The sequence below is a fragment of the Lysobacter antibioticus genome, from assembly GCF_001442535.1.
GTDB classification, from domain to species: Bacteria; Pseudomonadota; Gammaproteobacteria; order Xanthomonadales; family Xanthomonadaceae; genus Lysobacter; species Lysobacter antibioticus.
Genome location: NZ_CP013141.1, coordinates 2563528 through 2621198, shown reverse-complemented (window position 1 = coordinate 2621198; position 57671 = coordinate 2563528). Strand labels below are relative to the sequence as shown.

At 66.8% G+C, this 57671-nt stretch carries 46 protein-coding genes and 1 riboswitch (2 of these 47 only partly in view); of the genes, 25 read left to right on the top strand and 21 right to left on the bottom strand.

What is annotated here, in order from left to right:
• The 3 genes from GLA29479_RS10635 to GLA29479_RS10625 all read left to right on the top strand — a co-directional run.
• Positions 1-170: the 3' end of a polysaccharide biosynthesis/export family protein gene (locus GLA29479_RS10635; RefSeq protein ID WP_057918534.1), read on the top strand. 937 nt of this gene lie to the left of the window's left edge; 170 of the gene's 1107 nt are visible here — the last part of the coding sequence; its start codon lies off the left edge, out of view; it ends in the stop codon at positions 168-170.
• Positions 171-261: 91 nt separating this feature from the next.
• Positions 262-1137 (top strand): capsule biosynthesis GfcC family protein, encoded by an 876-nt coding sequence (locus GLA29479_RS10630; protein WP_057918533.1) that lies wholly within the window; start codon positions 262-264, stop codon positions 1135-1137.
• A gap of 41 nt (positions 1138-1178) precedes the next feature.
• Positions 1179-3515, top strand: coding sequence for a YjbH domain-containing protein (locus GLA29479_RS10625; RefSeq protein WP_057971545.1), 2337 nt, complete (start codon positions 1179-1181; stop codon positions 3513-3515).
• An 81-nt stretch (positions 3516-3596) separates the two neighbouring features.
• On the opposite strand, the gene mmsB is transcribed toward GLA29479_RS10625, so the two are convergent.
• From mmsB to GLA29479_RS10600, 5 genes are read right to left on the bottom strand one after another with little or no spacing between them, the layout of a single operon-like run.
• Positions 3597-4487 carry a 3-hydroxyisobutyrate dehydrogenase gene (gene mmsB / locus GLA29479_RS10620; RefSeq protein ID WP_057971544.1) on the bottom strand — a complete coding sequence of 297 codons (891 nt, stop codon included), beginning with the start codon at positions 4485-4487 and terminating at the stop codon, positions 3597-3599.
• Complete coding sequence (locus GLA29479_RS10615) at positions 4484-5656, bottom strand: enoyl-CoA hydratase/isomerase family protein (protein ID WP_057973156.1); 1173 nt, start codon at positions 5654-5656, stop codon at positions 4484-4486. The genes mmsB and GLA29479_RS10615 overlap by 4 nt, the downstream gene beginning before the upstream one ends.
• A complete protein-coding gene (locus tag GLA29479_RS10610; protein WP_057971543.1) occupies positions 5653-6462 on the bottom strand; it encodes an enoyl-CoA hydratase in 810 nt (269 codons plus the stop codon). The genes GLA29479_RS10615 and GLA29479_RS10610 overlap by 4 nt, the downstream gene beginning before the upstream one ends.
• Positions 6459-7637 carry an acyl-CoA dehydrogenase family protein gene (locus tag GLA29479_RS10605; RefSeq protein WP_057973155.1) on the bottom strand — a complete coding sequence of 393 codons (1179 nt, stop codon included), beginning with the start codon at positions 7635-7637 and terminating at the stop codon, positions 6459-6461. The genes GLA29479_RS10610 and GLA29479_RS10605 overlap by 4 nt, the downstream gene beginning before the upstream one ends.
• An 11-nt stretch (positions 7638-7648) precedes the next feature.
• Positions 7649-9163 (bottom strand): CoA-acylating methylmalonate-semialdehyde dehydrogenase, encoded by a 1515-nt coding sequence (locus GLA29479_RS10600; protein WP_057973154.1) that lies wholly within the window; start codon positions 9161-9163, stop codon positions 7649-7651.
• 139 nt (positions 9164-9302) lie between these two features.
• Positions 9303-9523: riboswitch (cobalamin riboswitch) on the bottom strand.
• Positions 9524-10034: 511 nt separating this feature from the next.
• On the opposite strand from GLA29479_RS10600, the gene GLA29479_RS10595 reads away from it, so the two are divergent.
• Positions 10035-10283 (top strand): hypothetical protein, encoded by a 249-nt coding sequence (locus tag GLA29479_RS10595; RefSeq protein ID WP_057918528.1) that lies wholly within the window; start codon positions 10035-10037, stop codon positions 10281-10283.
• A gap of 508 nt (positions 10284-10791) precedes the next feature.
• Here GLA29479_RS10595 and GLA29479_RS24470 read toward each other — a convergent pair.
• A complete protein-coding gene (locus GLA29479_RS24470; RefSeq protein WP_144436449.1) occupies positions 10792-11022 on the bottom strand; it encodes a hypothetical protein in 231 nt (76 codons plus the stop codon).
• A gap of 232 nt (positions 11023-11254) precedes the next feature.
• The gene (locus GLA29479_RS10590; protein WP_057918527.1) at positions 11255-12202 is read right to left on the bottom strand and encodes a Vps62-related protein; all 948 of its coding nucleotides are present in this window, start codon (positions 12200-12202) and stop codon (positions 11255-11257) included.
• Between the two features lie 487 nt (positions 12203-12689).
• On the opposite strand from GLA29479_RS10590, the gene GLA29479_RS10585 reads away from it, so the two are divergent.
• The 9 genes from GLA29479_RS10585 to GLA29479_RS10540 all read left to right on the top strand — a co-directional run bounded on the left by GLA29479_RS10585 (position 12690) and on the right by GLA29479_RS10540 (position 21923).
• A complete protein-coding gene (locus GLA29479_RS10585; protein ID WP_057918526.1) occupies positions 12690-13295 on the top strand; it encodes a hypothetical protein in 606 nt (201 codons plus the stop codon).
• A gap of 193 nt (positions 13296-13488) precedes the next feature.
• On the top strand, positions 13489-14091 hold the full coding sequence (locus GLA29479_RS10580) for a hypothetical protein (RefSeq protein WP_057918525.1): 603 nt from the start codon (positions 13489-13491) through the stop codon (positions 14089-14091).
• Positions 14088-14546, top strand: a complete 459-nt coding sequence (locus tag GLA29479_RS10575) for a hypothetical protein (RefSeq protein WP_057971541.1) — start codon at positions 14088-14090, stop codon at positions 14544-14546. Before GLA29479_RS10580 ends, GLA29479_RS10575 begins: the two co-directional genes overlap by 4 nt.
• A complete protein-coding gene (locus GLA29479_RS10570) occupies positions 14546-15358 on the top strand; it encodes a hypothetical protein (RefSeq protein ID WP_057971540.1) in 813 nt (270 codons plus the stop codon). The genes GLA29479_RS10575 and GLA29479_RS10570 overlap by 1 nt, the downstream gene beginning before the upstream one ends.
• The gene (locus GLA29479_RS10565; RefSeq protein WP_057971539.1) at positions 15355-17355 is read left to right on the top strand and encodes a carboxypeptidase-like regulatory domain-containing protein; all 2001 of its coding nucleotides are present in this window, start codon (positions 15355-15357) and stop codon (positions 17353-17355) included. Before GLA29479_RS10570 ends, GLA29479_RS10565 begins: the two co-directional genes overlap by 4 nt.
• Positions 17356-17999: 644 nt before the next feature.
• Entirely contained in the window at positions 18000-18428 is a 429-nt protein-coding gene (locus GLA29479_RS10555) for a CBS domain-containing protein (RefSeq protein WP_144436448.1), read from the top strand.
• Between the two features lie 111 nt (positions 18429-18539).
• On the top strand, positions 18540-18839 hold the full coding sequence (locus GLA29479_RS10550) for an FAD-dependent oxidoreductase (RefSeq protein ID WP_082638514.1): 300 nt from the start codon (positions 18540-18542) through the stop codon (positions 18837-18839).
• Between the two features lie 128 nt (positions 18840-18967).
• Entirely contained in the window at positions 18968-20047 is a 1080-nt protein-coding gene (locus tag GLA29479_RS10545; protein ID WP_082638513.1) for an SDR family oxidoreductase, read from the top strand.
• A gap of 196 nt (positions 20048-20243) precedes the next feature.
• Positions 20244-21923, top strand: coding sequence for an ABC1 kinase family protein (locus GLA29479_RS10540; protein ID WP_057971534.1), 1680 nt, complete (start codon positions 20244-20246; stop codon positions 21921-21923).
• A gap of 121 nt (positions 21924-22044) precedes the next feature.
• Here GLA29479_RS10540 and GLA29479_RS23660 read toward each other — a convergent pair whose 3' ends face one another.
• From GLA29479_RS23660 to GLA29479_RS10530, 3 genes are all read right to left on the bottom strand, one after another.
• Entirely contained in the window at positions 22045-22209 is a 165-nt protein-coding gene (locus GLA29479_RS23660) for a DUF1328 domain-containing protein (protein ID WP_082638512.1), read from the bottom strand.
• 267 nt (positions 22210-22476) lie between these two features.
• Positions 22477-23760, bottom strand: coding sequence for a hypothetical protein (locus GLA29479_RS10535; protein ID WP_248842831.1), 1284 nt, complete (start codon positions 23758-23760; stop codon positions 22477-22479).
• A 235-nt stretch (positions 23761-23995) separates the two neighbouring features.
• Positions 23996-25288 (bottom strand): phospholipase D-like domain-containing protein, encoded by a 1293-nt coding sequence (locus GLA29479_RS10530; RefSeq protein ID WP_057971532.1) that lies wholly within the window; start codon positions 25286-25288, stop codon positions 23996-23998.
• Between the two features lie 395 nt (positions 25289-25683).
• On the opposite strand from GLA29479_RS10530, the gene GLA29479_RS10525 reads away from it, so the two are divergent.
• Complete coding sequence (locus GLA29479_RS10525) at positions 25684-26520, top strand: hypothetical protein (RefSeq protein WP_057971531.1); 837 nt, start codon at positions 25684-25686, stop codon at positions 26518-26520.
• 27 nt (positions 26521-26547) lie between these two features.
• On the opposite strand, the gene GLA29479_RS10520 is transcribed toward GLA29479_RS10525, so the two are convergent.
• The 6 genes from GLA29479_RS10520 to GLA29479_RS24465 all read right to left on the bottom strand — a co-directional run bounded on the left by GLA29479_RS10520 (position 26548) and on the right by GLA29479_RS24465 (position 34496).
• A complete protein-coding gene (locus tag GLA29479_RS10520) occupies positions 26548-27945 on the bottom strand; it encodes a hypothetical protein (RefSeq protein ID WP_057918515.1) in 1398 nt (465 codons plus the stop codon).
• Entirely contained in the window at positions 27929-29335 is a 1407-nt protein-coding gene (locus tag GLA29479_RS10515; RefSeq protein ID WP_057971530.1) for a CHAT domain-containing protein, read from the bottom strand. Before GLA29479_RS10515 ends, GLA29479_RS10520 begins: the two co-directional genes overlap by 17 nt.
• On the bottom strand, positions 29332-31119 hold the full coding sequence (locus GLA29479_RS10510; protein WP_057971529.1) for a hypothetical protein: 1788 nt from the start codon (positions 31117-31119) through the stop codon (positions 29332-29334). Before GLA29479_RS10510 ends, GLA29479_RS10515 begins: the two co-directional genes overlap by 4 nt.
• Positions 31120-31135: 16 nt before the next feature.
• Positions 31136-32455 carry an alpha/beta fold hydrolase gene (locus tag GLA29479_RS10505; RefSeq protein WP_057971528.1) on the bottom strand — a complete coding sequence of 440 codons (1320 nt, stop codon included), beginning with the start codon at positions 32453-32455 and terminating at the stop codon, positions 31136-31138.
• Positions 32456-32842: 387 nt separating this feature from the next.
• The gene (locus GLA29479_RS10500; RefSeq protein ID WP_057918511.1) at positions 32843-33625 is read right to left on the bottom strand and encodes a PAS domain-containing protein; all 783 of its coding nucleotides are present in this window, start codon (positions 33623-33625) and stop codon (positions 32843-32845) included.
• 592 nt (positions 33626-34217) lie between these two features.
• Positions 34218-34496: a hypothetical protein gene (locus GLA29479_RS24465; protein WP_144436447.1), complete on the bottom strand. Its 279-nt coding sequence runs from the start codon at positions 34494-34496 to the stop codon at positions 34218-34220.
• On the opposite strand from GLA29479_RS24465, the gene GLA29479_RS25970 reads away from it, so the two are divergent.
• Entirely contained in the window at positions 34489-34620 is a 132-nt protein-coding gene (locus GLA29479_RS25970; RefSeq protein WP_282955883.1) for a hypothetical protein, read from the top strand. The genes GLA29479_RS24465 and GLA29479_RS25970 overlap by 8 nt on opposite strands.
• A gap of 226 nt (positions 34621-34846) precedes the next feature.
• On the opposite strand, the gene GLA29479_RS10495 is transcribed toward GLA29479_RS25970, so the two are convergent.
• The 4 genes from GLA29479_RS10495 to GLA29479_RS10480 form a co-directional block, all read right to left on the bottom strand.
• On the bottom strand, positions 34847-36472 hold the full coding sequence (locus GLA29479_RS10495; protein ID WP_211265052.1) for a flavin-containing monooxygenase: 1626 nt from the start codon (positions 36470-36472) through the stop codon (positions 34847-34849).
• A gap of 80 nt (positions 36473-36552) precedes the next feature.
• Positions 36553-37776, bottom strand: a complete 1224-nt coding sequence (locus GLA29479_RS10490; RefSeq protein WP_057918509.1) for a flavin-dependent oxidoreductase — start codon at positions 37774-37776, stop codon at positions 36553-36555.
• 249 nt (positions 37777-38025) lie between these two features.
• Entirely contained in the window at positions 38026-38352 is a 327-nt protein-coding gene (locus GLA29479_RS10485) for an antibiotic biosynthesis monooxygenase family protein (RefSeq protein WP_051885243.1), read from the bottom strand.
• A 777-nt stretch (positions 38353-39129) separates the two neighbouring features.
• On the bottom strand, positions 39130-40155 hold the full coding sequence (locus GLA29479_RS10480; protein ID WP_057971526.1) for a methyltransferase: 1026 nt from the start codon (positions 40153-40155) through the stop codon (positions 39130-39132).
• Positions 40156-40789: 634 nt separating this feature from the next.
• Between GLA29479_RS10480 and GLA29479_RS10475 the strand changes: the two genes are divergently transcribed.
• From GLA29479_RS10475 to GLA29479_RS10445, 7 genes are all read left to right on the top strand, one after another.
• Positions 40790-42196 carry a class II 3-deoxy-7-phosphoheptulonate synthase gene (locus GLA29479_RS10475; protein WP_248842830.1) on the top strand — a complete coding sequence of 469 codons (1407 nt, stop codon included), beginning with the start codon at positions 40790-40792 and terminating at the stop codon, positions 42194-42196.
• Positions 42197-42415: 219 nt separating this feature from the next.
• Positions 42416-43042, top strand: a complete 627-nt coding sequence (locus GLA29479_RS10470; protein WP_057918506.1) for an isochorismatase family protein — start codon at positions 42416-42418, stop codon at positions 43040-43042.
• On the top strand, positions 43039-44910 hold the full coding sequence (locus GLA29479_RS10465; protein ID WP_057918505.1) for an anthranilate synthase family protein: 1872 nt from the start codon (positions 43039-43041) through the stop codon (positions 44908-44910). The genes GLA29479_RS10470 and GLA29479_RS10465 overlap by 4 nt, the downstream gene beginning before the upstream one ends.
• A complete protein-coding gene (locus GLA29479_RS10460; protein ID WP_036147925.1) occupies positions 44907-45245 on the top strand; it encodes a hypothetical protein in 339 nt (112 codons plus the stop codon). The genes GLA29479_RS10465 and GLA29479_RS10460 overlap by 4 nt, the downstream gene beginning before the upstream one ends.
• A gap of 253 nt (positions 45246-45498) precedes the next feature.
• Positions 45499-46128, top strand: a complete 630-nt coding sequence (locus tag GLA29479_RS10455) for a pyridoxal 5'-phosphate synthase (protein WP_057918504.1) — start codon at positions 45499-45501, stop codon at positions 46126-46128.
• Between the two features lie 13 nt (positions 46129-46141).
• Positions 46142-46996 (top strand): PhzF family phenazine biosynthesis protein, encoded by an 855-nt coding sequence (locus GLA29479_RS10450; protein ID WP_057918503.1) that lies wholly within the window; start codon positions 46142-46144, stop codon positions 46994-46996.
• Positions 46997-47065: 69 nt separating this feature from the next.
• Positions 47066-47557: a PhzA/PhzB family protein gene (locus GLA29479_RS10445; RefSeq protein WP_057920114.1), complete on the top strand. Its 492-nt coding sequence runs from the start codon at positions 47066-47068 to the stop codon at positions 47555-47557.
• A gap of 293 nt (positions 47558-47850) precedes the next feature.
• Here the strand turns inward: GLA29479_RS10445 and GLA29479_RS10440 are convergent, their stop codons facing one another.
• A complete protein-coding gene (locus GLA29479_RS10440) occupies positions 47851-50790 on the bottom strand; it encodes a winged helix-turn-helix domain-containing protein (RefSeq protein ID WP_057918502.1) in 2940 nt (979 codons plus the stop codon).
• Between the two features lie 307 nt (positions 50791-51097).
• On the opposite strand from GLA29479_RS10440, the gene GLA29479_RS10435 reads away from it, so the two are divergent.
• The 3 genes from GLA29479_RS10435 to GLA29479_RS10425 form a co-directional block, all read left to right on the top strand.
• On the top strand, positions 51098-53209 hold the full coding sequence (locus tag GLA29479_RS10435) for a S8 family serine peptidase (RefSeq protein WP_057918501.1): 2112 nt from the start codon (positions 51098-51100) through the stop codon (positions 53207-53209).
• Positions 53210-53668: 459 nt separating this feature from the next.
• Positions 53669-55783: a S8 family serine peptidase gene (locus GLA29479_RS10430; RefSeq protein WP_057918500.1), complete on the top strand. Its 2115-nt coding sequence runs from the start codon at positions 53669-53671 to the stop codon at positions 55781-55783.
• 691 nt (positions 55784-56474) lie between these two features.
• Positions 56475-57671: the 5' portion of an ESPR-type extended signal peptide-containing protein gene (locus GLA29479_RS10425; protein WP_057971524.1), read on the top strand. Its footprint extends 24 nt past the window's final position; the window shows 1197 of its 1221 coding nt (coding positions 1-1197); it begins with the start codon at positions 56475-56477; its stop codon lies off the right edge, out of view.

The window sequence follows — 57671 nt, the reverse complement described above, 5'->3', positions numbered from 1 at the left end:
AGTCGCCGGCGTCGTACGCCTTGGCCAGCCAGTTCACGGTGCGGGCCGGCGACGTGGTGTTCGTCGGGCCGGCCGGGGTGACGCGTTGGAACCGCTTCGTCAACCAGTTGTTGCCGTTCTCCAACATCCTCAACAACTCCGCGAACACGCAGGACCTGCTCGAGCGCTGAGCCGGCAGGTCTGAGCAGCAAGGCGATCGAGCGGATGGGTAATCGCAGCACCAATGCAGCGCTCGTGGGCGGCCGATTCCTTCGGACGCCCATGCTCGCCCGCGCGTTTGCCGGCGCTCACGCTGCCCGACTCGCGCTGGCGGCGCTGTTGTCGATCGGGCTGTGCAGCGCTTCGGCCGTCGCGCAGACGCGGGTCGCGGTGAGCGGTGCGGTCGAGCGTCCCGGCGGGCAGGTGTACCCGGGCCGGGCGCGTTTGCGCGATGCGGTACTCGCGGCGGGGGTACGGCCGCAGGCCTATGTGGCCGGCGCGGCCTGGCTGCGTCCGGGCTTGGTCGAAGCGCAGCGCCGTTTCAAGACCGGCATCGTGTTCGATCTGTCGCAAGTGATCGCCGAGGCGAGCGCGCGCAATGACGAGGGGCTGCTGGCGCTCGCCGAACGCATGACCGCCGGCGTGCGGGCGATGCCGGCGACCGGACGTCGCATCGTCTCGCTCGAATTGAAGGCGCTGGAAAAAGATCGCGCGAACAATGCGCCGCTCGCCGACGGCGACCGCCTGCATTATCCGGAGTTGCCGAAAGACGTTCGCATCGTCGGCGCGGTCGGCAAGGATTGCGTGCTGCCGTATGCGAGTTGGCGCGGTGTCCGCGACTATCTCGGCGATTGCCCGGCGGCGGCCGAAGCCGACCGCGATCGGGTTTATCTGGTTCAAGCCGGCGGACGGGTGAGCGAGTATGGCATCGCCCTGTGGAATCGCGGCGAGCCCCTGCGCCTGGCGCCGGGCACGACGATCTACGTGCCGATCGATGACCGGCGTGTGCGACGGATCGCGCCCGACCTCAATCGCGAATACGCCGAATTCCTGGCCACTCAACCCTTGCCCGAAGCGGACGCCGCCGCGCTCAAGGCCGAGGCCAAGTCCGACGCGGTGGCCGCCGACGACGTCGCTCGCGATGCGAGGCCGTTCTGAATACCGGCCGACCGCCTCCGCGCCACAGCCAGATCGCGCTGTTGGTCGTCGCCACGCTGGCCGCGCGCTTCGCCCATGCCGGCGATCAGGCGCCGACCCAGGGCGACTTCGGCGGCGCCGGCCTGTGGCAGACGCCGACCGCGCGCATGGCCGACGAAGGCGAACTCGCGCTCTCGGTGAGCCGGGTCGAGCCGTATGCGCGCTACAACTTCACCGCCCAGCCCTTGTCGTGGCTGGAAGGTACCTTCCGCTACACCCGTTTCGACAACGACGCCGCGCCGGTCGCGGACGGCGGCCGTTCGAACTCGGCCAAGGCCTTCGACGCCAAGATCCGTCTGAGCCGCGAGAGCCGGTACCTGCCGGAGGTGGCGGTCGGTGCGCGCGACATCGCCGGCAAGCGCTATTTTTCCAGCGAGTATGTGGTCGCCAACAAGCGCTTCGGACCGGTCGACGCCAGCCTCGGCGTCGCCTGGGGCAATCTGGGCGCGCGCGGCAACCTGGCCAATCCCTTGTCGGCGCTCGACGATCGCTTCGATCTGCGCCCGTCGCGCAGCGGTTTTTCCGACGCCCGCTATCAGTTCGACCGGCCGCGTTACTTCCACGGCCGTGCGGCGGTGTTCGGCGGCGTGGCCTATCGCCCGGCCGGCAAGCCCTGGGAAGTGAAGCTCGAGTACGACGGCAACGACTACCGGCATGAGCCCGGGGCGCGCCGCATCAAGCAGAGCTCGCCGTTCAACGTCGGCGTGGTCTATCGACCGAATCGCCATCTCGACCTGAGCCTGGGCCTGCAGCGCGGCAATACCGCCTCGTTCGCCCTGACCCTGCACACCAACGCCGCCCGTCTCGCCGAACCGATCAAGGCCAAGGACCCGCCGCCGGTGGCGCGTCGATACGACGATGCGCCGGCGATTCCGACGATGGTGGCGGCGCCGGATCTGGTCGCGCCGGTAGCATCGGCAGTGGCTTCCGCGGGGCAGGGGGCTACGACTGCGCTGGCTTCGGGGGCGGTCGTGGCGGCGGGTACCGCTCCGTCGCCGCCATCGACGCGGCCCACGGGTCTTGCGCTGCTGGCGGCGAAGGACGAATCCAAGGCAACGCCGCAAGCCGGCTTGCCGCAGACCACGACGACACAGACTTCAACGACCCAGACGTGGCCCGAGCCGACCGCGCCCGAGCAGGTCGACTGGGAGCAGGTCAGCCGCGAGCTGTACGACAATGCCGGCGTGAGGGTCAGCAAGATCTCTCGCCGCGGCAGCGAATTGTTCGTCACCGGCGAGCAGACCCGCTATCGGCATTCGGCGAAGGGGTTAGGCCGCACCGCGCGCATTCTCGATAACCAAGTCGATGCCTCGGTCGACTGGTACACCCTGGTCTCGACCCGCGCCGGCATGGAAGTGGTCGAAACCAGCGTGCAGCGCAAACGCTTCGGCGAACTGCTCGATGGCGAGGCCGACCTCAAGACCTTCCGCCTCGGGGTCGAACGCAACCGCCCGCCGGCGCGTCGCGAAGAGTTGTTGTATCGGGCGCCGCTGGACCGTTACGACGGCGGATTCGGCCTCAGCATCGGTCACGAACTCGGCGCGCCCGACACCGCCGCCTTGTACAAGATCGGCATGGCTTACGACGCCGACTACCGGTTCGCGTCGAACCTGTGGTTGAGCGGCCGCATCGAGGCCCTGATCGCCGACAACTACGACCGCTACGACGGCGGCCCGGTCACGATCCTGCCGCGTGTGCGCAGCGACGTGCGCGAGTACGTGACGTCCTCGCGGGTGACCATGCCGCAACTGCAGTTGACCGCGGCCGGCTCGCTGGGCGCCGACTGGTATGGCATGGCGTATGTCGGCATGCTCGAAAGCATGTACGGCGGCGCCGGCGTCGAGACGTTGTATCGGCCGTTCGGCCAGCGCTGGGCAATCGGCGCCGACGTCAACTGGGTGCGCCAGCGCAGCTTCGACCAGGATTTCTCGTTCCGCCGCTATCACACCGTCACCGGCCACCTCAGCGCCTATGTCGATACCGGATACAAGGACATCAGCCTGAAGGTCAGCGCCGGGCGGTATCTGGCGCGCGACTGGGGCGCGACCGTCGACGTCTCGCGCCAGTTCAACAACGGCGTGCGCATGGGCGCCTATGTGACCTTCACCGAGTATTCGCCGCGCCAGCCCGGCGACGGCGGTTTCGACCGTGGCCTGTATCTGTCGGTTCCGTTCGACCTGGCGCGGCAGCGTTCCAGCCGCAGCCGCGCCGATTTCGCCTGGTCGCCGGGCATCCGCGACAACGGCGCGCGCTTGAACAAGCGCTACGGCCTGTACTCGCTGACCGAGGACCGAGACCGCGCCAGCTTCTCCGGCAACCTGCAGCGGATCGTCGAGTAACCGCTACGGGCGGTCAGTAAACCGGGTCCGGCTACGGCGCGGCGGCGCAATCTCCATCGCCGCCGCCGACCCGCCCCGCGTTCACAGGTCTTTCGCCACCAGCTTGACCACGCTGGAGAAGTCCAGGCCGCCGTGGCCGGCGCGGCTGTTCATCGCGTACAGATTGCGCGCGAGTTCGCCGAGCGGGATCGAGGCGCCGGTGCTCATCGCCGCTTCCGCGGCCAGGCCGAGGTCCTTGAGCATCAGGTCGTTGCCGAAGCCGCCGCTGTAGCCGCGCGAGGCCGGCGCATTTTCCAGCACCCCCGGCCACGGATTGCAGACTTCTGTGGCCCAACTGCGGCTGGTGCTGACCGCCATCATCTGCGACAGCACTTTCGGGTCGAGCCCGTGCGCACTGCCGAGCGCCAGGGCTTCGCCGGTCGCGGCCATGATCACGCCGAGCGCCATGTTATTGCACAGCTTGGCGACCTGACCGGCGCCGCTGGCGCCGACGTGGAAGATGTTCTTGCCCATGGCCTGCAACAGCGGGCGTGCGCGTTCCAGCGCCGAGGCTTCGCCGCCGACGATGAAGGTCAGAGTGCCGGCGGCGGCGCCGGCGGTGCCGCCGGACACCGGCGCATCGATCATCTGCAGGCCGCGCGCCGTCGCGGCCGCGGCGACTTTCTGCGCCGAGGCCGGGGCGATGGTGCTGCAATCGATCACCAACGCGCCCGCCGGCATCTGCGCGAGCAGGCCGGCATCGCCGAGGTAGAGGCCTTCGACGTGGCGGCTGGCCGGCAGCATCGAGATCACCACCTCGGCATCGACCACGGCATCGGCCGCGTCGATGGCGGCATGGGCGCCGGCCACGACCGCGCCGGCGACGAGGGCCGGCGCGAGATCGAACACGCGCAGGCTGTGGCCGGCCTTGAGCAGGTTGGCGGCCATCGGCCCGCCCATGTTGCCCAGGCCGATGAAAGCGATGCGGCTCATGCGGCGGTCTCCGTGGTGGCGCCCAGGTCGGCGAGCGGGTGCGCCTGCGTCGGCCAGGGGGCGCTGAAGAAGGTTTCGGCCCAGGCCGGCGTGGCCTCGGCCAGGCGGGCGGGGTTCCAACGCGGCGTGCGGTCCTTGTCGATCAACAGAGCGCGTATGCCCTCGGCGAAATCGCCGTGCGCGGCGCAATGCAAAGACGCGGTGTATTCGAGGCGGAAAGTGTCGGCGAGCGATAACCCGGCGGCGCGGCGCTGCAACTCGTAACCGAGCCGGGCCGAGCCGGGCGACCCGGCGGCGAGGGTCTTGCGCGCGTTCTGCAGCCAGGCGTCGTCGCTGTCGAGCGCGGCGATGGCTTCGACTACCGCGGACAGATCGTCGTGCGCGCAGGCCGCGGCGATCGCCGCGGCGTGTTGTTGCAAGGGGCCGGGTGGGGCGGGTTCGGCGCAACCTTTCAGTACAGCGCTGAGCCGGCGCGCATCGTCGCCGTCGTCGGTCCAGTTCACCGCGGCGAGAGCGGCGTACAACGTTTCGCGTTGCGCTTCCGCCAGGTAGTGATCGGCGAGACCGGCATGGATCGCGTCGCCGGCGTTGAGCGCGGCGCCGGTCAAGGCCAGGAACAAGCCCGCGCGTTGCGGCACCCGGTTCAACAACCAACTGCCGCCGACGTCCGGGTACAGGCCGACGGTGATTTCCGGAAACGCCAGCTTCGAGCGCTCGCTGACCACGCGGTGGCTGGCGCCGGCCATCAGGCCGATGCCGCCGCCCATGACGATGCCATGGCCCCAGCACAACAGCGGCTTGGGGTAGGTGTGGATGCGGTGGTCGAGCCGGTACTCGGTCTCGAAGAACTCGCGTGCGTGGACGTTGTCGCGAATGTCGCGGCTGCCGCTGGCGCGATGCTCCAGCATGCCGCGATACAGCCCGTGCAGGTCGCCGCCGGCGCAGAAGGCTTTCTCGCCCGCGCCTTGCAGCACGACGACGGCGACGGCTTCGTCCTGGGCCCAGGCCAGCAGCTGCGCGTCGAGCAGCCCGGCCATGCTCAGCGACAGGCCGTTCAAGGTAGCTGCCGCGTTCAAGGTGGCGAAGCCGATGCGACGCCCGTTGGCGGTGCCGCGTTCCTCGAACAGGACCGGGGCGACGACGGCTTCGTTCTCGAGCACGGCGTTCATGCGTTCTTCCATTGCGGGGCGCGCTTTTCCAGGAAGGCGAGCACGCCCTCGGTCTGGTCGGCGCTGTCGAACAGATCGACGAAGGCCTCGCGCTCGCGCACCAGGGCGGTGTCGTGGCTCTGGCTGCGGGTGGCCTGGATCAAAGCCTTGCAGGCGGCGACGCTGGTGGGGCTCTGCTTCTCGGCCTGCTTGGCCCACTGCAGTGCGCGCGCCTTGGCCTCGCCCTTGCCGACCACTTCCTCGACCAGGCCGATGCGCAGGGCGGTCGCGGCATCGACGCGTTCGCCGAGCAGCATCATCCGCTTGGCCCAGCCCTCGCCGACCAGGCGCGGCAGGTGCTGGGTGCCGCCGGCGCAGGGCAGCAGGCCGACGGTGGCTTCGGGCAGGGCGAGCTGGGCCTGTTCCTCGACGATGCGCAGATCGCAGGCCAGCGCGCATTCCAGTCCGCCGCCCATGGCATAGCCGTTGATCGCGGCGATCGACACGCCGCGGAACGCACTGAGGGTCTCGAAGGCTTCGCCGAAACGACGCGCGGCCTCGCGTGCGAGCGCCTTGTCGCCCTCGGCAAATTGCTTGAGGTCGGCGCCGGCGGAGAAGAATTTCTCGCCTTCGCCGGTGACGACCAGGGCGTAGACCTCGCGGTCGGCGTCGAGGTCGCGCACCAACTCGCGCAAGGCGGCCAGGCTGTCGCGGGTCCAGGTGTTGGCGGGCGGGTTGCTCAGGGTGACGACGGCGGTGTGGCCGTCGATGTCCAGCTTCAGTCCGTCATAGACCTTTCCGGTGTGCTGCTTGTCGGCGCGACTCATCGCAATTCCTCTTCGGTGTTCAACAGATGGCGCGCGATGATCACGCGCATGATTTCGTTGGTGCCTTCCAGGATCTGGTGCACGCGGCAGTCGCGCAGCAGGCGCTCGATCGGGTATTCGCGCATGTAGCCGTAGCCGCCGTGGATCTGCAGGGCCTCGTTGCAGATCGCGAAGCCGGCATCGGTGGCGAAGCGCTTGGCCATCGCGCACCAGACGATGGCGTCGGCGCTGCCGGCATCGAGCTTGCGCGCCGCGGTGTGCACCATCTGCCGCGCCGCGACCAGTTGCGTGGCCATGTCGGCGAGCTTGAACTGCAACGCCTGGAACTCGGCGAGCGGTTTGCCGAACTGGCGCCGTTCGCCCAGGTAACGACGTGCGGCGTCGAGTGCGCCCTGGGCCGCTCCGAGCGAGCAGGCAGCGATGTTGAGGCGGCCGCCGTCCAGGCCCTTCATGGCGATCTTGAAGCCATCGCCTTCGCCGGCGAGCAGGTGCGCCGCCGGCACGCGCACGTTGTCGAACACCACCGCGCGCGTGGGCTGGCTGTTCCAGCCGAGCTTTTCTTCCTTGCGCCCATAGGCGATGCCGGCGCTGTCGGCGGGCACCGCGAAGGCGCTGATGCCGCGTGCGCCGTCGCCGCCGGTGCGCGCCATCACCACCAGCATGTCGGTGGCGCCGGCCCCTGAAATGAAGGCCTTGGCGCCGTTGATCAGGTAATGATCGCCATCGCGTTCGGCGCGGGTGCGCAGGGAGGCGGCATCGGAACCGGCGCCGGGTTCGGTCAGGCAGTACGAGGCCAGGCATTCGCCGGAAGCGAGCCGAGGCCCCCAGAGGTCGCGTACGGCCGGCGAGGCGTGCGCGGTCAACATCCAGGTCGCCATGTTGTGGATGCTGATGAACGCCGCCGTGGACGGATCGAGCGCGGCCAGCTCCTCGAACACGACCACCGCATCGAGCCGGGTCAGACCCGAGCCGCCGGCGGCGTCGTCCACGTACAAGCCGCAGAAACCGAGTTCGCCGGCTTTGCCGATGGCCTCGCGCGGGAAGATGCCTTGCGCGTCCCAGTGCGCCGCATGCGGCGCCAGTTCGGCCAGGGCGAAATCGCGCGCGGCCTCGCGGAAGGCGAGCTGGTCTTCGCCGAGCTGCGATGGCGGTGGATTGACCGCCTGCAGGTTCATGACGGCGGCCATCACTTTAGACTGATCGTGGTGTTGACGCCGTGGCCGAGCGTGTCGTCGTCGAACCAACGCGCGGTGACCGTCTTGGTCTGGGTGTAGAACATCACCACTTGCTTGCCGTAAGGGCCGAGGTCGCCGAGCTTGGACGCGCGCGAGCCGGTGAACGAGAACAACGGCACCGGCACCGGGATCGGCACGTTGATGCCGACCTGGCCGACGTCGATGTCTTCCTGGAAGCGGCGTGCGGCGGCGCCGGACTGGGTGAACAGCGCGGTGCCGTTGCCGTTGGGGTTGGCGTTGATCAGTTCGATCGCGGCCTCCAGGGTGTCGGCGGCGAGCACGATCAGCACCGGGCCGAAGATTTCCTCGTCGTAGATGCGCATGCCGGGCTCGACTCCGGAGAAGATCGTCGGGCCGACGAAGTTGCCGCGCTCGAAGCCCGGCACGGAGGGCTTGCGGCCGTCGAGTTCGAGCCTTGCGCCTTGCTCGACGCCGGCGGCGATCAGGCTTTCGACGCGTTCGCGCGCGGCGCAGGAAATCACCGGGCCGACGTCGGTGCCGGGCTCGGTGCCGGCATTGACCTTGAGCGTGCGCGCCTTGGCGACCAGTTCCGGAATCCAGGCTTGCGCTTCGCCGACCAGCACCGCGGTGGAGGCGGCCATGCAGCGTTGCCCGGCGGCGCCGAATGCGGCGCCGGCGAGGGCGTTGAGGGTTTGCTCCTTGTTGGCGTCGGGCAGCACCACCGCATGGTTCTTCGCGCCCATCATGCACTGCACGCGCTTGCCCGCCAGCGAAGCGCGGTGGTAGACATGGGTGCCGACCTTGGTCGAACCGACGAAGGACACGGCCTTGATGTCCGGGTGGTCGCAGATCGCATTGACCACGTCTTCGCCGCCGTGCACGACGTTGAGCACGCCCTTGGGCACTCCGGCTTGCAGCGCCAGTTCGACCAGGCGCATCGTCACCAGCGGATCTTGTTCCGACGGCTTGAGCACGAAGGTGTTGCCGGTGGCGATGGCCATCGGGAACATCCACAGGGGAATCATCGCCGGGAAGTTGAACGGGGTGATGCCGGCGCACACGCCGAGCGGCTGCAGCAGGGTGTAGGTGTCGACGCCGCCGGCGACGTTGTTGGCTAACTCGCCGAGTTGCAGGTTGCCGATCGCCGCGGCGTGCTCGACCACTTCCAGGCCGCGGAAGACGTCGCCTTCGGCATCGGCCAGGGTCTTGCCTTGTTCGGCGGTGAGGATCGCGGCGAGCTCGCCCATGTGCTCGCGGATCAGTTGCTGGTATTTGAGGAAGATGCGCGCGCGCGCGCCGATCGGGGTCTTGCGCCAGCTCTTGAAGGCCTGTTGCGCCGAACGCACCGCGGCGTCGACTTCGTCGGCGGTGGCGAACGGCACCCGCGCCAGCACTGTCTGCGTAGCGGGGTTGACGACATCGCGCCATTGTTCGGATCGGGATTCGACGAAGGTACCGTCGATCAGCAGCTTGACCGTCGCGACTTCGGTCGCGACGCGATTCATATCGTTCATTGTTTCGGCTCCGTGTCGCTCACCCGCGTGACGGGGATTGCGGAGCAAGACAAGTCGGTTCCACGCAACGGACATCCGCGTCGAGCCAGCCCGTCCGGTTGCCCACCGCAACACCCGAGGACGGCATCGCATGCGATGCCCGCCACTGGCCGGTCTCCGGGCTTGCGAGCGATGCGGAGCGATCCGCATCACCCCGACACCTTCCCGCGAAATCGCAGTGGTATTGAGTCGGGTGTTCTCGCCTACCGTTGCGGGGGCAGCGCCGGAATGGAGTCTGTCGACTCGCACCGGCTTCCCGTTTCACCCTGCTCGCCGGTACGGCGGCAGGACACCTGTGGCCGGCGGAGTGTAGGCGTCGGATCGAAAGCGAACAAGCTGCATTGCGCAAAGCTGCGCGCTCGTTCGCACGACGGCGTGGTCGGATGGCTTCGGACGCCGCATTCATCTTGTTGCTGCGCGCATGTGTGACGACTCGGCGCGGCACCGCACCGCGGCGAATGGAATGCATGGCGAGGAATGCGCCGCATGTCGGTTGCGGGAGCGCTCGCGATGTCGACCGCGTTTGCCTGTGCGGGGTTCGGGCGAAATGCCGGGCATCGCTCGATATTGTGATGGGCGGCGTGTATTCCTGGAAACGATGCAGGCGAAATGGCTGGTGCGGCGGGGACGGCTGCGGATAGGGGCATACGGATCGGCATGGGCGTGCCGCCGCGATGGGGAGCATCGGCGGCGGTGGATCGGTTCGTCGTCGAGCGTCGGCACTGAAGAATCCCGCGGGCCGTGGCCGCTCGGGTGACATTCGCATGCCGTTGCAAGATCATGGCGAGAGCGCAACGCGGCATTCTCGAAGGAGCGGTACCCGATGACCACACGCGAACGACGCAACGGAACCGAGCAGGCCAGCGCCGTGGCCTTGCGCGCAGGGCTGACCCGCGAGCAACTGGACGCGTTGACGACCTTGGAGCACTTTCGTTGGGAACTGCGTTTCGTTCGGCGGCCGCTGTTCCTGGAGCCGATTCCGGTGGTGTTTCATCCCGATGGCGAGCGCTACGCGGTGCTGGAGGCGGACGGGTCGCTCAATGAGAATCCGGGGTTCGAGATACGTCGTTGAGGGGGCTGTCGGTGGCACGGGTTGGTTGGTGCCCGCGTCATCGCGCCGGGTGCCCTCAGGGTAGGAGCGGCGCGAGCCGCGACCGCGGGATGCGCAGTCATCGCAACGTCGGTGTCGTCTATCGAAGCGGTGTGGTTTCGCGAGAGTAGGGGCGGCGGCCACAGGGATTTTCTTCGGTTGCAAGCCGCGACCGTGTTTTATTCCGCTGCGGCGTCTGTGGCCGAAAGACGGTGAAGCAATTGCACCTAAAACAGCAAGAACAGAGCTTCCGTCCGCTGACGCGGCCGGGTTACTTTCTTTTGCTAAGCCCAAAAGTCCGTCTGGATTCCCTTCGGTCAAAGATAACCAAAGAAAAGGGCTTTCCTTGACGAAGCTCCCCTGCGAGTTCGATGCGCGCGCCGGGATTTTCCGATAAGACATCCTTGTCTTATCGGAAAACGCCGCACGTCCTGTGCGGCGCCCTCCGGGTCTCCTGGTGTTCTCGCAAGTTCGGTACTGCGCCAAGCTTTCACGGCAAAGGCAAAGGCAAAGGCAACGAAAAACTTCCGTTGCCTTTGCCTTTGCCTTTGCCATTGTCGTCGCCGTCGCTGTGCGTCGTCTCGACCTCGCGACGGTCATAGAAGACCCGGAGGGCGGCGCGCAGGGATGCGCGCCGTTTTTCATCGGGACAGGGATGTCCCGTATGAAAAAGCCCTGCGTTGGCATCGCTCGTGCGGGCTTGTGATTCAAAAGAAAGCATTTTTCTTTGGTTAGCTTTCTTTTGTTGCTTATGACAAAAGAAAGTAACCCGCCGCTTTAGTGGCGGAAGCTCTTAGCGTTTGATCTGGATCTGGATCTGGATCTGGATCTTGCTTGAGCGATGCGCTGCGAAACCGAAGCGACGCAGTCGCGGCTCGCGCCGCTCCTACATGGAGGGCGCGGCACTGCATTGCTTCAGCCTGCAGATCATGTCGCTCCTGCCATCACCACGCTCAGGGCGGAAACACGAACGGCGGATAAGGCCCATAGAACGGGAAGCCCGGTGTCTCGTCGTTGGGCTGCAGCGACGGATCGGCGTCGCCGGCCACGATCGGTCCCTTGTCCGCTGACGGTCCGGTCGGGCCGGTGGTCTCGGCGATGCCCAGTTCCTGGCCGCTGCCGCGTTCGCCCCACAGCACGTGGCCGCCATACCATTCCTGCGTGGTCACATCGACCGCCGGCTGGCCGGCCAGGTCGAAGCGTACGCCGCCGCTCTTGGCCGAGTCGTCGATGCCGGGTGCCTTGGTTTCCCAGGAGCCGGTCTCGGGGAAATTCGCATGCGAGCCCTGGCCGACGTAGGACACCGGGCGGCCGTCTTCCTTCGGCGTGTCCGCCCATGAACGCTCGGCGTTCAGGCCGCCGTGGGCGCTGTAGCGCACCGCGGTCGGCTGATATTGATCGTCGAGCTGCACAGTGATCTTTTCCCAGTCGCCTTCGTGGTTCTGCACGTCGCCGAGGCCGGGCGGGCCGTCGTTGTAGGAATAGAACAGGTGGTAGGTGATGGTGTTGCTTTCGGGATCGTACTGATAGAGGTTTTTGCTGTTGGCGAGGTCGCCGTCGCGGACGCCGTCGCCGAGTTCTTCGTTCTGATGGTCGAGGAACAACTGGCTGTCGGCGTCCTTGTTGTCGGGCCCGATGTCGGCCAGCTCCCGCGCCGGCACCTCGCCCAGTCCATGCAGTTCTTTGTCGCCCCAGAAGTCGCGTTCCTGGCGCAGCGTCGATTGCTCGATATAGGTGTTCGGGTCCTGCAGGAAATTTTCTTCCTGGGGATGGAAGTAGAGGATCGGGGCGTAGCGCTGAGCGAGTTCCTGCTGCTGCACGGGAGTGAGCGGCGCCGGGGTGACCGGCTCGGCCGGCGGCAGGCATTGACGGGAGGGGCCGGAAATATCGGAGGGATACATGGCTCTGCTCCAGTGCGCGGGAGGTCGCGGTACGAGTCTAGTCAGCCGGATCGGGCCGCAGCAGTCGGGCTGACCCTAGGGCGGGTGGCGCGAAGGCGACTGCGTTCGCCCAGCCGGCAGCCTGCGTCGCCACGAAGCGGAACACGCCAGTCGGGAGTGGGGCGGGTCCATACGCAATCGAATCCATAGCAGGGCGGGCGACGGCGGGGCGCGGCGGTGCGCGTTCGAGCCGGCCGCGTCCGGTAGCCGGCTACGGAAGCGGCGACCTGTACAGAGCGTGACCGGGATTGACCGGGCAGGGCGAGGTGTGACGAAGAACGTCAGTAGTGTGACATCAGTCGCATGCTGTTTACGTATACTTAACAAGCAATATGCCGAATGTCACTCCTTGGCATACTTTGTGCGTTTTTATGGCCTGCGCCCGGAGCCCCGGCACGCTATCGACCCTCCCTGGAACTCAATAATGCGAACGCTCACGAAGTCCCTTTTGGCCCTTTCGCTGCTCGCCGCCGTACCCATGCTCGCCCAAGCCGAGTCGCAGTACACCACCGGCACCGGTACCCCGATCACCGCCAGCGCCAAGCTGGACTTCCAGATCACGATTCCCAAGATCCTGTTCCTGCGCGTCGGCAGCGGTGCGGACTACACGACCAACACCGTGGTAAACCAGATCGCGTTCGTCGTACCGGCCAACCAAGTCGGTACCGGTGGCCTGGGCATCGCCGCTACCGCCGCCTCCGGCGACCTCAACGACGGCAAAGTCACCGCCAAGCTGGTCGGCAACAACGGCACCATCACCCTGACCTCGACCACCCTGGGCGCGCTCAGCAACGGCGTCGCCGGCGACACCATCTCCTATAGCCAGATCGAAACCACCGAGTCCGTCCTGTCCTCGGGGACGGCGTTGGCGCATCCGACTCTCGCCGATGGCGCGACCACCACGTCGACCGTGGCTCCGGGCACCGGCAAGTTGGTCAACCGCGATGCGGTCTGGACCTACAAATACAAAAACGCCGCCGTCGTCGCCCCTGGCGTCTACGGTGGTGTCAACGCCAACAACAGCCGCGTGACCTACACCGCATCGATGCCGTAAGCCGCAAGCCGGACGTCCCTTGCGAGATTCCGTTCCCGCGTTGCGGGAACGGCTCCGGCTTGATCCGCAGCCGCGGGAAAGGCTCCGGACCGCCCCGCACCCGCGGGAGCGGCCCCGGCTCGACCCGCACCCGCGGCAACGGCTCCGACTTCAGAGGCCCGACATGGTTTTGCCCTTACGCCCAGCGTGCTGGGTGCTGCTCCTGCTTGCGCTGGGCTGGTTCGACACCGCCCAGGCCTTCGTGGTCACGATCTCCCCGGGCGCGCGCATGGTCTACCTGCGGGTCGGCAACGGCGTGTTCACCGGCAACTATTCCAGCGGCGGCACGCCCGGACGAGGCGGGGCGATCAACAAAGTCTCGGTGACGGTGCCCGCGGCGGTGCTCGGCAACGGCGCCGACCAGGTCATGACCACCGACGCCACTCAGGCCAACAGCTCTTACGACGGCTTCGCCTTCTGCAACGTCCCGGCGCAGATCTACGTCGGCGGTTTCTATCGTCTGCCCGGCAGCACCGGCACCGCGACCCTCACCGCGACCGCGCCGGCGGCGGGCCTCAGCAACGGCGCCGGCAGCACCATTCCGTTTTCGCAGATCAGCTGGACCAGCAGCGGCAATAACGACACCGGCGCGCAGCCGATCCTGGCCGGCACCTTCACCGGCGGCCCGCAGACCCTGGCGAGTTTTCCGGTCAACACCTGGCGCGAAAGCTGCCACACCTTCCGCTATGCCAACGACGCCGTCGTCGCCTCCGGTACCTACACCGGCCAGGTGGTCTACACCTTGAGCGCGCCATGAAGCGCGTCATCGCCGCCTGCATCCTGTTCTGCGCGAGCGCGCTGTCGCTGGCGGGTACTCACCGCGTCGACGACAGCGCCAGCCAGGTCACCGCCAACACCCTGCGCATGCAGTGGGACTCGGTCGCGCCGCGCAGCGGCGAACGGCCCACGGTGTCCGGCGCGCTGACCGTGCGGGTGCGCTTGAACCTGGCGCCGTGGCAAGGCCGCAACGGCCGCGTCTACATGACCCTGCCGGTGCAGGCGAGCGGACCGATTACCGCCACCTGGACCACCCAGGGCCGGCTGTTGCCGGGCAGCCTGCGCGCCGGCGAACGCACCCTGGTCTACAGCGGAGCCATGCCGGCCGGCCTGCTCGAAGACACCATCCGCCTGACCATCCAGGCCGACGGACAGAAGCTGGTGCGTACCGAACAACTCAATTTCTCCTTCGAAATCGACGTGGAAGACCTCTGATGCGTACCGCTGTCCTGCGCCATGCCCTGACGTTCGCGGTGCTCGCGCTTGCGCTGTCGTCGATCGCCGCCCCGAGCTTCGCCCAGGGCTTCTCCGCCCTGGTGTCGCCGCCGCGCTTCGAAGACACGGTCAAGCCGGGCACTACGTATCGCAACGTGGTCGAGATCTCCAACATTTCCAATGCGGTCGGCCGCTACACCCTGAAGACCGCCGACTGGCATCTGGATGCGCAGGGCGCGGCGGTATTCGACGACGCCTTGGCGGCCGACAGTTGCCGGCCCTGGGTCGGGCTGGAAGCGGCGCAGATCGAGATCGCGCCGAACGGCAAGCGCCGTTATCGTTTCGAGGTGGTCGTGCCGGAACAAGCAGCGCCCACCGAATGCCGATTCGCGATCCTGCTCGAAGGCGCACCGGAGATGGTCGGCGATCAGCTCACCGTGCCCGTGTCCGGACGCATCGGCATCATCGTCTACCTGGGCATCGGCGATGTCGCGGCGCAGTTGCAGCACGTGGCGAGCCAGGTGCGCGAGGTCGACGGCCGGCGACTGCCGGTGCTCGACATCCGCAACACCGGCAAGGCCCACACTCGTCTTGAAGGGTTGGTCAACGGCGTCGACGCGAGCGGCCGCAAGTTCGCGCTCGCACCGTCCAGTCTGCCGATTCTTCCCGGCGAAACGCGTTCGATCGCCTTGGTGCCGGAAGGCGACGACCCGGCCACGCCGGCGCCGCCGATCGTTTATCCGCTGAGCCTGAAGGGCGCACTGGAATGGGGCCGCCAGCGCCTCGAACTCGACGTACGCATCGATAAATGAGGCCCGCCCGACGGCTCGCCCGGCGCAGACTGGCGATCTGCGTCGCCTGTACGCTTGCGTCGGCCGCGCCTGCGGCGTCGGCGGCCGACGCCTCGGCGCCGGTCTACCGCGATCGCATCATCGCCGCGCAGGCGTTGGCGCCGCTGCCGCCCGACGAAGACGAGGTCGTCGACGGCGACGGCTTGCCGCGTTCGTTCCGGCTCGAGCTCAACGCCGCCTATACCGAGCGTGGCGACGAGCACTTCGGCGAGCAAGGCCTGGCCGCCGGCGGATTCTGGGAAACCGCGAACTGGGGCAGCCTGTCGCTCGACGCGACCGTCTTCCACAGCGACCGCGACCGCTTCGCCGACGACAGCGGTTGGGGCGGGGCGGCGACCTTATGGCAGCGCAACCTGTTCGTCGACGGCGGTTGGCGCCTCGATAACGGTCTGGGCGTGATCAACACGCCGTCCTCGCAGTTGCAGCGCAACCAATACCGTTTCTTCCTGCCGAGCGTGGCGATGGCCGGCCTGAGCACGCAATGGACCCGCGATGCGAGCGGCCTGAGCGTGTACGGCGCGGTCGGTCGCGCCGGGCTCTACAACGGCACCCGCGTGGTCGGTTTCGACGTCGCCGACGGCCACGTCGGCGCGTTCGGCGCGCAATGGCAGGGCGCATCCGGTTGGACCCACGCGGTCTCGGCGCTGAGCACCGACGGACGCATCGTGCCCGACGATGTCGGCGAGGCGGGCCTGATCGACCGGCCCAGCCAGGCCGCGCATTGGGCGAGCGCATGGCAGTCCGATCGCGACGCGGTGCAACTGAACCTGCTCGGCAGTCACGACGGCGGCGGCAACGCCACCGGCGCCTGGATCGACGCGAGTGCGCGACGCGGCCGTTATCGCCATCACTACGGTCTGTTCTCGCTCGACCCGGGCCTGACCTGGGGCTCGTCTCCGATCAACCAGGACGTGCGCGGCGGCTATTACCGGCTGGCCTATCAGTACGGCCGCTGGAGCTGGAACACCGGCATCGACGACATCCGTTCGATCAGCGGCGCCGGCTTCGACGGCCAGTACGCCACTGCGTTCGCGCGTTACCAGGCCAGCAGCGTGTTCGGTTACGGCGCCAGCCTGAGCCTGCGCCACGCCGACGACGACACCTACGCGGCGCAGTTGTTCGCCGACCGCCGCGGCGATTGGGGCCAGACCCGCTTCCAGTTCGATCACGCCGGCGGCGACGGCGGGGTCGGGCGCAGCTGGCAGGCCAGCATCGACCAGGCCTTGCCCTTGCGCGAAGGCCGGCGTTTGTCGGTGTCGCTCGGTTACGGCGAATGGGGCGAGCGCAACGAAACCTCGACCGAGGTCGCGATCCGCACCACCACCCGCACCACGACCTTTTCGATGTACGGCGGCGTGGAACTCGGCGACCGCGTGTCCGTCGACGGCACCGCGCGCTGGACCCACGGCGAAGGCCCGGCGGCGATGCGCGGTGTCGACTTGAACCTCGGCGTCAACTGGCGCATCGCGCCGCGTTGGTCGCTGACCGCCGCGCTGTATCAGAGCCAGGGTTCGCAACGTTCGCCGTTCGCGCTCGACCCGTTGATCGTCGATTCGCCGTTCCTGTCGTTGCCGCGCGAACGCTCGGCGTTCCTGACCTTGCGCTACGAGCGTCAAGCCGGCCGCGCGCTGCCGGTGATCGGCGGTGCCCCGGGCTCGGCGGTCGGCAGCATCGACGGCTCGCTGTTCCTCGACGATAACGACGACGGCGTGCGCGCCGCGTCCGAACAGGCCGCGCCGAACGTTACGGTGGTGCTCGACGGCCGTTATGCGGTGCGCACCGACAGCAACGGCCAGTTCTCGTTCCCGCGCGTGTCGGTCGGCAAGCACACGATCGCGGTGATTCCCGACAACCTGCCGCTGCCGTGGGCGGTGCGCGACGACCGCGGCCTGCAGTCGATCGAGGTCGGCGTGCGGCGCAGCCAACGCGTCGATATTCCGGCGACGCGGCAGCGCTGAGGCGCACCCGGCGGGCACCGCCTCAGCGCCAAGGCAACAGCGGTTGTTGGGCGTTCGTGAACGCCTTGGCGGTCGGGCACGACTCCTGCTTAACCTGGCGGGGGCCACCGTCGTCCGAGGGTCGCCCCGAATCCGGCGGCGACGAGGTGACGGACATGGGCAACAACAGCAACGGCAACCCACGCGAAGGCGGGCAGCAGGAGGGGCGCGACATGCGCTCTTCGCAAGGCCGGCCTCCGCACGGCCAGGGCCACCAACCCTTGCCCGGCGAGAATCCTCCGTAGGAAGGCGAGCACAAGAAGCGGAAAGTCCAGAACGCCGATTTGCCGCCAGGCGAGGGGCATCAACCTTTGCCCGGCGAAGACGCGCAGGATACGGCCCCGAAGCGCTAGGTCCCGGCCGGCGAATCGCCGCACCGGTGCCGCCGATGGCAGTGCGTGGGCGGCGTAATGCAAGCGTCGCCATGCGTGCGCGGCGCCCCGAAAAATAACGGTTGCGCGCTGGCGGGCATTCATTGCGGTGAGCGCGCTGCGAACGGCATTGCCGCAACGTGAAGCCCGCCATCGCCGCGGTTCACGGCGATCGAACGAAACGCGGACGACAATCCGGTTGCACTGCATCTTCACTCACTGCGGAGGAGCATCGTGATCACTGCGAAAACCCTGATGACCCCGGATCCGGCGACCTGTTTCATCGGCACGCCGGTGCGGGAGATCGCTCGCCTGATGCTCGACAACGACTGCGGCGAGATTCCGGTGCTGGACGAGCGAAGAAGGCCGCTCGGCGTGGTGACGGATCGCGACATCGCGATCCGTATCGTCGCCACCGGCGGCGACGGCACCGCCACTGCCGGCGAGGCGATGACCTCGCCGGTCAAGACGGTGGGCGAAGACAGCGATCTGCAAGCTTGCGTCGCCCTGATGGAAACCGCGCAGGTGCGCAGGGTGCCGGTAGTCAATGCCACCGGCGAACTCGTCGGCATCGTGTCCTTGGCGGATATCGCGCTGGCCGGCCAGAGCCGGGCCACGGCGGCGGTGGTCAAGGAAGTCTCCACGCCCGCCGCTGCGCACTAGGCGGTCCGCATCGGCCATGCGCAGCGGACGGGCATCGGGTCGAGCTTGTTTGTGCATGAGCCAGCGCACGGCGGAGCCAAGGTTTGTACCGGCGCATGAGCCGGCGCGCGCATGCGCGTCGGCTTCGCGCTTCGGCCCAGGCAGGGGATGAACCAGACAGGCGATGACGAGTTCGATGCGATGGGCTGCGTCACCAATGCGCCGTTGGCCGCGGCGGTCGGCGCCGAGCTGAGCGCAACCGGCGAAATCCTCGTCGACGCGCATCAGATGACCCGGGTCGCGGGCTTGTATGCGATCGGCGACGTGGTCAGCGGTCTCAACCAGATATCCGTCGCCGTCGGGCAGGCCGCGATCGCGGCCACGCACTTGCACAACCGTCTGCCCGCGGCGATCCGGGCTGCGCAGACATAGCGCTGTCGCCCGATGGGATCGGCCGGCTTTGTTCGCCTCGGTCGCTCGTTCACGTCCACCGGCCGTTCACGTCCACCGAATGAAGCCGATTCTATGGTCGGGGCCTGTTCCTCTGTCGAGGTGATGTCATGACCGTCAAGAAGGCATCCAAGTCGCCGACAAAATCCGCCGACCGCTCCACGAAGCGCTCGGGTCGTCCTGCCTCCACCGCGTCGATGGGATCGGCTGCGGCCGAACGCACGGCGGCACGGCAGCGCGTCATCCAGAAGGGCATCGATGCGAACCAGGACGCGCCGGCGTCGAACAAGGCGGCCAAGAAAACCGCCGGGAAAACCGCCGTGCAGGCCGGGCCGCACGGTCAGCCCGAGAATCCGTTGCCGAAACAGCATTTGCTCAAGCCCGGCCGCGAGAGCGATCTGAAGCCGCGTCCGAAGTTCGCCGCCGAAGGCTACCTGGGCAGCGCCAAGCTGGACGGCATGGTCGCGATCGTGACCGGCGGCGACTCCGGCATCGGGCGTGCGGTGGCGGTGCTGTTCGCTCGCGAAGGCGCGGACGTCGCGGTGTTGTACTTGAACGAGCACGAAGACGCCCTGGACACCTGTCGGTACGTCGAACAGGAAGGGCGCCGCGCCCTGGCGATCGCCGGCGACGTGCGCGACCCCAAATTTTGCGAAGCGGCGGTCGCCCAGACCGTCGCCCAGTTCGGGCGCCTCGACGTGCTGGTCAACAACGCCGCCTTCCAATTGCATGCGCAGTCGCTGGAAGAACTGAGCGACGCGCATCTGCAGGAAACCCTGCAGACCAACATCGCCGGCTATTTCCATATGGCGCGCGCGGCCTTGCCGCATCTGGGCCAGGGCGCATCGATCATCAATACCGGTTCGGAGACCGGTATCTTCGGCAGCAAGCATCTGTTGGATTATTCGGCGACCAAGGGTGCGATCCATGCGTTCACCAAGTCCCTGGCCAGCCAACTGCTGCCGAGAGGGATCCGGGTCAATGCGGTCGCGCCCGGCCCGGTCTGGACGCCGTTGAATCCGGCCGACAAACCCGCCGATGCGGTCGCGAAATTCGGACAGGACAGCGACATGGGGCGACCGGCGCAGCCGGAAGAAATCTCGCCCGCGTACGTGTTCCTCGCCGCGCCGATCTGCGCCTCGTACGTCAACGGCGTGATCCTGCCGGTCATGGGGGGGCCAAGAGGCTAGTTCCGCGTCAGGCAACGCTGCGGCGCATGGTCGCGAGCTCGGCGCAAGCGCTCGCAGCCGCGTATCGCATGAACGAGCGTCCTCGCCGACTCTCCGGATGCCCCGTGAGGCCCTCACGAGCCGTTGCCGAGGCCTGCGGAATAGTCCGGCTGTCCGTTCTGCGTCGTGGTTCGACCACCGCCAAGGAGTCGCCGCAATGAGCGCCACCCCGAGCACCTTGACCCGCACTGCGCAACTGGTCGGCTTCCTGCTCAAGTACCGCAACTCGGGCGTGTTCACCGGCGTGGATTGGGATGCCGCGACCGACCTGGACGTGGAGGTGCCCGAAGAGGGGCGACCGGCGGATTTCGTGCGCGATCTCGAAGCGCTCGGGCCGACTTTCATCAAGATCGGCCAGGCCTTGTCGACGCGGCCGGACATGGTGCCGCCGGCGTATCTGGCGGCGCTGGAGAAAATGCAGGACGACGTCAATGCATTGGATGCGGCGACCATCGAGGCGGTGGTCGAGGCGGAACTCGGCGTGCGGCTGCACAGCATCTTTCCGCAGTTCGACGCCAAGCCGCTCGGCTGCGCGTCGCTGGCGCAAGTGCATCGCGCCACCTTGCGCGACGGCCGCGAGGTGGCGGTCAAGGTGCAGCGGCCGAACGTCGCGCAGGTCATCCGCAGCGACCTGGACACCTTGCAGATGCTGGCCTCGAAAGCCGACCACAACACCCAGGTCGGCAGGCGCCTGCATTTTGCCGACTGGGTGCAGGAATTCCGCAAGACCGTCATGGACGAGCTGGACTATCGGCTCGAAGCCGATCACCTGGAGCGTTTCGGCGAACACTTGGCGAAGTACCCGATGCTGGTCGTGCCGCAGCCTCTGCGCGACCTGTCCGGCGCACGCGTGCTGACCATGGAACTGGTGACCGGCAGCAAGGTCACCGAACCGCTCGGGCTGCGCCGCACCGAGCATTCGATGCGGCCGCTGGTGGTCGATCTGCTGCGCGGCTACCTCGACCAGATGTTCGTGCACGGCGAGATGCACGCCGATCCGCATCCGGGCAACCTGCTGATCACGCCCGATCACCGGCTGGCGATTTTCGACCTGGGCATGGTCGCGCACATCCCTCCCAAGATGCGCGGGCGCCTGCTGAAGCTGGTGTTCTCGGCGGTCGACGGGCGCGGCGAAGCGGTCGCCGACGAGCTGATCGCCCTGGGCGTGCGCCTGCACGATTTCGACGAAGGCCGCTTCGTGCGCGAGGTCGGGCAGCACGTGGCGCGCTATGCGGCGCACGGCCATTCGCAGGACTGGTCGGAAGGGCGCCTGTTCCTGCACCTGAGCCGCCTCAGCGCCTTGTGCGGCTTGCGCACCCCGCCCGAGTTCAATCTGCTGGCCAAGACCCTGCTCAACCTGGAAACCGTATGCATCGCCCTGGACCCCGAGCTCAGTCTGAAGGCGACGGTCGAGGATCATCTGCAAGGCCTGTTGCGCGACCGGCTGCTGCAAACCTTGTCGCCGGCTAATCTGGCCAGCGAAGCGATCGAGTTGCAATCGCTGCTGCAGGATGCGCCGCGCAAAGTCGGCACCGTGTTATCGCTGCTGGCCGAGAACCGCCTGCAGATGCGGATCACCGGCTGGCAGGACTCGGCGATCATGGAGAACCTGCAGAAGATCGCAAACCGTATCGCCGCCGGCATCGTCGTCGCGGCGCTGCTGATCTCAAGCGCGCTGTTGCTGCGCTCCGGGGTTGGGCCGTTTCTGTTCGGCTATCCGGCCTTCGCGCTGCTGCTGTTTGTGGTCGCGGTCGGACTGGGGCTGGCGATCGTGGTCAGCGCCTTGCGCAACGACAAGAAACCGCGGCCGCGCGAAGAGCGCGGCACGCGGTCTTGATCGATTTCGGCGAACGCCATTCGCTCGAGGCTGCTTCAGCCACGACGACAGCGACGACCGTTGCTGTCGGCGCAGGCGATCGGCGCATTGCTGACGCCGGTGCGGGGCTGCCGTGCAAGCGCTAGGCTGCCGGGCCGCGGCCGCGGAAGAACGAAACCGCCGCCAGGATCAGGAACACGACGAACAGGATCCAGGCGATGTTGCTGGCGGCGCCGGCGATGCCGGTGAAGCCGAGGACGGCCGCGACCAGGGCGATGACCAGGAAGACTACGGCGTAGCTGAGCATTTCATGTCTCCTCACGATGGCGGTTGATACCGACACTGAGCCATAGCGTGTTAATGGCCGGTCGCGCGGCGACGCGCGCCGGTTCACCGCATCGAAACAAAGCCGCAGCATCCTTCACGCTGCATCCACGCCGCGATCGACGGGGCTGGAAGTCGCAACGTCCGGCTCATGTTCGAAGCTGAATTGTTCATGCCTGATCGGTCTCGATGCGATCGAGCCCGATGCGGATGGCGACACACCGGGACGAGCGGCCGGGCCTTCGGCCCGTCATGGGCCGCGCCTGCGTTCGCACGCTTTCAGCCGGTGGTTGAAGTAACGTTGCAGCAGGGTGGTTTCCAAATTGTGCAACGCCAACTCGATGCGGAACGGCGTGCGCGGATTGCGGTCGAGCAGGCGGACGATATGGAAGCCGACCGGCTTGACGCCTTGCTTGTGCACGTAGATTTCGAAGCCGCGATAGAACGGGTCGGCCAGTTCGGCGTCGAGCCGGGCGAGCGTCCGCTGCGCATCCGCGGGCAGACCGGCGCGCAGCGCCGGGTCGCGCTCATGCAGCAGCCGTTCGAAGAAGCGCTTCGAACGGTACGGCTGCAGGGGGCGCGCGAGTTGCCATATCTCGCGATTGCGCCGGTTGTAGAACTCGAAACCGCCATGGCGCCGCAACGCAGCCGCGGCTTGCGCGCTGACGTCGTAGACGACGAAGTTCTCGGCCTGGTTGTTGAGATCGTCCAGACTGTTGCGGTCGAACACATGGAACACGAAGCCCGGCCGCCCCATGAAGGCCTGGCGGCCCTGTCGCGCTGCGGCGACGGCGCGACCGTCGTGTGCGAAGCGGCCCGCCGAGCTGCCGAGCAGGATGCTGCGGGTGGAGTGCAGACGGTTGAAGGTGCCGATGATGATCTCATCGGCATCGAATTCGGTGTCGAACCCGTTCATGCCGTACAGCTCGGCCTGGGTGGCGTATTGCGCGATCTGCCGCCCGAGCCCGCATTCGCCGCGTACTTGTCCGCTGTAAAACGTCTCGATCGCCCGCGAATTGGCGCCGCTGGGGCGGTAGCCGCGGCCGAACCAGGCGATGGGCCTCCAGCCGTCCCGCGCCGAGCCGGTGGGTCCGAAGCCGATCCAACCCACTTGCACCGCGGAGAAGCGAAAGCCGCGGTTGACCACCAGTCGGTCGACCGCGCGCCGCGTCGCCTCACCGAGCCGGAAGTCGTAGGCGCAAACGGTGGCCGGATGCGCCAGCAATGCGTCGTCGAGGCGATCGCGCGCGCGGCCGTCGAGCCCGCTGGGAATCTTGACCACCAGATCGCCGGCCGCCTGGGCCTCGTTCAAATCGGCACGGTCGCAGGGAGCGCCCGGGTGGATTTCTATCGTTGAAGCCTCGATCTTCGACGCAGCGACCGGAACGAAGCGCCAGCCCAGCTCCTGGAGCAGGCGCGTCTTGCAGTGCGGTGGCGCCGCCCATGCCGTGGCGGTCGCGGCGTGGGCGAGCCCCATCGCCACCGCGGCAATGCAGCGCAGGCGCGCTGCGCGATGCGGGTCGAGGTCAGGCAAGCGTCCGCAGCGTGGGTTCGAGGCCCGACAGCACCAGAGCGACCGCGTCGAACGCCAGCGAGGGCGTGCCGGAAGCCTTGTTCGTGGCCATGGAGCTGCTCCTGAAGGAAAGGGGCGCCGACGTGCGGGCGACACCCGATCCTGCGCTCGCGAAAGTTAAGGCCGTGTGGCATCGCGCGCGTTCATCGCGTCATGGCGGCGACGATCGCTGTTGCGATAGCTGAGCCGACGTACGTCACAGCTGGCTTTTCAGGGGCAGGATGAATTTTTCCGCGAAGCGCTCGGTCCACGGGCGATCCTGCCAATGTGCGAGCGTGTACGGTGTGGCCTGGGTCAGATCGGCCTCGAAGACGGTGGTCATCCGTTCGGCGAACCCGCTGTCGAAGATGTTGAGGCTGGCTTCGTCGTTCAGGCGCAGCGAGCGCATGTCGAAATTCGTCGACCCGACCGACACCAGGTGCCGATCCACGATCAGCGCCTTGACGTGCATCATCGTCGGCTCGTACTCGTAGAACTCGACTCCGGAGAGAAGCAACGGCTCCCAGCCGGCCTTGGACGCCAGGCGCACGGCATCGGAGTCGGTGTGTTTGCCCGGGACGAGAATGCGGATGCGTACCCCGCGATGGCGCGCCGTCATCAAGGCCTGGAGGATCAGCTCGTCTGGAACGAAATACGCCGCGGCCAGATCGATCGACTGCGAGGCGGCGGCGATCGCCATGAGGTACATCAGGTGCATGCTGTCGCTGCCGCCGGCCGGCGAGCTGAGAAACATCTGCGCATCCATGTTGCCGACCGGACGCAGCGGCGGGTAATACGCTGCGCCGTTCAGCACCTGCCCGGTGGTCTTGATCCAGTTGTCGCTGAAGGCCGCCTGCATCTGCGCGGCCACCGGTCCGCGGACCATGAAATGGCTTTCGCGCCAATGCTCGGGGTCTTGCGCGTGGCCGAGCCATTGATCGGCCACGCCGACGCCGCCGGTGAACGCGGTCGCCCCGTCCACGACCAGGATCTTGCGGTGGGTGCGGTTGTTGATGCGGTCCAGGCTGTGCCAGGCGATCGGCCGATAGCGTTGCACGCGTACGCCGGCCTGTTGCATCTGTGCGAGCAGGGCGGAGTCCATCTTGCTGCTGCCGAGCCAGTCGATGGTGACGTGCACGCGGACGCCGGCGCGTGCGCGTTCCGACAGCGCGGCGCTGAACTGTTTGCCGATCTCTCCGGACCAATAGATGTAGGTTTCGAAGGTGATCGTGCGTTGCGCCGTGCCGATCGATTTCAGCATCGCCGGAAAGATCTCGTCGCCGTTCTGCAAATCGACCACATGGTTGCCGGACAGCAGCGCCGGCCCGAGCATCACCCCCATCTCCCGGCGGAACTGCGGGTCGGTCACGGCGTAGCGGTGCTCGGGCTTGCGCTGAAGGCGTTTTTCCGGCCCGGCCAGATTGACCGCCAGCCAACCCAGCAGGACCGTGATCAAAACGGTCGCGACGATCGCCGAGACGACTTGCTTTCGAGTCCAGCGTTCAGACATGAGTAGCGACCGTGAAGGGCGAGCGGCGGAGACGGCGCTGCGGTGTCGCGGGTGCAGCGCGTGCGGGCGTGGTGTCGCTTGCGCGGCGCGGGGCCGGCATCGAGTGCAATGGCGCTTGCGCACTGTCCGAGCATCGGCCGCGCGCTGTGGAGCCGGTGCGAAGTTCCGACCGAGGGCGTCGCGTCGCGTGACGAGCGGTGCGCGCTGAACGACGAGCAGGCATTGCGAGGCCGTTGCCGCCGCAGACCCGGCGAGGCGAAGCGGCTGGAAAATCATGCGGCGACGCAGCACAATCGCGCTCCGGCCGATCGGCGAGCGCCGTCCTGTTCGGTGCCAGGCCGCTGCGGGACGCGCGGCATCGGGCATGAAGCCATCAACGATCAGGGACCGACCGCATGAGTGCAATTCGTATCACCGTCTTCGCCGGCCTGCTTGCGCTCGCGCCGCTGCGCAGCGACGCGGCCGAGGCTGTCGCCGCGAAGCAGGCGTCGCCGGCGCAAGCGCAGGCCGACTGCCGGCGCCTGTTGCAGTTGGCGCAGTGCCTGGCTTCGGTCGAGATGAGCTCGAACTCGCCGCCGGATGAGGCCTATCGCGGCCGGTGGCGGCGTTACCCGGGCAACGAAAGCGAGGCTTCGGTGCAACGCGGTCGCCAGCACCTCGAATCGATCGTGTTGAGCAACGGTCGTCATTTCTCGAAAGCCAGCGACGACTCGCAAGCCGGGCCCAACCCCACCGAACTCGGCGCCTTGCTCGCCAGCACTCCGGTGATGTGGCTTGGTCTGCTGCTCGGCGAGCACTTCGAATTGCCCTTGCCCGGGCACGACATCGACGCCGTCGGTGAAAACAGCTGGGCCTACGGCGTGGAAAAATACCGGGTGCAGGTCAAGGCACTGGGCGAGGGGCGTTATCGCATCGACGTCGCCAAGACCGCCACCACCGGCGGCGAAGCGCCGCCCGAACCGGCAGCGCAGGCCGGCGAGTGCAGCGATGCCGAGGCCGAGGCGGGGCGCTGCGAGCAGCCCTTCGTCTTCAGTACCGCCGAGGACCGCGCCGCGCGCTTGGCCGAGTTGGCGCCGGTCGGCTCGGGCTTCACCGCCATCATCGGCGTGCAAACGCCGACGCAGGCCTTGCCGGATTCGCTGTCGCTGAGCGGGTGGACGTCCAGCGACGGCAAGGCCTATGCGACGCTCGGCGATGCGCGCCGCGCGGCGAAGCCGGCTGCGAAGGAGTGATCGACGGCCGGGCCAGGCGCCTGCGCCTCAGACCGGCAAGCGCACCGTCGGGTCGCCCAGCACCACCATCGCAAGACGATCCATCGCCAGCAACTTGGCCTTGCGCGCCCGCGTTTCGGCATCGTGTTCGTGGTTGTTGAAGGCCTCGATGGCCTCGATGTGGTCGAGCAGCAGGCCGGCGACGGCATCGTAATAGCCGTCCATGGCCAGGCCGATCGGCGGACGCTGCGCCGAATGCAGGGCGGTGTACAAGGTGTCGACGATCAGCGCGTCGGTCATGCGCTGGCCGGTGTCGGGATCGCGCAAGGTCCAGTCGAAGGTCGGCTCGACATGGCCGACGAAGGCCGCCAACGGGCGTTCGCTGCCGAGCAGGGCGCGCGGCAACGGCGCGGTGCACGGGCCGATCCCGGCCACCGCGGCGAGCATGCGGCCGAGGCTGGATTGTTCGTCGACCAGGCCCTGGAAGGTCGAAGGCCGGTCGGCGCCGGCCGAGCAGCAGGCATGCGCGTACCAGATCGCGCCGGTCGGGTTCCAGGCCCGCAACAGCGCGCCGATGTCGAGCAAAGCGTGGTCGACGTCGAGCATCGCACCCAACTGCGCCTTGAGCTGTATGAGGTCGTGCAACGGAAACGTGGCGCCGTGGCTGGAGCTCAGCACGAAGGCCGGCTGGCGTTGCTTGAGGCCGGCGTAGAAATCCTCCAGGCGCCCTTGCGCCCCGGTCAGCAGCAGCGGATGGAAACCGTCGGCATCGAAGGCCTTGAACAGGGTTTCGGCGATGGTCTTGCGCATCAGGAAGGTGATGTCGGGGTGGCCGTGATCCACCGCCCACAACAACGGCGCGTCGACGTCGCGCTGATGGCCCGGCCAATCGTTGAGCAGCGCATCGACGTAGCGCTCCAGGCCGGCCTCGTCGAGGTCGAGACGGCCGACGTAGGCGTCGGTCTGCAAGCGGTACTGGAAGCGCCAGGGAATTTGTTCGGGCGAGCCGACGATCAACAGATAACGCGGCACCGCGGCGTCGCCGACCGTGCCGCGGGTGCCGGACAGGCGGAGGCTGGCCGGCCCGCGATGCGGGTAATAGCGCTGCAGTCGGCCGTCCTTGGCGATCTCGGGGCGATAGCGGAACACCGGTGCGTTGCCGCGCGCGGCGATCAGCCTGCGTATCGCCGCGGGCGCGTCGGCGGCGACGGCCTTGTCGGCATCGCCGAGGCCGTCGCGATCGGGCAGGACCACGCCCCAGCCGACGCGCGGGTCTTGCCATTGCGCCAGGTCGAGCGCCTGCGCCGCGCCGCTGAGTTGACGCGGCGACGACATGGCGCCGCGCAAGGCCCAGGCCGTCGCGTGTTCGGAGCAGACGCCGCTGGCGACGGCATCGCCGCACCAGGCATTGCTCAGCAGCGACGCCAGCTCATTGTCCGCCGACATGCTCGAAGCTCCCGTCGGCGGAGGGCCACAGCGCCCGGGGCACGCCTTTTTCCGCCAGGGTGCGTTCCAGCGCTTCGATGCGTTCGGCTTCGCTGAACTGTTGGCCGGCGGTGCGCAGCCACCAGGCCGTGGTTTCGGCGCGGATGCGGAACTCGTCGGACTTGGCCTGCTCGATGCCGAGCGGACGGATGAAGACCTGGGCCTCGACGCCGCGCACGTACAGCACCGGCAACGACCACTCCGGCGAGGCCTGCGCGTCGCGGTTGCCGAGCTGAGAGATGGCGCTGCGCGCATGGAACATGATCGGCGTCCATTCCAGGGTGGTGCTGGCGCGCTGCTTGAGTTCATCGCGCGCGCGCAGCAGCGCGGCTAGGGCCTCGGGATAGAAGGCGCGGGTGAACTCGTAGGCGTCGTTGGCCTCGACCGGTTCCATCATCGCGACCACCGCCGGAAAGCCGGCCGACACGACCTGGTTGGCCATCGACTGCAGGCCGTTGCCGCCTTGTCCGCTGGAGCAGCAGTTCAGCACCATCAGCCAGGGATTGCCGAGCGACGCGCCGAGGGTCACCAGGTCCTGCGAGGGCAGGTTGATCGAGCCGGCGAGGGTGCCGGGGTCGTGCGCGGCGAATTGCACGTGATCGTTGGCGGTGGCCAGTTCCAGCCACTGCCCGGCGCTGCCGGCGTGGCCGTGGCAGAAGAAATGCAGGATGTTCGGCGACCACTGGCGGATGCGTTGGGTCAGCCGCGCCGCAGTCTCGTCGATCGCCGCCACTTCGATGTCGGCCAGGCCTGCCGGGTCCTGCTGTATTTCGTCGCGGATGCGTGTGTGCAGGGCGGAGTCGCCGACCAACAGCTTCAGCAGCACCGGCAGGCCGGTTTGGCGCGCCGCCAGCACCGCATCGCGCAGCAGTTCCCACTCCTTGCGCTGATCGGCGATGCCGAGCGCGGAGATCACCGCCATCAGCCGCACCGGCGTAGTCAGTTCGCCGGGCAGGCGGCTCGGTGCGTTGATCGGATCGATGATGCGGGCGATCGGCCAGCGCGGGTCGAGGGCCACGAACTGCTCGTTGCTGTCGCACAGCATCTCCCAGTTGATCAGCTCGGCCTCGGACGGATTGAGCATGACGAACAAGGGCCGGACCTGGGTCGGCAAGGTCTGGCTGAGGCTGTCGAGCACGCCGGAGATGCCCTGGTGCTGACGCAGGGCATCGCGGACCATGCGCCCGCGCGCAAGCACCGCGGTCTGCGTGTCCAGGCCCGGCAACTGGTCGGCGCGCAGTTTCACCCGGCCCAGGGCGCGGCCGCCGTGGACCGGGAACGGTGCGCGCACCACGCTGGCGATCAGGTCGTCGTCGAGGATATCGACCGAGAGGATGGTGCGCTCGTTCATGGCGCATCCTCGAGTTCGTCGGAATCCGACAATTGCAGCTTGCGCTGCTCGAGATCGAGTTTGGCCTTGAGGATGCGTCGATCCAATGGCGATTCGGTCGCTTCGCCGGGCAATTGTTCGACCTGCAGTCGGTAGTCCGCGATCTGGTCCATGCGTTCGATCTGGGCCTGCAGCAGTGCCTGTTCCGTGGAATCAGTTACATCGGAGCCGATAACGAAACGGTGTTCGACAGCGGCGTCAGCCGGCCCTTCGATGGGCGCTTCGACCAAGGCCTCGACGGTGGGCGGCGCATCCTGCTCGATCTCGACCAGGCGCTGCTCGATCTCGCCGTGGATGCGGCGCCGCTCGATATCCCCGACCGCCTGGCGCAGCAGGTCGATCGTGTCCATGGCCGTGTCCAGATCGCGCTGGACGATGGCTTCGGGAAGGACTTCGTCGCGCATCGCCTGCTGGTATTGCACTTGCACTTGTTCGGCCAGGCGCTCGGTCGCGGCGGTGACCGCGGAGATGCTTTTGCTGGCGGCCTGGACGAAGGAGGGGCTGCGCGTCGCGGACGCGGCGGCCGACAGCGGCAGCGACTTCAAGGCCGAGTCGCGCTGGGTGTCGTTGCGCGAATACAGTTCGATATGGCTGCGCACTTGCTCGGACAATTCGCCGCCGTCGGAGGCGCCGCGCGTGGGCGAGACCAGATAGGGCTGGCAATACAGATAAACGGCGCGCGAGCGCGGCGGCGGTTGCGCCGACTGCGCGTGGATGAAGCGATAGCTCTGCGCCAATGCCGCCGGCGCATCGTAGGCCGCATTGAACAACAGCATCGGCCCCGGCAGCGATTGCGCGATCTCGTCGGCCAGTGCGCGCAGGCCGACTGGGTTGTGGTTGTCGCGCGAGGCCGAGAACGCGGTCGCCCAGGCGCCGACCTGGGTCAGGAAGCTGGTGAGCTCGCAGGCGCCGACCGGGCCGGCCAGATAATTCTCGGTGCGGCCCAGCGGCGACTGCGCCAGCAACATCGCCCCGGACGTGCCGGACAGATGGCCGTGACAGACGAAGTGCACCGCATCGGTGCTGTAGGGCTTGAGCGCCTGGCGCATCCACAGCAGCCAGGGCGAGCGCAGGGTGCCGCTGCTGTCGAGCAGGCGCGAGGACGGGTCCTCGACGACGAAGCGTTCGGCATCGGCGGGCGAGTGCAGAATCAGCTCGGCCGAGCCCGGAGACAGGTGCCGCACCGGTTCGCCCATTTCGGCGTCGGCGAACACGTGCAGGCGCACAGGCCGGTCGATGCCGGACACGATCGCCTGGATCGCATCGACCAGACCGTCGCGGATATGGGCGTGCTCGCAGTTGAGCGGAGCGCTGGCGCAGACGGCGATATCCAGCATGGTCGCGCTTTCGCGCGGCGGCGGGAAAATGAAATCCGGCAGCATCAGCACCGGCGTCTGCAAGGCGTCGAGCAGCAGGCGTTCCCACGGCAGGTAGCGCAGCGCGCCGTAAGGCTTGGCCAGGTGAATCCACAGCGGGCGGCCGGGCTCGGCGTGCTGCAGCCAGGCCGTGTGCAGGCTCGGCAGCAGGCGTGGCGCAATATGGAACTGCGATTCGTCCGGCCGCGTGCGCAGGTCCGAGGCGATCGACGGCGCCAGCCCCCATTCGTTGATGCCGCCCTCCCACAGCGGCAGGCTCTGCAGCCTGCCGCCGGCCTGGAACTGCAGGGTGGCGCGTGCGTGTTGCGGCCTCGTCAGCTCCATTTTCAGGGTGACGATATCGTTCTCGCGCTTCAGCAGTTCGGCCATGGTGCGGTGCCGGCGCTCAGCGGCTGGAGGCGAGGTTGTGCGCCAGCCACCAGGTCGAAGCGTTGCTGATATCGCCGTGGCCGCCGATGGTGCGGGTGCCGCGTACGCCGACGATGCGGCCGCCGGGGCCGAAATCGTAGGCGCTCGCCGGGTCCTTGATGTCGACCAGGGTCTGCTCCGAATCCTGCGGGCCGTAGCCGCCCAGGGCCGCGTACTTGCTCGGCGAGTCGCCGGCCGCGAGCGGCTGCTCGCCGAGGTCGTGGTCGCGCCGCAAGGCCAGGTGGAAGGTCTTGGTCAGGGCGATGTCGCGTCCGCTGAAGGTCGCGACCACCGGCCGTTCGATGCGCTGCAGGTTGCGGTGGTAGCCGCCGGTGCGGCCGGTTTCCGGCACCTGCGCGGCGAAGGCGTACTGCGACATCGCCGGCTGCAACAGCAGGGCCGAATGCACCTTGCGCAGACCGTCCGGCAGCGACGCGGTGGCCGACATCACCACCTTGCAACCGAAGGAATGCCCGAGCAGGTGGATGCGCGCCTGCGAACGACGCAGCAACTCGGCCAGCAGTTGCGATACGCCGCGGCTGCCGACCTTGCCGGAGCGGTCCTTCATCTGCCAGACCGTGAACGGCTTGATCAGGTTGCGCGGGTCGAGTTTCTTCAGCGCATCGCCGATGCCGCCGGCGGCGGCCGGGCCGCCGGCGCCCGGCGTCGCCACGGCGCCGACGTCGTCGAAATCCGGCGGCGCCTCGGTCAAGGAGGCGGCTGCAGCGAGCAGGTCGTCGGCGGAGGCGGGTGCGGCATCGTGGTCCTCGTCGTCGGGCGACAGCACGCTTGCCAGCAGATCGGCGAGTTCGCGCGATTGCGCTTCGGACAAGCCCGGAGTCTGGCTGAGCGCGTGGAAGCGTTCGCGCTGTTCGGGCGCCAGCATCGCGGCGATGTCGGCCATCTGTTGACGGCCGCTTTCGACATCGTCGCCGGCGCCGGCGAAGCCAGGCCCGGTTTCGCTGTCGAACCACGACAAGGCCTGGCTGGGCCAGAAGATGCCGATCAACAGCGGCCGGTAGCCGGCCGGAGCGGGCAGGCCGAGTTGCCGGCGCTGTTCGATATAGCCGTTGACGAAGCTCGCATAGCGTTCGCTGGCGGCTTTCCAGTCGTTGTTCCAGCCGTGTGAGAACAGGAAGATGTCGCTGTGCCCATCCAGATGGTCGAGCACATGCTGACGCGTCAGCGGCCCTTCGCAGGTGCCGTTCTTGTCGAACGGCACGATGTAGTAAGGAAACACCGTGCCTTCGGCGGTGGTGAATTGCTTGTACGGTCCAACCGGTATCAACGATGGCATTCCGAGTCCCCCTTCTCGAAGGGAGCGGCGCCGACGGCGCCGGGCTGACTCCCTAGCCTGATCAAAGAAACGGCATAAGCCTTGCGGGGCGGCCATTGCGGATGGGGCGGCAGGCCTTGCCGCGGGCGCCGCTTCGGTGGTCGGCGGGGGTGCAAGGGGGCGGCATGTCGATGCCGTGCAGGGCATGCCTCGGCAGCCGCTGCACGCTGGCGAAGGGCGGGGATTCGTTCGGAGCCGGCCCACCGCGCTGGCCTCGCTGTCGAGCCACGGTCCGATGCAGAACTCCGGCATGGCCAAGTAGGCGCGTCGCTTACGGGGCTCCAGTCGAACCGGTTCCGGCCGCGGCGCGGGCCGCCGGCGCACCCGGGTGCCGGCGGCCCGCGGATCTCAGTTCGTGGGCAAGTAAGACGGAGCGTTAGAAGGCTGCATCAGCGACAGCGGCGGCGTGCCCTGGAAGATGATCTTCGACGAGCACTTCATGAACAAAGTGTCGGGGACGACGTACAGATAGCCCTTGCAGATGGCTTTTTCGATCAGGTCGGGCTTGGTCAGTACCTCGAACTTGTCCTTCAGCACGTCGATGTATTGCTCGACCGTGCGCGAGGAGATCGACAGCAACTCGGCGATGCGCTTGGAGGTGCCGCCGCGCAGCAGGAAGAACAACACTTCGTACTCGCGGCGGGTCATGTCGATGTCGGCGTCCGAATCGGCATGGGCCTGCCCCGATTGCGGCAGGTTGCTGATCGAGGCCTGGTGCGGACCGATGTTGCCGAAATAGGAGCCGAGCGCGCCGGCGTTGATCGCGGTGATGTCGGTACCGTGGAACAGCACGCCGCGGATGTTGGTCTCCTGATCGAAGAAGGGCTTCTTGACGATCAAGAACGCTCGCCATTTCGCGCACTTGAAGCGGTGCACGTTCAAGGTGGTGATGGAGATCTGCCGCTCCATCACGTACTTGTCCTGTTCGCGAAAGGTCTTGACGTGCGAAGCGACTTCGCAGGGCAGGTCGAAATCCGAAAGCCCGTCCACGTCCTCGTCGGGTTCCAGGCCGACCAGGGCTTTGAACTCGGTGTTGGCGTAGAGGAATTTCGAATCCTGGTCCTTGCAGGCGCAAGGTCCGGGCATTTGCTCGATCATGGAAGAAAGCGCCGAACTGATTGCGATTGCCATGGGGGACATCCTTGTAGAAGGGCAGCAATTCCGAATCTTTCCGGAACGAATAGGTTGGACTTCCTCGATAATGCGGTTCGCAGGGTTCCAGGCAGCAAGGAGACCCTCGTTGCCAGGATCGGGCCGTTCGCAGCCTCGGTCCGCCGTAACGCAGCGGGGCCGAGGCAGGTCACTGCTGGGCGACTTCGGCGTATGTCCTGTGGTCCGTCATGCCGTCGACGCGTCCGTAACGCCAGCCGCTACGCTCCCTGCCGATCACCATCCGCGCGCCCACTGGTTTTTATGGGTCGAGTGATGGGCGCGGCCTGCCCGCAATGCGGGACCGGCGTGATCCAGGTTGAGTTCCCGCTCGTTCGTGCAATCTGCCGGGCGCGGTTCCTTGCGAGTCGCCGCAAGGAATCGACCCTGTCCGCGAGCTTTGGTTCAAGCGAACATCGAGAGACAGGCTTGCACATCGTGAGCCGGACTTCAGGCTGACTACTGCGCATCTTCCGAGGGTGTGGCTGCTTCGGAATCGTGCCGACCTATTTAAGCCTGATGCATGGATTTATTGTGTGATAAGCATTGGGAATCGTGCAGGGCAAGCTGAGTATCAATCTGTTTCGTTACCGGTCTGTGATCGCAATGACGCTTTCAGAATCGAATGAACGATCGCGTGAAGACGATAAATATCCCTTGAAACAAGGGTAATTGCATCGCAGATGGAAATCTCGACAGCAATCGGATTCGCTCGGCTAGTGACAAATGACACAAAGTAGAAGAGCGTGAACTCGATCGGTTTCGGCGAACGAGTTTCATCGTCTGCATCGATAGTTTTGTGGAAAGTTTGAAAGCCGCTTTCCGATGTCGCCGATCGATTCAGCATGTTCATTCGCTTCGCCGTCGCGCCGTTCTTGCATGACATCGGTGGCATCGGCGGCGCCAAGCCGTTGGGCGCGCTGGCGGCCGTGCAGCTGCGCTGCGTGCTGGCGGGCGATCGCGCCGCGCCGGTGTGAGCCTGCGCGCCCGGCATCGCGTTGGGCATGCGCGCAAGTCGCTACGACACGCATCGGGTCGACGCGGCCGATACCTGTGCGGCAGGAACGCATGAGGAATAACTTGGTAAAAAGTAAATCGGAAAAGAATAAGTCTTCATAACGAAGCCGGCCCCACCGCGAACGGTGGGGCCGGCCTTGGATCGAACGATGGATACGCGTATGCCGCGCGGCATTCGTAGCCGCGTCAGGCGACCATCGACGAGGGATCGCTGTGCAGGATGAAGCCCTCGTAGTCGGCGTCGGCCACTTCGCGCAGCTTGGCGCGATAGCCGGCGAGGCCGCCGAAGTAGAACAGCACGCGGCTGCTCTTGCCGGCGATGTTCTCGCCGAAGATCCACGACTTGACCTTCGGGAACAAGGTGTAGGCGGCGATCTCCTTGCAGGTGGCGGTCCAGGCTTCCTCGGCCTCGCGGGTGGTCTCGATGACCGGCGTGGACTCGCCTTCGGCCCAGCCGATCAGCTCGCCGATCCACTCGACCTGGCTCTCGATGCTCGGCGGCAGGTTGCTGAAGGCGCTGTTGGGGCCTAACACCATGAACATGTTCGGGAAGCCCGCGGTGGCGACGCCCAGGTAGCTGCTCGGCGCGTCCTTCCAGTGGTGCTGCAGGGTTTCGCCGCCGCGGCCGCGGATCTCCATCTGGTTATAGCTGCCTTCGACCGTTTCGAAACCGGTCGCGAACACCAGCAGGTCGAGCTTGTGCTCGACGCCGTCCTCGGTCAGCACGCCGTTCGCGGTGAGTTCCTTGATCGGATTCTCCGGCAGGCTGACCAGGCTCACGTTCGGCAGGTTGTAGGTCTCGTAGTAGTCGTTGGTGCAGACCGGGCGCTTGGCGTATAGGTCGGTCGGACACAGCTTGCGGGCGGTGTCCGGGTCCTTGACGATCTGGCGGATCTTGGCGCGGATGAAGTCAGAGGCCGCCTGGTTGGCGGCCGGGTCGACGGCGATGTCGGAGAAGGTGCCGAACATGAAGCGGAAGCCGTTGCCGATTTCCCAGTGGTGTTCGAACACCTTCTGGCGTTCTTCTTCCGACACGCTCATCGCCGACACGCCGCTTTCCTCGAAGCCGCAGGCGATGCGCGAGTTGCGGATGCCGTCCCAGATCTGCTCGAAGTTGTTCTTGTACTCGGCGACGTAGGCCTCGCTGACCTGGCGGCTGCCGGCGGGCACGCAGAACTGCGCCGAACGCTGGAACACGGTCAAGTGCCGGGCGAGCTTGGAGGCGGCGCAGATGAACTGCACGCCGGTCGAGCCGGTGCCGATCACGCCGACCCGCTTGCCTTCCAGCGACAGGTCCGCCGGCCACGCGCCGGTGTGCACGATCTGGCCCTGGAACTTGTCGCGCCCCGGGATTTGCGGGATCACGATCTTCGACAGCACGCCGACCGCGTTGACCAGATAGCGGGTCGTGAACAGCTCGCCGGTGCTGGTGGTCAGGGTCCAGACATGGCGGACTTCGTCGAACACGGCGCTATCGATGCCGGTCTTCAACTGGATGTCCTTGGCCAGGCCGTGGCGGTCGACGACCGCCTGCAGGTAGCCGAGCATCTCGGGCTGGTCGACATAGCGGTTGCGCCAGTCCCAGCCTTCCGAGGTTTCCTTGTCGAAGGAATAACGGTAGACGAAGCTTTCGGTGTCGGCGCGCGCGCCCGGGTACTTGTTCCAGTACCAGGTGCCGCCGACGCCGCTGGCCTTGTCGAAGGCGCGGACCTTGAGGCCTAGCTCGTTGCGCAGCTTGTGCAGCATATAGATGCCTGCGAATCCGGTGCCGATTACGATCGCATCGAAGTGGGTCTTGTCATTGTCGATCACGGATTGACTCCTTGGTGCTCCTCAGCGTCCCCGATCAGTCGGAAGGCCTGGCGTCGGAGTAGTTTCGGGAAACCACGTTTTCACCGGACGTGCGAGCGATCGACGATGCTGCGGTAGGAGCTCGTGATCGTCGCAAGCGCGGCGGTTTTTTCCGGGTCGGGGCGGGTGGCGATGGCGCGCTCGGCGGTATCGCGGTCGCGATTGGCCTGGACGATCGCGGTGGTCGGCGGGCGCCGGACCGCTTCGTAGCGCTGCAACGCCTCGACGGTGTCGCTGTTGTCGCCGAGTTCGTGGGCCAGGCAGACCGCATCGAGGATGGCCTGCGAGGCGCCGTTGGCGCCGACCGGGTACATCAGATGGGCGGCGTCGCCGAGCAGGGTCGCCCGGCCGATGCCCCAGTGCGGCAGCGGGTCGCGATCGACCATCGGGTATTCGAGGATCTGGGTGCTGCGCGAAAGCAGATCGGGGACATCGAGCCAACCGAAATTCCAGTCGGCGAAGTAGGGCAATACGTCCTTGAGCTGGCCCGAGCAGTCCCAACTCGCCTCGCGGGTGAGGTCCTGGGCGACGTCGGGCACCATGCAAACCCAATTGATCAGCGCCCGGCCGTGCTGGGCATGGCGCGCCGAGCAGGGGTAGGCGATCAGGCGGGTGGAGCGATCGTCGTTGGCGACGATCATGCTGCGGCCGTCGAGAAATTCGTCGACTTCGGTCAGGCCGCGCCACATCTGGATCCTGGCGGGCAGCAACTCACAGCGGTCGGGATGCAGACGGGCGCGCACGGCCGAGTGCAGTCCGTCGGCGCCGACCAGGGCGGTGGCCTCGAAGGAAACCGTCGAGCCGCCGTTGCCGCGGTCCTGGGCGTGGACGCGGATGCCGGTGCGGGTGTGTTCGAAGTCCTGCAGGCGCAGGCCGGTGCGGACGGTGTCGGCGCCGAGCCGCTCGCGCACGGCCGCCAGCAGCAGCATCTGCAACTCGCCTCTGTGGATAGCGTATTGCGGATACGGATCGCCGGCGGCCAGACCGCGCGGTTCGGTCCACAGCGTGGTGCCGGCGTGGTCCAGATAGCGCAGCTCGCGGGTGGCGATACCGGTCGCGGCGATCGCCTCGCCGAGGCCGAGCGCGAACAATTGGGCGATGGCGGCGGGCTGGACATTGATGCCGACGCCGAGCGGGCGGATTTCGTTGGCGCTCTCGAGCACCACGACTCGTTCGATGCCCTGCGCGTGCAAGGCCAGCGCGGTCGTCAGGCCGCCGATCCCTGCGCCGGCGATGACGATGTCGGTTTGCGTAGCGGTGGTCATAACGGCGGAAGCTCCTCGACCTTGTGTAGTCGGACTGCCGGTTCCAGCAGCCGCTCGATCGAGGACGCCCGAGGCTCATGCAACGGTGTCGGCGACGGCGAGCGGGTGCTGGACTGCAGACCTACCGAGCAGAGGGGCCGAGCCGCCCGCGAGAGCGTCCCGACCCCTCGTCACCTTCAACCCGTCGGCGGCGGTGCCGGGCTCACGACAGCGGGTCGTGCGCCAGGCCGCCGCGACGAGCGGCGCACATCAACGATGGACCGAAGCCACCGAGTAGACGTGCGGGGTGGCGCGCGCCAGTTCGGCGCTGCGCTTGCCGTAGTCCTGCGCGGCGGGGTCTTCGCGGGTGGCCTTGATGTCTTCGGCGCTGCGCCACTGAGCGTAGTTGACGACGCGGCTGCCATCCTTGCTGGCGAGGATGCTCACCGAGATGAAGCCGGGGCGATGGCGGATCACCTTGTCGGCGCCTTCGTTGAGAAGGTTGACCAGCTCCTGCTGCTTGGAGGGCTCGACGTCGAAAACGTTGATGAAGGTCACCGTGTCGTCGGCGCGGATTACCTGTTCGTTCTTGGCCATGATGTGATTCTCGTCTTTATTCCGGCGTGGACTACGCCGGTCGGTGGGGTCACGGCAGACTCGCCAGGGAGCGTTGCCGTGCATATCGAAGACCCTGTGTCCGCTTGTCGCGAGTGAAACTCGCAACCGGGCTTCGACCGATAAAGTAATGAGAGCCCATCACCGGCACATCTGTATTTTCTACGGATAGCGAATCGCGGCGAACGAATTTCGGCATTGAAGCGGCCATGACATTCGCTCAGAAATGCGACGTCGTGGTGAATGTGCCGAATAATCCGAATTCTCGTATCGCTCAGAACAGCCTTTAAAACAGCGGTATTCGATGATGCAATAGATAAACGGAAATCGGCCGGTAATCGATGCAAGTGTTATCTGTCATATAAACGAAGAGAATATCGTCATGACCTGTCGAGCCGCAGTTATGAGCGGCACGCGGTAGTCGCTTAAGAACGAGTGAAGCAGCGATGACGCATCGGTGACAGGCTCGCTTAAGACCGCGACCGATGATTGAGAGCGCAGCGATATGGGGGTAGGGGCGCGCGATGCGCGCGCAGCGCCACGGCCATGAGCCTGCGGTGGCGTTCGAAGCGGATAAAGAAAACGGCGGGCCTGCGCGGATCGATGCGGGCATCGCGGGGGTCGCAGGCCGAGCGTCGGCCGCGTCGTCGAGGACGGAGCACGGCCGCCGCTTTGAAGCTGAGACTGAGAAGACGTGCAGCCGGCCGCTCGCGCGACCGGCTGCATGATGATGGCCCGGTGCCGGGCCGGACGATGCGATCAGATGGGACGCGCTTCGACGATGCTCAAGCCGGATGCGGTCGGAAGGACGCGCTCCAGGGCGAAGCCCGATGCGGCGAACAGCGTCTTGAACTCGTCGGCGGTGCGTTCCTGGGCGCCGAGCAGGACCAGCATGTGCAGGTCGAGCCACTTGCCGAAGAAGGGTTCCTCGCCTTCGGGCAGCACCAGCTCGACGATCAGCAGCTTGCCGTGCGCCGGCATCGCGCGCCGGCAATTGCGCAGAATCTCGATGCTGCGCTGGTCGTCCCAATCGTGCAGCAGCAGCGACAGGATGTAGACGTCGCCGTCGGCGGGCACTTCGACGAAGAAGTCGCCGCCGACCGTGCCGCAACGATCGCCGACGCCGGCTTCGGCGAGGCGCTTGCCGGCGGCTTGGGCCACGTGCGGTTGATCGAACAGGATGCCGCGGGCCTCGGGCTGGCTGCGCAGGATCGCCGACAGCAGCGGGCCGTAACCGGCGCCGATGTCGATGACGGTCTTGAACGGCGAGAAGTCGTAAGCGTCGACCACGGCATGGGCGACCTGCTTGGTGTAGCCGGCCTGGGCCTCGTTGAAGACGCGGTCGGCCTCCGGGTGCTTGGCCAGATAGCCGAAGTAGCTGGTGCCGAACTCCTTCTCGAACGCGGTCTCGCCGGTCTGCACGTTGTGCAGCACGTCGGCCCAGGCGCGGTACTGCTCTTCGCCGTGCATGATCGCCTGCGGGCGCATCGAGTCCGGGGTGCCGCTGCGCAGCAACGCCGCCAGCGGGGTGATGCCGAAGATGCCCGGCTCGGTTTCGGTGAACACGCCGATGCTGGCGATGGTGCGCAGTACGCGCTTGAGCAACGGCGCCTTGGCGCCGGTCTTCGCCGCCAGCTCTTCGATCGGCTTCGGCGCGTCGGCGACCAGGTCGGCGATGCCGAGCTTGGCGGCGACGTAGAGCGATTGAGTCACCCAATAGCCGGTGATCATCTGCAGCAGGATCGACGACAAGGGTACGGCGCCGGCACGGATATTCTCAGTCATATGCACTCCTGGAGTGGTTATGCGCAAACAAGCGCGGATGGCACTGGCGAAGGGCGAATCGCCCAACCGGGATGGGATAGTCGATGCGACGCGCGCAGAGCCGCTCAGCCGTTGATTGAAACGCCGCAACAAGTCCGATGTATGACCGCCCCTGTGCACATCGGATTCGTTTTGATACTTCGCGGGCGCTTTCAAGGCGCGGTCCGGACAACGTCGGTGCGCTGATCAAAATAAAAAACGATAACGCTCACACTAAGCCGGAAACTGCGATGAAATTCCGGATATACCGCGCGATAAGTCTGCTCGGCGGCTGCAAATCTACATCGATCGCATCGGCGTAGGTTACGTACTTTCTACGGTTAAACCCTCATTTTTCATCTGATAATTTGCTCTCACTGCCGGAAGTCGCGAGCTGTATTCGAGCGAGGAAAGACGCGGTTCGAGCAGCGGGGTTTGTGGCATTCCATCGGCACGGATGGGGCGGCGGACGCGGCACGCACTCGATATACGGCGCGTCGCAATCGGCGCCGCGGCGTGCAGCGCCGGATACAGAAGCTCGCATGCGCAGATCGACGCGAATTGATCGCGTGCCGGCACTCAAACCTAGTGGGGAGACGAATCCATGTTTCGACCGTTGAGCGTAGTCAGAAACGAGGACGATTGGTCGCCGCAGACGTGGCAACAGCGTCCGGCGCAACAGCAGCCCCGATACGCGGCGGATGGGGAACTGGCGAAGGCGACCGACCGGCTGGCGCGATTGCCGCCGTTGGTGACCTCGCTGGAGGTGCTGAAACTGAAACGGGCGCTGGCCGAAGCGCAGGAAGGACGCCGCTTTCTGCTGCACGGCGGCGATTGCGCCGAGAGCTTCGTCGATTGCACCAGCGAGATCATCGCCAACCGCCTCAAGGTGTTGTTGCAGATGAGCATCGTCCTGGCGCACGGCCTGAAGCAGCCGGTGATCCGGGTCGGCCGTTTCGCCGGCCAGTACGCCAAGCCGCGATCCAGCGACGAGGAAGCGCGCGACGGCGTGTCGCTGCCGAGCTTCCGCGGCGACATCGTCAACGGCGCCGATTTCGACGAGGCCTCGCGCCGCCCCGACCCGAACCGCATGTTCGAGGCCTATGCCCACTCGGCGCTGACCTTGAACTTCACCCGCGCTATGGTCGATGGCGGCTTCGGCGACATCCATCATCCGGAGTACTGGAAACTCGATTGGGTAGAGCACTCGCCGCGCGCCATCGAATACAAGCGCGTGGTCGAGGAAATCGCCGACTCGCTGCGCTTCATGAAGACGGTCGGCGGGCAGTTCGTCGACAGCCGCATGCATACCGGCTTCTACACCTCGCACGAAGCCTTGCTGCTGCACTACGAGGCGGCCTTGACCCGGCGCGTGCCGCAACGCGGCGGTTGGTTCAATCTGTCGACGCATTTGCCCTGGATCGGCATGCGCACCGCCGCGCTGGACGGCGCCCACGTCGAGCTGTTCCGCGGCATCGGCAACCCGATCGCGGTGAAAGTCGGCCCGACCACCAAGCCCGACGAGTTGCTGCGCCTGATCGATGTGCTCAACCCCTACGAAGAGCCGGGTCGATTGACCCTGATCACGCGCATGGGCAAGAGCCGCATCGCCGAAGCCCTGCCGGGCCTGCTCAAGGCGGTGCGGCAGGCCGGGCGGCGGGTGCTGTGGGTCGCCGACCCGATGCACGGCAACACCGAGAGTGCGGGCAACGGCTACAAGACCCGTCGCTTCGACAACATCCGCGGCGAGCTGGACCTGGCTTTCGACATTCATGCCGCCGAAGGCACGCGCCTGGGCGGCGTGCATCTGGAGCTGACCGGCGAGGATGTCACCGAGTGCCTCGGCGGTGCTCGCGATCTGGCCGAGGCCGACCTCAGCCGCGCCTACAAGACCGCGGTCGATCCACGCCTGAACTACGAACAGTCCCTGGAGCTATCGATGCTGATCGTTTCCGCCAGCCGCGCCACGCCGTCGGCGCGTCCGATCGCGCCGCGCTTGCAGGCGATGGGCGGTTCGCTGTGAGGGCGCAGGGCGGTCGCGTCCCCGCGACCGCCCTGCGCAACAGATAGCAGGCGCTGCGCCAACCCGAACGCCGCGAACGACCGCCGTGTCCTCGCGTGCCGCGCCCGCTCGCCGCCGGCGGCGGCCGCGCGCGGGCTTCGAATCCCCAGTCGCGGCAGCGCTCGCTCCGCCGCGGCAACCGCCACGAAGGGTGTTACACCCGAGACGATGGAAGCAACCATGACCGGTATTCCCAAGATCCAGCCTTATGCGATGCCGACCTCCGCCCAGCTTCCCGCCAACATCGCGAGCTGGAAGATCGATCCCGATCGCGCGGTGCTGCTGGTGCACGACATGCAACGCTATTTCCTGCGTCCGATCCCGTCCGAAGGCCTGGGCTCGGTGTTGGTCAAGAACGCCGCTTCTATCCGCCGGCGCTGCCAGGCGCTTGGCATCCCGGTGGCCTACACCGCGCAACCCGGCGGAATGACGGCCGAGGAGCGCGGCCTGCTCAAGGATTTTTGGGGCAGCGGCATGCAGGTCGATCCGGTCGACCGCAACGTCGTCGACGAACTCAGCCCGATCGAGGGCGACTGGTCGCTGACCAAGTGGCGCTACAGCGCGTTCTGGAAGTCGGACCTGCTCAAGCGCATGCGCGAAGCCGGCCGCGACCAACTGATCATCTGCGGCGTCTACGCCCACATCGGCGTGCTGATGACCGCGGTCGAAGCGTTCTCCAACGATATCGAAACCTTCGTGGTCGGCGACGCCGTCGCCGATTTCTCCCTGGAACGTCACCTGATGGCGCTCGAGTACGCCGCGCGCTGCTGCGCCGTCGTGGTGACCTCGGAACAGGTGGCCGCATGACTACTCCATTGCTGCGCGACATCGTCGCGGGTAATACCGGCAAAGGCGCGTTCGCGTTGTTATTCCGTCCGCAGTCGGACGTCCAGGACATGCTGGACGTGTTCGCCGGCGAGATGGGCCAGTTCGATACGCTCGAATCGATTCCGCTCGCCGAGACGGGAACCGTCGGCGAGGAAGTGTTGGTACTGATTCCCTACGGACAATTGCGCGAGCGCGGTTTCGCGTCCGTCGACGATGGCCAGCGTCTGCAAGTCATGACGATCCATCAGCGTGAGCGCGTTTCCGTCGAAGAGGCCCTGAAGACCATCGCCGCGGCCCCGATCGAGCTGGCCGGCGGCGAGTTCGACATCGACGACGAGGCCTATGCCGACAAGGTGCGGCGGATCGTCGCCGACGAGATCGGCCGCGGCGAGGGCTCCAATTTCGTGCTCAAGCGGACCTTCATCGCCGACATCAGCGGCTACTCGCTGCGGGTCGCGCTGGCCGCGTTCCGCCGCCTGGTGCAGGAGGAAGTCGGCGCCTACTGGACCTTCATCGTCCACACCGGCGAGCGCACCTTCATCGGCGCCAGCCCCGAACGCCAGGTCAGCCTGCGCGACGGCGTGGCGACGATGAACCCGATCAGCGGTACCTATCGTTATCCGCCGTCGGGCCCGTCGCTGTCGGGGGTGATGGGTTTCCTCGCCGACGCCAAGGAGAAAGACGAGCTGTACATGGTGGTCGACGAGGAGCTGAAGATGATGGCCCACTTCTGCCCGCAGGGCGGCAAGGTGGTCGGCCCTTATCTGAAGGAAATGTCGCGGCTCGCCCACACCGAGTACTTCATCGAAGGGCGTACGACCAGCGACCCGCGCACCATCTTGCGCCATACCTTGCTCGCGCCGACCGTCACCGGCAGCCCGATCGAGAATGCCTGCCGGATCATCGCCCGCCACGAGCCGGAAGGCCGCGGCTACTACGGCGGCGTGGCGGCCCTGATCGGCCGCGATGCGAACGGCCAGGCGATGATGGATTCGGCGATCCTGATCCGCACCGCCGACATCGATGCCGGCGGGCGCATGCGCATCGGCGTCGGCGCGACCATCGTGCGCCATTCCGACCCGGCTTCGGAGGCCGCGGAAACCCGCGCCAAGGCCAAGGCCTTGCTGGCCGCGCTCGGCCACGGCCGCAAGTCCAGCTTCGGGCTCGACCCGGACGTGCAGGCGGCGTTGAAGCAGCGCAACGGCGGCATCGCCGATTTCTGGCTGTCCGATGCCGACGACCGCATCCGCATCGACCCGGCGCTGAGCGGACGCAAGGTGCTGATGGTCGACGCCGAGGACGCGTTCACCGCGATGCTGGCGCAGCAGCTCAAGTCGATCGGCCTGGACGTCACCATGTGCCGCTTCGACGAGCCGGCGCTGTTCAAGGGCGACTGGGACCTGGCGGTGATGGGCCCCGGCCCGGGCGACCCGCGCAATATGGACGACCCGCGCATCGCCAGCATCCGCCGGGCGATGAATCATCTGCTCGCCGAGAAGAAATCGTTCCTGGCGGTGTGCCTGAGCCACCAGATCCTGTGCCTGGAACTGGGCCTGGAGCTGATCCAGCGCGCCTCGCCGAACCAGGGCGTGCAGCGCGAGATCGATTTCTTCGGCAGCCCCGAGCTGGTCGGTTTCTACAACACCTATGTCGCCAAGTGCGACAGCAGCCAGTTCGCTCGCGGCGACCACAGCCTGATCGAGGTCAGCCGCGATGCCGAGTCGAACGAAGTGCACGCGCTGCGCGGCGCCAGCTTCGCCTCGATCCAGTTCCATGCCGAGTCGCTGCTGACCCACCGCGGCGTGGACATCATCGCTTCGAGCGTAAAGAGAGTGTTGACCACATGAAAACGACGATCAGTTGGTGGAACCTGGACAAATCGAGCCAGACCATAGAGTCGATGCGCGACTACCTGCGCGAAGAGGGCGTTGCGCCCTGGGAAGACGTGCGCGGCATGCATTCCAAGTTCTGGATATCCGACCCGGCCAACAACCTGTGGGGCGCGGTGGTGGTATGGGAATCGAGCGATGCGATGAGCCAGCCGCTGCCGCCGAACCGCGCGACCGAGCTGATCGGCTATCCGCCGAGCATGCGCACGACCTTCGACATGGAGGTGTTGATCGAGAACGGCCGCGCCGGCCCGTGGCTGGTCGGCGACGCGCTCGAGGAAGAGCACGCCTGAAACGCCGCTTCAAAGCGCATGGCCGAGCGTTCGGCCACCGGCGCAGCCGGGCAGCGCGCAGGGTTCGTCGGTGCAGGCGACGGACCGGTACGCGCGCCCGGCTGCGCCGGAACCGGCGCCGAGCGCGCCGGCAGCAACACGAGCAATCGCCGCGCCTGGCGTTCGGCGCGGGCATCGACGGCCATCGTCAGAGCGATCAGCGATGCGAGCGTCGATGCGAGCACGCAAGCCCCCATTCAACGGACGAACCGACATGAGTCAATTCAACAACACGCAAGCCCAGGCGATGGAGATTTCCATCTTCGACGTTCCCCCCGAGCTACCGATTCCGCTGCTACGCGAATGGTTCAACCAGGCTATCGACAATCGCGTGCGCGATCCCGGCACGCTGGCCCTGGCGACCACCGGCATCGACGGCCGCGCCTCCAACCGCATGGTCCATCTGCTCGAGATTACCGGCGATTCGCTGGTGTTCACTACCCATGCGAAAAGCCAGAAAGGCCGCGAAATCGCCTTCAACGGTTGGGCCTCGGGCGTGTTGTATTGGCGCGAGACGAAACAGCAGATCGTGTTGTCCGGCCCGATCGGGCCGTTGTCGGCCGCGGAGTCGGACCTGCTTTGGACCAAGCGGCCGCCCGAGGCCAATTCCATGTCGACCGTGTCGCGCCAGAGCGCCTTGCTGGAAGACGAGAAGGCGCTGCGTCTGCAGGCGCAGCGCCTGACCCGCTCGGCGATTCCGCTGGTGCGGCCGGAAGGCTGGCACGGCTATGCCCTGCGCCCGACCATCGTCGAGTTCTGGCAAGCCTCCGACGACCGGCTGCACAGCCGTTTGCGCTACGACGCCGCGCCGTCGGGCTGGACCCATCGCAGGCTTCAACCATAAGGATGTGCTGATCATGACGGCAGGCAAGTATGTAGTGGCCGATGTATTCACCGACCGGCCGCTGGAAGGCAACCCGGTCGCGGTGTTCACCAACGCGTTCGGCCTGGAAGCGGCGGACATGCAACGCATCGCGCGGGAGATGAATCTCTCCGAGACCACGTTCGTGTTTCCGCCCGGCGCCGACGGCGATTTCCACGTGCGTATCTTCACCCCGGTCAACGAACTTCCGTTCGCCGGTCACCCGACGCTCGGCACCGCCATCGTGCTCGGCGAGCAGTGCGATGCCGCCGGCTTCGGCCTGGAAACCGCGATGGGCACGGTGCCGTTCACCTTCCATCGCAACGACGACGGCAGCATCCTCACCGCGAGCATGCAGCAACCGATTCCGGCCTGGGAACCGTACGAACTCGCCGACGTATTGCTCGAAGGCCTGGGCCTGGCTTCGTCGACCTTACCGGTGGAGATCTACCGCAACGGCCCGCGCCACGTCTTCGTCGGCCTGCCGAGCATTCCGGCGTTGTCGGCGGTGAAACCCGACCTGCGCATCCTCGCCACCTTGCCCGACATGGCCGCGAACTGCTTTGCCGGCTCGGGCTCGCAATGGCGCATGCGCATGTTCTCGCCGGCTTATGGCGTGGCCGAGGACGCCGCGACCGGTTCGGCGGCCGGGCCGCTGGCCTTGCATCTGATCCGCCACGGCCAGCTCGGTTTCGGCCAGCCGATCGAGATTTGCCAGGGCGTCGAGATGGGCCGCCGCTCGGTGATGCATGCGGTGGTCGAAGGTTCGCTGGCGCAGATCGGGCCGATCCGCGTCTCCGGCAGCGCGACCGTGGTCGCGCGCGGCGAACTCACCCGCTGGAAAGCCTGAGGCCCCGCAGCCTGGGGTCCGCAAGCAGTTTGTACCGATCGACTCATGCCTTACACAGAGGACGGCATCATGATTGAACATGCATTCAAGACTCCCGAGGCCAGCAGCGACGACGATTTGCGTCGCAAGCACCGGGCGGTGGTCGAGGACTATATGAGCCGCAAGGGCGAGACGCGGCTGACCCGCTATCTGTTGTTCACGCCCGACGGCAGCGGCGGCCTGTGGACCAACGACACCGGCGAGCCGATCGTCTCGCGCGGCCACGAAGGTTTGAAGGCGCACGGCGCTTGGTCGCTGAAGTGCTTCCCGGATTGGGAATGGAAGAACGTGCAGATCTTCGAGACCCAGGACCCGAACCGCTTCTGGGTCGAGTGCGACGGCGAAGGGCAGATCCTGTTCCCCGGTTATCCGCCGGGCTACTACAGCAACCACTTCATCCATTCCTTCCTGCTGGAGAATGGAAAGATCAAGCAGAACCGCGAGTTCATGAACCCCTACCAGCAGATGCGCGCGCTCGGCATTCCGATTCCGGCGATCAAGCGCGAAGGCATTCCGGCTTGAGGTTGTTCGTTCCAGGGCGCCGTACGACGTAGCAACACCCAGCACCACGCAACATCGCGGTCGCCGTGACCGGGTTAAAGAAGTGGGCGGATGCCCGTGTGAACGGCGGTCGGAGAGCGGTTATTCGGGGGGATTCGCTTCGTCGTTGCGGCGAGAAGCGAATCCCCCTTTCCTCCCTTTTCGAAGGGGGAGAGCGGGACAGGCGGTGGGTATCGAGTCTTGCCTTCCTGCCTCGACCCGCGTGCCGGCCTGTGCCGGCGCGGCGCAAAACTGCGCCATCGAACACGCCTCGCTCAGGGCGACAGGGTATCCAGCGCCGGTTCGGCTGCGAGCTGTTGCGATTTCGGCTTCGACCAAAGCAGGCTCGCGCCGCGCATGCCGGTGCTGGCGGTCATGCTGTCGCGATGGGCGCGGCTGCAATCGCCGGCAACCACGCCATACGGCATCAGGCTGTGCAATTCCATTTGAGTCAGGCGATCGCCGTTGCGCTGAGCTTTCGCATGCAGCTCGGAGGCCAAGGCCGCCGCGCGCGGCCGATCGTCGGCGGCCAAGGCCGCGACGATGTCGAGCAGACTCAGACGGCTGATCAGCGGCCAGGCATCGGCGGGTATCTTGGCGCGGGCGTCGGCGCTCAGGCGCCGGCTCGCATCCCACTCGCCGCGCGCGGCGGCGTTTTCGGCCAGGCCGGTCTCGGCGCTGGCGACCAGCCACTGGTACTGCGCCGCGCGCAACAAGGGCAGGGCGCGCTGGTACAGCCGATCGGATTCGGCGAGGGCGCCGGTGCGCGTCAACAACGTGGCTATCTCGACCGCGGCCTCCGAGGCCACCGGCGAGTCGCCCAGGCCCGCCAGCACCGTTTGCGCGCGTCCCAGCAGCTCCGCCGCGGCTTCCTTGTCGCCGCCGAGCCATTCGGTGCGGGCGCGTCCGACCAGGGGCGAGACCTGATTGGACTGCTGCTCGGAGGCGCTGCAACGCAGCCAGTCGCTGCGCGCTCCCTGCAGATCGCCCAGCGGCAGCCGGGCCTCGGCGCGCAAACAGCCGATGCGGGCGCGCGATTCGCCGGCGTCGCCCGGCGGAAGCTTGGCCAGCGCGCGCTCGGCGCCGTCCAACACCGCGACCGCGTACTCGTAGCGGCCGTGGATCGAACTCAGCGCCGCGTCGAAATGCGCCAGGTCGATTTCCCAGCGCCCCTGCAAGCCGGCCTTGCGCAACTGGCGCAAGCGTTCGTCGGCGCTGTCCAGGCGGGCGCCGACGATGTCCTCGACCAGCAGGGCCATCGCGAGCCGGTTGCCGATCAGGACATCGCCCGAATCGCGGGTGACCATCAGCGCTTCTTCGAGCAGCTTGCGATAACCGGGCCAGTCGCCGGCGTTGTAGTGCTGGCCGGCAGCGCGCGCGAGGATGTCGATCTCGAGCCGGCGATAGCCGCCTGCGCGGGCCTGCGCCAACAGGGTCTGCATGCGCGCGGCCGAGTCTTCGCCGGGTGCGGCGGTGGTCTCGCCGAGGAAGCGCGCGTACAGCGCGCGGGTGCGGTTGCCGGCCGCTTCCAGTCGCTTGGCCGCCTGTTCGTACTGGCCGACGTCGGCGCGTTCCTTGTACTGCATGGTGTCGGCCACCGCGATCATCAGCAGGGCGTTGCCGTGTTCGAGTTCCCAGCCGGCGCCGGCTTCGCGGGTGATGCGCTCGGCGCGGCGCGCGTATTCGCGCATGCGCTCGGGGTCGCCCATCAGTTGGTGGATCTCGCTGATCAGCAGCAGGCGGGTGACCCGCGTGCCCATCGGCTTGCGCTCCCATTCCGGCGCCGACAGCCGCTTCAAAGCCTGCTGCAATTCGCCGGTCTGCGACAGCAACTGGGCGTACTGCAGGGCGTAGTTGGATTGCTCGGGATAACGCGCGACCAGTTTCGCGTATGCCTCGCGCGCTTGCTGATGGCGCTGCGGGTCCATCGCCAGGGCTTCGGCACGCATCGATTCGCCGACCTCGGCCGGCACCGGCCGGGCCGACTCGATCGCGATCTGCATTTGCTCGACCGCCGAACTGGCCTGGGCCAGGCGCGACCGCGCCCGGGCCAGCTGCATCCGCGCCAGGGCGAAGTTCGGCGCCTGGCGCACCACCTCGTTGGATATCGCCGCGGCGGCCATCCAGTCGCGCCGGTCGATGGCTTCGACCGCATCGGCGTAGCGGCGCGCGGCCGCCGCATCCAACGCCAACGCAGGCCAGGTGTCGGCGCGAGCCGGCACCAGCTTGGCCATGACGCGATGCGACAGCGTGTCGACCAAGGCCGGTGCCTGCGAGAGCGGTCCCTTGACCTCAAGGCGCTGTTCCTCGCCTCGCTCGTGAAAGCGCGCCCGTATCACCACTTGCGAGGCGTCGCCGGTCGCGGTGCCGGACGAAAGAAAGACCACCGTCGGCGAACTCGTCTCAGCGTCGGCGGCGAGGTCGGCCTCGGTCAGCAGGGTCACTTCCGGCAGGCTGCCCAGCTTCCAACGCAGCCATTCGCGCAGCAGTTTCACCGGCCAGCGCGCGGCATTTGCGCGGTCTTCCACTTCGATCAGGGCCACCGTCAACGGGCGCGCGCCGGCGGACGTGTCGGCGGACGTGGGATCGCGCAACCACAGCAGCGAGCCGGCGATGGCGACGATGGCCAGTACCGCGGCGGCCCAGGCGAGCGGACGCGCCCAGCGCTTCCAGCGTGGCGCCGCCGACGTACTTCGGCGTATTGCAGATTCCGGGGTGGGCCCGGGTTCGATCGCGGCGACCGTCGTCGGTGCGCGCGATTCCTCGGCCGGCCGCGCCTCGACGGCGTCGGGCAGTTCGACGCTGTCGCCGGTATCGGCCGACGCTGCGACAGCTGCTGCAGGTTCCGCCGGCGCCGGCAGCTCGGCGAACCACTCGATCGGACCGGGAGGCTCGAAGACGTAACCGCCTTTGGCGACGGTACGGATCCACGCCTTGCGCGGCTCGCCGAGCGCCTTGCGCAGCAGCCACATGTTCTGGGACAGGTTGGCGTCTTCGACCACCAAGCCCGGCCACAGCCGTGCGAACAGTTCGGCGCGGCCATGCAGGGTGTGCGGCTCGGCCATCAGCAGCACCAGCAAGTCGAACAGACGCTGCGGCAGCTCGACCTCGACTCCGTCGCAACAGACCCGGCGATAGCGCAGGTCGATCACGAGGTCGCCGGTTCGCAGATAGCGCGAATCGGGTGGCCAAGGCGGCGTGCGCGTGTCTGTCATCTAGGAGGAGCCTTAGCCGCTGTATGGAGTCGAGGCCGGCGCTGAATCGCCGGGCCGCACATCCTGCCGCATGCCTGCCGCCGGTCGCAGACGCCTGCGTGGGGGCGCGCTGCCCTATTAATGTGACAGCAATATCGTTTCAGAGCACAAATGAGAAAAAAGTGATCTCTCGTCAGAGGTCGAAGGCCATCGAAGCCCACTACACCTGAGACACCGGTCTCGCAGCGTCCGCCACCGACGAAGACCGGATAGCCCGCGAGTCCCTCCCAGGACTCGATATTCCGATAGCTCAGAGGGGATTCATTAGATGTCCACTGTATCGAACAACGGCATTCGCAAGAACGTACTGGCCACCGCCACGGTATTGGCGCTGTCCGCACTGGCCGCTCCGGCCTTCGCCGGGCAGGTCAACCTGGACGGCCTGCAAGCCGCGCAAGGCTACGACGGCTTCATCGTCAAGTATCGCAACGGGTCGGTCCAGCGCCAGGACAGCGCCAAGGTGGCGACCTCCCTCAGCCAGAGCCTGCGCGCCAAGGTCGCCGGCCGGCTGATCGCGATGAAGCACGTGCGTCGACTAGCGATCGGTTCCGACCTGGTGCGGGCCGACGGCAAGCTCGATCGCGTCGATGCCGAGGCCTTGATGCGGCAACTGGCTGCGGACCCGAACGTGGAGTCGGTGCAGGTCAATCGCCTGTGGACCCACACGATGGACCCCAACGACAGCCGTTACGGCGAGCAGTGGCACTATTCCGGCGTCAACGGCGCGCGCGTCAACACCGCCTGGGATCGCGCGACCGGCGCCGGCACCGTGGTCGCGGTCGTCGATACCGGCATCGTCCCGCACGCCGAACTCAACGGTAACAACAACCTTTTGCCTGGCTACGACTTCGTCAGCGATGCCGCGCGTGCGCGCGACGGCAACGGCCGCGATAACAATCCCAACGACGAAGGCGACTGGTTCGGGAACGGCGAATGCGGCCTGGGCTCGCAGAAGCGCGACTCCAGCTGGCACGGCAGTCACGTCGCCGGCACCGTCGCCGCGGCGACCAACAATGCCGCAGGCGTGGCGGGCGTCGCGCATGGCGCTCGCATCGTCCCGGTCCGCGTGCTGGCCAAATGCGGCGGCAGCACCGCCGATATCGCCGATGGCATCGTCTGGGCCGCCGGCGGTGCGGTCAACGGAGTGCCCGCCAACGCCAACCCGGCCGAGGTCATCAACCTGAGCCTGGGCGGCGCGTCCGCGCAATGCGATGCGGCGTATCAGGATGCGATCGACAAGGCCGTCGCGCGCGGCGCGACGGTGGTGGTCGCCGCCGGCAACAGCAACAGGGACGTATCCGGTTTCACGCCGGCCAACTGCAACAACGTCGTTGCGGTCGCCGCGACGGACCGCAACGGCGATCGCGCCTTCTATTCGAACTACGGCGCGACGATGGACATTGCCGCTCCGGGCGGCGAGACCTGTACCCCGAATGTCCGTTTCCTGGCGCTCGGACAGCAGCCGTACTGCGACGTCAACCACGAAGAGCAGGGCGTGCTCTCGCTCGGTAACACCGGCCTTACCGTGCAGGCCGCGGCCGACTACACCTTCATGCAGGGCACTTCGATGGCGGCCCCGCATGTGGCCGGCGTGGTCGCGCTGATGCAGTCGGCCGTCGCAGCCCCGTTGACCCCGGCGCAGGTGGAGCGGGCCTTGAAGGATTCCAGCCGTGCGATAGCGGCGGCGAATTGCCCGGGCGGCTGCGGTACCGGCCTGATCGACGCTAATGCCGCCGTCGTCGAGGCGATCCGGGTCGCAGGCGGTGGCGGCGGCAACGTCAACCCCGTCGCGAACTTCAGTTCCGCCGTCAACGGCCTGACCGCGACCTTCACCGACAGCTCGACCGACAGCGACGGCAGCATCGCCTCGCGCAGCTGGAACTTCGGCGACGGCACCGCGGCCTCGACCGCCACCAACCCCAGCCACACGTATGCGGCGGCCGGTACCTACAACGTCAGCCTGACCGTCACCGACAACGCCGGCGGCACCCACACCAAGACCGCCTCGGTCACGGTGACCGCCCCGGGCGGCGGCGTGCAGACCTACAGCAACGGCACCGACTACACCATCAACGACAACAGCACGGTGGAAAGCCCGATTACGGTGTCCGGCCGCAGCGGCAATGCACCGAGCAATGCGACGGTGACGGTGGCGATCGTGCACAGCTTCCGCGGCGACGTGCGCGTCGACCTGGTCGCGCCGGACGGTTCGACCTACCTGCTGAAGAACTACAACACCTACGACAGCGCCGACGACATCCGCGGCACCGTCACCCTGAACCTGTCGACCGAAACCTTGAACGGCACCTGGAAGCTGCGCGCACGCGACAACTACGTCAACGACACCGGCAAGATCGACAGCTGGAGCATCAAGTTCTGATCGACGCCTGATCGTCGATAGTCGGCAAAGACGAAACAGCCCCGGCCCCGGCCGGGGCTGTTTTGTTTCCGGCGGCCACGGACCGGGGTCAGGGCCCGCGGTCGCGGCACCGGTACAGGCACTGGCATTGGTACGGGTCGCAACCTCGGCTTTCCTCTCTTTGAAAGGGGCAGGGGATTTGCTCTCGCCAGCAAAACCGCGCAAAGGCACGCAAGCCTCGTCCCGGCGCCGCGCCGCCGCCCGCCGCACGCGGTTGCCGCAGCGCGGTCCCGCCCGTTCACCCGAAGAAAGCGACCGCCCCGCAACAAATGAGAAAAAAGAGATATCTCCTTAGAGGCCGATGCAGGCCCGATCCCCCTACATCTGAGACACCGGTCTCATGGCATCGCCCGCCGACGAAGACCGGACATCAGCGAGTCCGCCAGGACTCGATATTCCGATAGCTCAGAGGGGTTCCAGATGTCCACTGCATCGAACAACGCCATCCGCAAGAACGTACTGGCCGCGGCCACGGTATTGGCCCTGTCCGCCTTGGCCGCTCCGGCCTTCGCCGGTCAGGTCAACCTGGACGGCCTGCAGGCGCCGCAAGGCTACGACGGCTTCATCGTCAAGTATCGCAACGGCTCGCTACAGCGTCGCGACAGCGCCAAGGTGGCGACCTCTCTGCGCGAGGCCGTGCGCGCCAAGATCGCCGGCCGCCTGATCGCCATGAAGCACGTGCGCCGCCTCGCCATCGGTTCCGACCTGGTGCGCGCCGACGGCAAGCTCGACCGGGTCGACGCCGAGACGCTGATGCGGCAATTGGCCGCCGATCCGAATGTCGAGTCGGTGCAGGTCAACCGTGTGTGGAACCACACGATGGAACCGAACGACACCCGTTACGGCGAGCAGTGGCATTACTCCGGCGTCGCCGGCGCGCGCATCAACACCGCCTGGGATCGCGCGAACGGTGCCGGCACCGTCGTCGCGGTGATCGATACCGGCATCACCCCGCACGCCGAGCTCGCTGCCGCCAACAATCTGCTGCCCGGTTACGACTTCATCACCGACCCGATACGTTCGCGCGACAACGACGGTCGCGACAACAACCCCAACGACGAGGGCGACTGGCTGGAAGCCGACCGCCTGTGCGGCCCGCTGTCGCGAGCGAAGAACTCCAGCTGGCACGGCAGCCACGTCGCCGGCACCATCGGCGCGGCGACCAACAACGCCGCCGGCGTGGCCGGCGTGGCGCACGGCGCGCGCGTCGTCCCGGTCCGCGTGTTGGGCCGCTGCGGCGGCACCACCGTCGACATCGCCGATGCCATCGTCTGGGCCGCGGGCTTGCACGTCGATGGGGTGCCGGACAACCCGAATCCGGCCGAGATCATCAACCTGAGCCTGGGCGGCCCGACCTTGAACGGATGCGATGCGGCCTACCAGGCCGCCATCGACAGGGCTACCGGCGCTGGGGCCACGGTCGTGGTTGCGGCCGGCAACAGCAACATCGACGTGGCCGGTTTCACCCCGGCGAACTGCAACGGCGTCGTCGCCGTCGCGGCGACCGATCGCAACGGCGATCGCGCCTTCTATTCGAACTACGGCGGCACCATCGACGTCTCCGCGCCCGGCGGCGAAACCTGCAGCCCGAACCTGCGCTTCCTCGCGTTGGGGCAGGAGCCGTATTGCGATGTCAACCACGAGGCCCAGGGCGTGCTCTCGCTCGGCAATACCGGCCTGCGGGCACAGGATGCGGCAGGCTATAAGTTCAGCCAGGGCACCTCGATGGCGGCCCCGCACGTAGCCGGCATCGCCGCGCTGATGCAGTCGGCGGTGGCCGTGCCGCTGACCCCGGCGCAAGTGGAACAGGCCTTGAAAGATTCCAGTCGTGCGATCGCATTGGCGGCCTGCCCGGGCGGTTGCGGTACCGGCCTGGTCGACGCCAATGCCGCCGTCGTCGAGGCGGTCCGCATCGGCGGCGCGGCCGGCGGCAATATCAACCCGGTGGCGAACTTCAACAGCCAGGTCAACGGCCTGACCGTCGCCTTCACCGATGCTTCGACCGACAACGACGGCAACATCGTCGCGCGCAGCTGGAACTTCGGCGATGGCAGCGCGCTGTCGAGCGCCACCCATCCCACTCGCACCTACGCCGCGGCCGGCACCTACAACGTCAGTCTGACCGTCACCGACAACGCCGGGGCTACCCATACCAAGACCGCCTCGGTCACGGTGGCCGCGCCAGCCGGCGTGCAGACCTATAGCAATGCCGCCGACTACGCGATCAAGGACAACACCACGGTGGAAAGCCCGATCGCGGTCGCCGGCCGCGTCGGCATGGCGCCGAGCAATGCGACAGTGACGATAGCGATCGATCACAGCTACCGCGGCGATCTGCGCATCGATCTGGTCGCGCCGGACGGTACGACCTACTTGGTGAAGAACTACAACACCAGCGACAGTGCCGATGACGTCAGACTCTCGCAGGCTCTGAACCTGTCGACCGAGACCTTGAACGGTACCTGGAAGCTGCGAGTGCGCGACAATTACGTCAACGACATCGGCACGCTCGAAAGCTGGAGCGTCAAGTTCTGAGCGCAGCCGCGCTGAGCTATCCAGTACGGCGATTCAAGAAAGTCCCGGCTTCGGCCGGGACTTTTTTTTGGCGTATCCGAAATCCGGGGCGTGTCCGGCATACGCTCGGCTTGAGCCGCGGGCAGCCATCGATCTAGGCGGATCCTTCCATCCAGAAATCGTCATGAGGCTGCGGAGCTTGCATCCGGATCGCTCGCCCGGCGCATGCCGTTCTGTCCGAACCCGCGCTGCCGTGGCGAAGCGGCGAAGAAGATCGTTCTTCGGAACTCACAAAAAATAACCTTTTCTCACTTTCGCTCACGCATCGCGATCAGGCCCTGGATGATCGATGCCAAGTGCCGGTCGTTACGGGGGGCGGTTCGATATTTATGAATGTGCTTGCGGCGGACATTTCATTGGCGTAGAAAATCGCGAAGGGGATGCGGCCTTACTCACCCAGCCGAGGGATAAGCGTCGTGACATCGAATAGCGAAACCTGTCCGAATCTGCGCCTGCGCACTCGGTGCCTGGGCGGTCTGGCCAATGCGGTTTTCACTCCATCGGCCTATCTAGCCCGGCGCGCACCGCCGCGTCCATCCAGCTGACAGGGCGCTTCAGGCCTCACCCGACCTCGTTCGTAACCGAAGGCCGCCATAGCCGTAGCCGAGGCGCCCTCGATCGTCATAGACACACGGCAAACACGGAGACCACCATGAATCGCATTTTCCGCATCCTTTGGTCTAAGGCGCTGGGCGCCTGGGTGGTCGTTTCCGAACTCGCCACCTCCCGCGGCAAGAGCGGCGGTGGCGCGGATCGCCCTGTCGTCGTCGCCGCACTGGCGCTCGAACGCCGCCAGGTCGAAGGGCCTCCGCCGTGGTCGGCCTGGTCGCTGCGGCTGGGTGTGTTCGCGGCTTTGTTGTCGTTGTTCGCGCCAGCGCAGGCCGCGAATCGGTTCTGGGACCCCAACGGCACGGCAGTCGACCGCGGCGGCACCGGCACCTGGAACCTCAGTAGCGCGTTCTGGAGCCCCAACGGCGACGGCGTCAGCGGGCCTTACAGCGCATGGAACAACGCCGCGCTCGACGATGCCTTCTTCGGCGGCACCGCCGGCACCGTGACTCTGGGCGTGCCGATCACGGTCCACAACCTCACTTTCGACGTCAACGGCTACATACTCAATAGCAGCACTTTGACTCTCGGCGGCGTGACGCCGACCGTCACCGTCAACGGCGGCGCCAGCATCAGTACGACCATCAACTCGGTCATCGCCGGATCGGCGGGGTTGACCAAGGCGGGCACGGGCAATCTGTTCCTAAACGGCGTTAACACGTTTACCGGAAGCGTCAACGTCAACGCCGGCAGGCTGGCCGTCAATGGCAACTCGGCCCTCGGCAATATCGCCAATACCGTCAATATGGCCAACGGGACCCGCCTCGATGTCGGTTCGACAGGCGGTGGTCTGGCGGGGCGGACGGTGTCGCTCACCGGAGGTGTTTCGCTGTTCGGCGCCGGTGTCGGCAGCGGCTTCTTTACCGGCAGCGGCAACCCGCAGTTCAACGGCGTGGCGGTAAGCAACAACCTCAACAACTACACCGGCAGAACCAGCTTCTTTGGCGGGTCTGCGTCCAGCTTCACCTCCATTGCCGACCTGGGGGTGGCCAGCTCTCTGGGTGCGCCCACCACCGTCGCCAATGGCACGATCAGTCTCGGCTCTTCCGGCCAGACCAACGCCGTTCTCGATTACCTGGGCGACGGCGATAGCTCCAATCGCAATTGGCAGTTGGACCCGCCCGCCGGCCCGAGTGGCGAGGCAGCGTATCTGCGCAACCGCGGTAGCGGCACCCTGACCCTGACCGGCAATATCGCGATGGGCGGCGGTTCGGGAATCGCGTTGAGTTCGACGCGATCA

Bases quoted from the DNA above. Each gene is read 5' to 3' on its own strand.
- GLA29479_RS10490 (WP_057918509.1), bottom strand. From the start codon at position 37,776: ATGACCACCGCTACGCAAACCGACATCGTCATCGCCGGCGCAGGGATC.
- GLA29479_RS10470 (WP_057918506.1), top strand. From the start codon at position 42,416: ATGACCGGTATTCCCAAGATCCAGCCTTATGCGATGCCGACCTCCGCC.
- GLA29479_RS10610 (WP_057971543.1), bottom strand. From the start codon at position 6,462: ATGAGTCGCGCCGACAAGCAGCACACCGGAAAGGTCTATGACGGACTG.
- GLA29479_RS10510 (WP_057971529.1), bottom strand. From the start codon at position 31,119: ATGGCCGAACTGCTGAAGCGCGAGAACGATATCGTCACCCTGAAAATG.
- GLA29479_RS10575 (WP_057971541.1), top strand. From the start codon at position 14,088: ATGAAGCGCGTCATCGCCGCCTGCATCCTGTTCTGCGCGAGCGCGCTG.
- GLA29479_RS10615 (WP_057973156.1), bottom strand. From the start codon at position 5,656: ATGAACGCCGTGCTCGAGAACGAAGCCGTCGTCGCCCCGGTCCTGTTC.
- GLA29479_RS10465 (WP_057918505.1), top strand. From the start codon at position 43,039: ATGACTACTCCATTGCTGCGCGACATCGTCGCGGGTAATACCGGCAAA.
- GLA29479_RS10430 (WP_057918500.1), top strand. From the start codon at position 53,669: ATGTCCACTGCATCGAACAACGCCATCCGCAAGAACGTACTGGCCGCG.
- GLA29479_RS24470 (WP_144436449.1), bottom strand. From the start codon at position 11,022: ATGCTTTCTTTTGAATCACAAGCCCGCACGAGCGATGCCAACGCAGGG.
- GLA29479_RS10505 (WP_057971528.1), bottom strand. From the start codon at position 32,455: ATGCCATCGTTGATACCGGTTGGACCGTACAAGCAATTCACCACCGCC.
- GLA29479_RS10485 (WP_051885243.1), bottom strand. From the start codon at position 38,352: ATGGCCAAGAACGAACAGGTAATCCGCGCCGACGACACGGTGACCTTC.
- GLA29479_RS10600 (WP_057973154.1), bottom strand. From the start codon at position 9,163: ATGAATCGCGTCGCGACCGAAGTCGCGACGGTCAAGCTGCTGATCGAC.
- GLA29479_RS10500 (WP_057918511.1), bottom strand. From the start codon at position 33,625: ATGGCAATCGCAATCAGTTCGGCGCTTTCTTCCATGATCGAGCAAATG.
- GLA29479_RS10520 (WP_057918515.1), bottom strand. From the start codon at position 27,945: ATGTCGGCGGACAATGAGCTGGCGTCGCTGCTGAGCAATGCCTGGTGC.
- GLA29479_RS23660 (WP_082638512.1), bottom strand. From the start codon at position 22,209: ATGCTCAGCTACGCCGTAGTCTTCCTGGTCATCGCCCTGGTCGCGGCC.
- GLA29479_RS10460 (WP_036147925.1), top strand. From the start codon at position 44,907: ATGAAAACGACGATCAGTTGGTGGAACCTGGACAAATCGAGCCAGACC.
- GLA29479_RS10630 (WP_057918533.1), top strand. From the start codon at position 262: ATGCTCGCCCGCGCGTTTGCCGGCGCTCACGCTGCCCGACTCGCGCTG.
- GLA29479_RS10440 (WP_057918502.1), bottom strand. From the start codon at position 50,790: ATGACAGACACGCGCACGCCGCCTTGGCCACCCGATTCGCGCTATCTG.
- GLA29479_RS10435 (WP_057918501.1), top strand. From the start codon at position 51,098: ATGTCCACTGTATCGAACAACGGCATTCGCAAGAACGTACTGGCCACC.
- GLA29479_RS10565 (WP_057971539.1), top strand. From the start codon at position 15,355: ATGAGGCCCGCCCGACGGCTCGCCCGGCGCAGACTGGCGATCTGCGTC.
- GLA29479_RS10570 (WP_057971540.1), top strand. From the start codon at position 14,546: ATGCGTACCGCTGTCCTGCGCCATGCCCTGACGTTCGCGGTGCTCGCG.
- GLA29479_RS10545 (WP_082638513.1), top strand. From the start codon at position 18,968: ATGACCGTCAAGAAGGCATCCAAGTCGCCGACAAAATCCGCCGACCGC.
- GLA29479_RS10590 (WP_057918527.1), bottom strand. From the start codon at position 12,202: ATGTATCCCTCCGATATTTCCGGCCCCTCCCGTCAATGCCTGCCGCCG.
- GLA29479_RS25970 (WP_282955883.1), top strand. From the start codon at position 34,489: ATGTTCATTCGCTTCGCCGTCGCGCCGTTCTTGCATGACATCGGTGGC.
- GLA29479_RS24465 (WP_144436447.1), bottom strand. From the start codon at position 34,496: ATGAACATGCTGAATCGATCGGCGACATCGGAAAGCGGCTTTCAAACT.
- GLA29479_RS10605 (WP_057973155.1), bottom strand. From the start codon at position 7,637: ATGAACCTGCAGGCGGTCAATCCACCGCCATCGCAGCTCGGCGAAGAC.
- GLA29479_RS10480 (WP_057971526.1), bottom strand. From the start codon at position 40,155: ATGACTGAGAATATCCGTGCCGGCGCCGTACCCTTGTCGTCGATCCTG.
- GLA29479_RS10455 (WP_057918504.1), top strand. From the start codon at position 45,499: ATGAGTCAATTCAACAACACGCAAGCCCAGGCGATGGAGATTTCCATC.
- GLA29479_RS10530 (WP_057971532.1), bottom strand. From the start codon at position 25,288: ATGTCTGAACGCTGGACTCGAAAGCAAGTCGTCTCGGCGATCGTCGCG.
- GLA29479_RS10445 (WP_057920114.1), top strand. From the start codon at position 47,066: ATGATTGAACATGCATTCAAGACTCCCGAGGCCAGCAGCGACGACGAT.
- GLA29479_RS10550 (WP_082638514.1), top strand. From the start codon at position 18,540: ATGCGCGTCGGCTTCGCGCTTCGGCCCAGGCAGGGGATGAACCAGACA.
- GLA29479_RS10595 (WP_057918528.1), top strand. From the start codon at position 10,035: ATGACCACACGCGAACGACGCAACGGAACCGAGCAGGCCAGCGCCGTG.
- GLA29479_RS10525 (WP_057971531.1), top strand. From the start codon at position 25,684: ATGAGTGCAATTCGTATCACCGTCTTCGCCGGCCTGCTTGCGCTCGCG.
- mmsB (WP_057971544.1), bottom strand. From the start codon at position 4,487: ATGAGCCGCATCGCTTTCATCGGCCTGGGCAACATGGGCGGGCCGATG.
- GLA29479_RS10540 (WP_057971534.1), top strand. From the start codon at position 20,244: ATGAGCGCCACCCCGAGCACCTTGACCCGCACTGCGCAACTGGTCGGC.
- GLA29479_RS10450 (WP_057918503.1), top strand. From the start codon at position 46,142: ATGACGGCAGGCAAGTATGTAGTGGCCGATGTATTCACCGACCGGCCG.
- GLA29479_RS10515 (WP_057971530.1), bottom strand. From the start codon at position 29,335: ATGAACGAGCGCACCATCCTCTCGGTCGATATCCTCGACGACGACCTG.